This window comes from Xanthomonas sp. DAR 34887 (genome assembly GCF_041245805.1).
GTDB classification, from domain to species: domain Bacteria; phylum Pseudomonadota; class Gammaproteobacteria; order Xanthomonadales; family Xanthomonadaceae; genus Xanthomonas_A; species Xanthomonas_A tesorieronis.
Genome location: NZ_CP162490.1, coordinates 3,804,720 through 3,862,390 on the forward strand (window position 1 = coordinate 3,804,720; position 57,671 = coordinate 3,862,390).

At 69.3% G+C, this 57,671-nt stretch carries 46 protein-coding genes (2 of these 46 cut by a window edge); 9 read left to right on the forward strand and 37 right to left on the reverse strand.

What is annotated here, in order from left to right; genetic code table 11:
* From AB3X08_RS15955 to hflK, 8 genes are all read right to left on the reverse strand, one after another.
* A protein-coding gene (locus tag AB3X08_RS15955; protein ID WP_369938553.1) for a hypothetical protein crosses the window boundary here: on the reverse strand, nt 1-569 show its start. Its footprint begins 661 nt before the window's first position; 569 of the gene's 1,230 nt are visible here — the first part of the coding sequence; the start codon lies at nt 567-569; the stop codon falls past the left edge of the window.
* A gap of 174 nt (nt 570-743) precedes the next feature.
* Nucleotides 744-893 carry a hypothetical protein gene (locus AB3X08_RS15960; RefSeq protein ID WP_369933805.1) on the reverse strand — a complete coding sequence of 50 codons (150 nt, stop codon included), beginning with the start codon at nt 891-893 and terminating at the stop codon, nt 744-746.
* 10 nt (nt 894-903) lie between these two features.
* Nucleotides 904-1,599 carry a hypothetical protein gene (locus AB3X08_RS15965; protein WP_369933806.1) on the reverse strand — a complete coding sequence of 232 codons (696 nt, stop codon included), beginning with the start codon at nt 1,597-1,599 and terminating at the stop codon, nt 904-906.
* The gene (locus AB3X08_RS15970; protein ID WP_369933807.1) at nt 1,589-2,119 is read right to left on the reverse strand and encodes a MarR family transcriptional regulator; all 531 of its coding nucleotides are present in this window, start codon (nt 2,117-2,119) and stop codon (nt 1,589-1,591) included. Before AB3X08_RS15970 ends, AB3X08_RS15965 begins: the two co-directional genes overlap by 11 nt.
* A gap of 137 nt (nt 2,120-2,256) precedes the next feature.
* Nucleotides 2,257-3,549 (reverse strand): adenylosuccinate synthase, encoded by a 1,293-nt coding sequence (locus AB3X08_RS15975; RefSeq protein WP_369933808.1) that lies wholly within the window; start codon nt 3,547-3,549, stop codon nt 2,257-2,259.
* Between the two features lie 272 nt (nt 3,550-3,821).
* A complete protein-coding gene (locus AB3X08_RS15980; protein WP_369933809.1) occupies nt 3,822-4,007 on the reverse strand; it encodes a DUF2065 domain-containing protein in 186 nt (61 codons plus the stop codon).
* Nucleotides 4,008-4,235: 228 nt separating this feature from the next.
* Entirely contained in the window at nt 4,236-5,099 is an 864-nt protein-coding gene (gene hflC / locus AB3X08_RS15985; RefSeq protein WP_369933810.1) for a protease modulator HflC, read from the reverse strand.
* Nucleotides 5,096-6,253, reverse strand: a complete 1,158-nt coding sequence (gene hflK, locus AB3X08_RS15990; RefSeq protein ID WP_369933811.1) for an FtsH protease activity modulator HflK — start codon at nt 6,251-6,253, stop codon at nt 5,096-5,098. Before hflK ends, hflC begins: the two co-directional genes overlap by 4 nt.
* A gap of 143 nt (nt 6,254-6,396) precedes the next feature.
* On the opposite strand from hflK, the gene AB3X08_RS15995 reads away from it, so the two are divergent.
* Nucleotides 6,397-7,401: an acryloyl-CoA reductase gene (locus AB3X08_RS15995; RefSeq protein WP_369933813.1), complete on the forward strand. Its 1,005-nt coding sequence runs from the start codon at nt 6,397-6,399 to the stop codon at nt 7,399-7,401.
* Between the two features lie 82 nt (nt 7,402-7,483).
* A complete protein-coding gene (gene pilH, locus AB3X08_RS16000; RefSeq protein ID WP_184411562.1) occupies nt 7,484-7,867 on the forward strand; it encodes a twitching motility response regulator PilH in 384 nt (127 codons plus the stop codon).
* 351 nt (nt 7,868-8,218) lie between these two features.
* Here the strand turns inward: pilH and AB3X08_RS16005 are convergent, their stop codons facing one another.
* Together AB3X08_RS16005 and AB3X08_RS16010 are read right to left on the reverse strand one after the other, a co-directional pair.
* Nucleotides 8,219-9,103, reverse strand: coding sequence for a DnaJ C-terminal domain-containing protein (locus AB3X08_RS16005; RefSeq protein WP_369933814.1), 885 nt, complete (start codon nt 9,101-9,103; stop codon nt 8,219-8,221).
* Nucleotides 9,104-9,245: 142 nt separating this feature from the next.
* Nucleotides 9,246-9,713 carry an Hsp20/alpha crystallin family protein gene (locus AB3X08_RS16010; protein ID WP_369933815.1) on the reverse strand — a complete coding sequence of 156 codons (468 nt, stop codon included), beginning with the start codon at nt 9,711-9,713 and terminating at the stop codon, nt 9,246-9,248.
* Between the two features lie 169 nt (nt 9,714-9,882).
* On the opposite strand from AB3X08_RS16010, the gene AB3X08_RS16015 reads away from it, so the two are divergent.
* Entirely contained in the window at nt 9,883-10,365 is a 483-nt protein-coding gene (locus AB3X08_RS16015) for a peroxiredoxin (protein ID WP_184411565.1), read from the forward strand.
* A gap of 34 nt (nt 10,366-10,399) precedes the next feature.
* Nucleotides 10,400-10,975, forward strand: a complete 576-nt coding sequence (locus AB3X08_RS16020; protein ID WP_369933816.1) for a ferritin-like domain-containing protein — start codon at nt 10,400-10,402, stop codon at nt 10,973-10,975.
* A 783-nt stretch (nt 10,976-11,758) separates the two neighbouring features.
* Here AB3X08_RS16020 and pbpC read toward each other — a convergent pair.
* The 23 genes from pbpC to prpB form a co-directional block, all read right to left on the reverse strand.
* Nucleotides 11,759-14,182 carry a penicillin-binding protein 1C gene (gene pbpC / locus AB3X08_RS16025; protein ID WP_369933817.1) on the reverse strand — a complete coding sequence of 808 codons (2,424 nt, stop codon included), beginning with the start codon at nt 14,180-14,182 and terminating at the stop codon, nt 11,759-11,761.
* Between the two features lie 21 nt (nt 14,183-14,203).
* Nucleotides 14,204-15,007, reverse strand: a complete 804-nt coding sequence (locus AB3X08_RS16030) for a DeoR/GlpR family DNA-binding transcription regulator (RefSeq protein WP_369933818.1) — start codon at nt 15,005-15,007, stop codon at nt 14,204-14,206.
* Nucleotides 15,004-15,651: an HAD family hydrolase gene (locus AB3X08_RS16035; RefSeq protein WP_369933819.1), complete on the reverse strand. Its 648-nt coding sequence runs from the start codon at nt 15,649-15,651 to the stop codon at nt 15,004-15,006. Before AB3X08_RS16035 ends, AB3X08_RS16030 begins: the two co-directional genes overlap by 4 nt.
* A gap of 18 nt (nt 15,652-15,669) precedes the next feature.
* Nucleotides 15,670-16,854, reverse strand: a complete 1,185-nt coding sequence (locus tag AB3X08_RS16040) for an MFS transporter (protein ID WP_369933820.1) — start codon at nt 16,852-16,854, stop codon at nt 15,670-15,672.
* Nucleotides 16,855-17,257: 403 nt separating this feature from the next.
* Complete coding sequence (locus tag AB3X08_RS16045; protein WP_369938554.1) at nt 17,258-17,764, reverse strand: sensor histidine kinase; 507 nt, start codon at nt 17,762-17,764, stop codon at nt 17,258-17,260.
* Between the two features lie 805 nt (nt 17,765-18,569).
* A complete protein-coding gene (locus AB3X08_RS16050; protein WP_369933821.1) occupies nt 18,570-19,961 on the reverse strand; it encodes a sigma-54-dependent transcriptional regulator in 1,392 nt (463 codons plus the stop codon).
* A gap of 10 nt (nt 19,962-19,971) precedes the next feature.
* Nucleotides 19,972-20,385 carry a type II toxin-antitoxin system tRNA(fMet)-specific endonuclease VapC gene (vapC, locus tag AB3X08_RS16055; protein ID WP_369933822.1) on the reverse strand — a complete coding sequence of 138 codons (414 nt, stop codon included), beginning with the start codon at nt 20,383-20,385 and terminating at the stop codon, nt 19,972-19,974.
* Entirely contained in the window at nt 20,382-20,618 is a 237-nt protein-coding gene (locus AB3X08_RS16060) for an antitoxin (protein WP_369933823.1), read from the reverse strand. The genes vapC and AB3X08_RS16060 overlap by 4 nt, the downstream gene beginning before the upstream one ends.
* A 95-nt stretch (nt 20,619-20,713) precedes the next feature.
* On the reverse strand, nt 20,714-23,155 hold the full coding sequence (locus AB3X08_RS16065; protein WP_369933824.1) for an ADOP family duplicated permease: 2,442 nt from the start codon (nt 23,153-23,155) through the stop codon (nt 20,714-20,716).
* On the reverse strand, nt 23,152-23,922 hold the full coding sequence (locus AB3X08_RS16070; protein ID WP_369933825.1) for an ABC transporter ATP-binding protein: 771 nt from the start codon (nt 23,920-23,922) through the stop codon (nt 23,152-23,154). Before AB3X08_RS16070 ends, AB3X08_RS16065 begins: the two co-directional genes overlap by 4 nt.
* Nucleotides 23,923-23,940: 18 nt before the next feature.
* Nucleotides 23,941-25,191, reverse strand: coding sequence for an efflux RND transporter periplasmic adaptor subunit (locus tag AB3X08_RS16075; protein ID WP_369933826.1), 1,251 nt, complete (start codon nt 25,189-25,191; stop codon nt 23,941-23,943).
* Between the two features lie 150 nt (nt 25,192-25,341).
* The gene (locus AB3X08_RS16080) at nt 25,342-26,289 is read right to left on the reverse strand and encodes a glycerophosphodiester phosphodiesterase family protein (RefSeq protein ID WP_369933827.1); all 948 of its coding nucleotides are present in this window, start codon (nt 26,287-26,289) and stop codon (nt 25,342-25,344) included.
* 30 nt (nt 26,290-26,319) lie between these two features.
* Complete coding sequence (locus tag AB3X08_RS16085; RefSeq protein WP_369933828.1) at nt 26,320-29,187, reverse strand: TonB-dependent receptor; 2,868 nt, start codon at nt 29,185-29,187, stop codon at nt 26,320-26,322.
* Nucleotides 29,188-29,718: 531 nt separating this feature from the next.
* Entirely contained in the window at nt 29,719-34,656 is a 4,938-nt protein-coding gene (locus AB3X08_RS16090; RefSeq protein WP_369933829.1) for an alpha-2-macroglobulin family protein, read from the reverse strand.
* A 506-nt stretch (nt 34,657-35,162) separates the two neighbouring features.
* On the reverse strand, nt 35,163-36,197 hold the full coding sequence (locus tag AB3X08_RS16095) for a nucleoside hydrolase (RefSeq protein WP_369933830.1): 1,035 nt from the start codon (nt 36,195-36,197) through the stop codon (nt 35,163-35,165).
* A gap of 75 nt (nt 36,198-36,272) precedes the next feature.
* Nucleotides 36,273-38,492 carry a TonB-dependent receptor gene (locus tag AB3X08_RS16100; protein WP_369933831.1) on the reverse strand — a complete coding sequence of 740 codons (2,220 nt, stop codon included), beginning with the start codon at nt 38,490-38,492 and terminating at the stop codon, nt 36,273-36,275.
* Between the two features lie 350 nt (nt 38,493-38,842).
* Nucleotides 38,843-40,036, reverse strand: coding sequence for a 2-methylaconitate cis-trans isomerase PrpF (gene prpF, locus AB3X08_RS16105; RefSeq protein WP_369933832.1), 1,194 nt, complete (start codon nt 40,034-40,036; stop codon nt 38,843-38,845).
* Nucleotides 40,037-40,075: 39 nt separating this feature from the next.
* Nucleotides 40,076-40,633 (reverse strand): hypothetical protein, encoded by a 558-nt coding sequence (locus tag AB3X08_RS16110; RefSeq protein WP_369933833.1) that lies wholly within the window; start codon nt 40,631-40,633, stop codon nt 40,076-40,078.
* A 3-nt stretch (nt 40,634-40,636) separates the two neighbouring features.
* Complete coding sequence (locus AB3X08_RS16115; protein WP_369933834.1) at nt 40,637-41,098, reverse strand: SRPBCC family protein; 462 nt, start codon at nt 41,096-41,098, stop codon at nt 40,637-40,639.
* Nucleotides 41,099-41,198: 100 nt separating this feature from the next.
* On the reverse strand, nt 41,199-43,811 hold the full coding sequence (gene acnD, locus AB3X08_RS16120; protein ID WP_369933835.1) for a Fe/S-dependent 2-methylisocitrate dehydratase AcnD: 2,613 nt from the start codon (nt 43,809-43,811) through the stop codon (nt 41,199-41,201).
* A 441-nt stretch (nt 43,812-44,252) separates the two neighbouring features.
* Nucleotides 44,253-45,419 (reverse strand): bifunctional 2-methylcitrate synthase/citrate synthase, encoded by a 1,167-nt coding sequence (gene prpC, locus AB3X08_RS16125; protein ID WP_369933836.1) that lies wholly within the window; start codon nt 45,417-45,419, stop codon nt 44,253-44,255.
* A 41-nt stretch (nt 45,420-45,460) separates the two neighbouring features.
* Complete coding sequence (locus AB3X08_RS16130; RefSeq protein ID WP_369933837.1) at nt 45,461-46,063, reverse strand: DUF1003 domain-containing protein; 603 nt, start codon at nt 46,061-46,063, stop codon at nt 45,461-45,463.
* Between the two features lie 31 nt (nt 46,064-46,094).
* Nucleotides 46,095-46,982 (reverse strand): methylisocitrate lyase, encoded by an 888-nt coding sequence (prpB, locus tag AB3X08_RS16135; RefSeq protein WP_369933838.1) that lies wholly within the window; start codon nt 46,980-46,982, stop codon nt 46,095-46,097.
* A gap of 119 nt (nt 46,983-47,101) precedes the next feature.
* On the opposite strand from prpB, the gene AB3X08_RS16140 reads away from it, so the two are divergent.
* Nucleotides 47,102-48,337: a citrate/2-methylcitrate synthase gene (locus tag AB3X08_RS16140; protein WP_369933839.1), complete on the forward strand. Its 1,236-nt coding sequence runs from the start codon at nt 47,102-47,104 to the stop codon at nt 48,335-48,337.
* Nucleotides 48,338-48,468: 131 nt separating this feature from the next.
* Here the strand turns inward: AB3X08_RS16140 and AB3X08_RS16145 are convergent, their stop codons facing one another.
* The 4 genes from AB3X08_RS16145 to AB3X08_RS16160 form a co-directional block, all read right to left on the reverse strand.
* Nucleotides 48,469-49,926, reverse strand: coding sequence for a serine hydrolase domain-containing protein (locus tag AB3X08_RS16145; RefSeq protein ID WP_369933840.1), 1,458 nt, complete (start codon nt 49,924-49,926; stop codon nt 48,469-48,471).
* Nucleotides 49,927-50,145: 219 nt separating this feature from the next.
* On the reverse strand, nt 50,146-50,613 hold the full coding sequence (locus AB3X08_RS16150; protein WP_369933842.1) for an ankyrin repeat domain-containing protein: 468 nt from the start codon (nt 50,611-50,613) through the stop codon (nt 50,146-50,148).
* A 76-nt stretch (nt 50,614-50,689) separates the two neighbouring features.
* Nucleotides 50,690-51,697, reverse strand: coding sequence for a M56 family metallopeptidase (locus AB3X08_RS16155; protein WP_369933843.1), 1,008 nt, complete (start codon nt 51,695-51,697; stop codon nt 50,690-50,692).
* Nucleotides 51,694-52,089 (reverse strand): BlaI/MecI/CopY family transcriptional regulator, encoded by a 396-nt coding sequence (locus tag AB3X08_RS16160; RefSeq protein ID WP_369933844.1) that lies wholly within the window; start codon nt 52,087-52,089, stop codon nt 51,694-51,696. Before AB3X08_RS16160 ends, AB3X08_RS16155 begins: the two co-directional genes overlap by 4 nt.
* Before the next feature lie 185 nt (nt 52,090-52,274).
* On the opposite strand from AB3X08_RS16160, the gene lexA reads away from it, so the two are divergent.
* The 4 genes in view from lexA to AB3X08_RS16180 are tightly spaced (at most 50 nt apart) and all read left to right on the forward strand, a layout consistent with a single transcriptional unit that may run on beyond the window.
* Complete coding sequence (gene lexA, locus AB3X08_RS16165; protein WP_369933846.1) at nt 52,275-52,883, forward strand: transcriptional repressor LexA; 609 nt, start codon at nt 52,275-52,277, stop codon at nt 52,881-52,883.
* Nucleotides 52,883-53,512 (forward strand): translesion DNA synthesis-associated protein ImuA, encoded by a 630-nt coding sequence (gene imuA, locus AB3X08_RS16170; protein WP_369933847.1) that lies wholly within the window; start codon nt 52,883-52,885, stop codon nt 53,510-53,512. Before lexA ends, imuA begins: the two co-directional genes overlap by 1 nt.
* Nucleotides 53,513-53,522: 10 nt before the next feature.
* Nucleotides 53,523-54,962, forward strand: a complete 1,440-nt coding sequence (locus AB3X08_RS16175; protein WP_369933848.1) for a Y-family DNA polymerase — start codon at nt 53,523-53,525, stop codon at nt 54,960-54,962.
* Between the two features lie 50 nt (nt 54,963-55,012).
* A protein-coding gene (locus tag AB3X08_RS16180; RefSeq protein ID WP_369938555.1) for an error-prone DNA polymerase crosses the window boundary here: on the forward strand, nt 55,013-57,671 show its 5' portion. The gene runs 476 nt beyond the window's last position; only the first 2,659 of its 3,135 coding nucleotides appear in the window; its start codon is at nt 55,013-55,015; its stop codon lies off the right edge, out of view.

Below are 57,671 nucleotides of genomic sequence, written 5' to 3' on the forward strand. Positions count from 1 at the left end.
GCGACCTCGACGAAGCGGTCCGGCGTGGCGTCGCGCAGGTTGTCGTGGGCGATGGCCAGGGCCTCCTCGAAGGTGATGCCCCAGGTATCTTTCGGCCCGCCGAGCATGCTGGAGGTCGAATCGGGGCGGTCGATCGCCAGCAACTCCACGCAGTCCTCGCTCAGTTCGCGCACGACGGCCGTGAAAGGCGTCTCCCAGCCATGCTTGCGGACATGTTCCAGGCGCATTTCCTCGAACATGCTGCGATGGCGCACGACGGGCATCAGCATCGGCCGCACCTGCTCCAACGTCTCGATCTGGTTTTCTTCGCCGCCCTCCTCCACGAACGCGGCGGCATAGCTGCGCAGCACCTCGGCGCGGCGCTGGCGATCGGCCGCGGTGGTGTAATCGTGGTAGGCGTTGTGCAGATTGATGATGCGCCCGCGTGGCGCGACAAGGCGGAATTCGTCCGGCCGGTACGTCAGCTCCTCCCGATACCCCTGCGCGCGCAACGCCTCCTCGAACAGCTTGGCGAATGTATCCGGGCTGGGTTTGCGCGTGAGCAGTTTGTCGAGCAGTGCTGCGAACATCAGCGGCCTTCCTTGGTGGAGTGTCGTCGTGCTTGTTGCGCACAGAACGCTAGCACAACTGTAGTCGCGACCAAATGCCTGCTCTCGGCTCGCGATTCTCACTCAGCTCAGGCGCCAGCTCGATGCGCGCCAGGCTATCTGGCCAGCTTGCGCGCCACGGGACGTTTGGCTAGCTCACCTGACATGCGCTTTTCCGGATAGACGGATATCGCTCCACGCAATGGCCTTCTCGAAGGCGACCATGCTGGCATAGTGCTGCTCGGCCACGGCATCGAAGTCGGCGCAAGGCTTGTAGTGCGATTTTGCACGCGCCACCCTCGTCATGCCGCAATTCTTACTGTGGCCGCAAAAGAAGCATGGATTGAAGCCGCTCTCGCACAATCCCTGCTCTTCCAGGTTCGGCCACCAGGCCCGGCAGCGCATTCGCGAACGCAGGATTGTCCAGCAACGCTGCAAACGCGTTGGCGACCGCATGCCTCAAAGCTTCCGGCGCCACGGCAAGTTCTTCCGCCAGTTCGGCCCGCCCGTCGACGACATTGAGCACGTCCTCCAGATCGTGGCTGGAAAGAAAGTCGCCCTGACCCCGCGTAGCGAAGGCTTCGAGCTTCGTCGCGACGAACGCAACCGCTGTCACCATCCGTATGGACAAACGCTCATCCAATTCAGCTGACTGAGCGGTTTCCACGGCGTAGGCGTACCAACGATTCGAGAAGCCGAGGACCTCGGAATCCACCGGCATCAGATCGAACACCACGCCAGACTCACGATGCACCCAACGACAGACCACGCCACTTTCCATCTCGCGGGCGAAGCCTTGCGTCTGTACGCGGTCTTCGATACGACGGAACCGGGACCAGTCCAGATCCACCACCGCATCGACGTCGTAGGTAGAGCGAACGCTCTCGGCCAATGGATCTGACAGCAGCAGGCCAACGACTGCGCCACCGAGGAAGACGACCTGCTCGCGCAGTTCGCCTAGCGCAGCGGCGATCACGCGTAGATGCGGCAGGTTGGGATCGTCAGTTCGCATCGCCGAGGCCCAACCGCTGCTTGAGGTGCTTGGCAGCCAATGCGCGCTCGCGCGCGCGGCCGACGCGCAAGGCGTCCTGAAGCGCCAACAATTCGTACAAACCAGGATCGGCCAGCGCAGCGTGCGGCGCATTGGCGGATAACGGCGGCACGCCCGGCCCCTTTGCCGTGCCTTCTGCACTAGGCCATACCGGCGCCTCGCCCGTGACGCTGGCGATATCGACGGACAGCGGCGGCGCGCCGAATGCCGTGGGGATACCTCGCCGCACAGGACCCAAGGTTGCGGGAAACGCGTAGCGCACGCCGTGTACTGCGAATTCATGCAGCGCCGTGCGCACCGCCTCCCATTCGCCGCGCCCTTTCTCGAGCGCCAGACCGGACGCTATGCATCGCTTCACGCTACGGTGCACTTGCGAGGCACTCATCCGCAGCGCTTCGCCCAAGGATGCATACGTCCAGGATCGCCCTGCTTGGGCGACCTGTTTGTACAGCACCACAAGATCCTGGGGCTTGAGCTCCACACCACACCTTTATTCCATATTCCAGAATATGGAATATCTACCCTAGTGTATTGCTTTGCAAGCTTTTAGCCAAAAAAAGAAGGCCCCTTGCGGGGCCTTCCTGCGAAACTCGCTCCGGTAAGCACCGGAACGCAGGATCACGCAAACGGATCCTGCAACACCATCGTGTGGTCGCGGTCCGGGCCGGTGGAGACGATCGAGATCGGGCAGCCGGCCAGTTCCTCCAGCGCGCGCAGGTAGGCGCGGGCGGCGGGCGGCAGTTCTTCCCACACGGTGATGCCGTGGGTGTTCTCGGTCCAGCCGGGGAACTCCAGGTACACCGGGGTGCACTCTTCCCAGCCCTGCGCGTCCAGCGGCGCGTACTCGGTGCGCTTGCCGCGGTATTCGTAGGCGATGCAGATCTTCAGCTTCTCCATGCCGTCGAGCACGTCGAGCTTGGTGATGCACAGGCCGGAGATGCCATTGATGGCCACGGCGCGCTTGAGCGCGACGATGTCCATCCAGCCGCAGCGGCGCGGGCGGCCGGTGGACGCGCCGTACTCGGCGCCGCGGTCGCGGATGCCCTGGCCCACTTCGTCGTCCAGTTCGGTCGGGAACGGGCCGCCGCCGACGCGGGTGGCGTAGGCCTTGGCGATGCCCAGCACGTAGTCGATCGCATCGGCGCCGACGCCGGTGCCGGCCAGCGCGCCGCCGACGGTGGTGTTGGAGCTGGTCACGTACGGATAGGTGCCGTGGTCGATGTCCAGCAACGCGCCCTGCGCGCCTTCGAACAGCACGCGCTTGCCCTGCTTGCGCAAGTCGTGGAGGATGCCGGCCACGTCGGACTTCATCGGCTGCACGTATTCGCCGAAGGCCAGGGCCTCGTCGAAGGTCTTCTGGAAATCGACCGCGTCCACGCCCAGGTACTTGGTCAGCACGAAGTTGTGGTAGTCCAGCGCGGTGCGCAGCAGTTCTTCCAGCTGCGGCGGGTAATGCAGGTCGGCGACGCGGATGCCGCGGCGCGCCACCTTGTCTTCGTAGGCCGGGCCGATGCCGCGGCCGGTGGTGCCGATGGCCTTGCCGCCGGCGGCCTTCTCGCGGGCCTGATCCAGGGCGATGTGGTACGGCATGATCAGCGGCGCGGCCGGGGAGATCTTCAGGCGCGAACGCACTTCCACGCCCGCTTCCTCCAGCTCGCTGATTTCCTTGATCAGCGCGGCCGGCGAGATGACCACGCCATTGCCGATCAGGCACAGCGCGTCTTCGCGCAGGATGCCGGACGGGATCAGGTGCAGGACGGTCTTCTTGCCATTGATGACGAGGGTGTGGCCGGCGTTGTGGCCGCCCTGGAAGCGCACGACGGCGCCGATTTCCTCGGTGAGCAGATCGACGATCTTGCCTTTGCCTTCATCGCCCCACTGGGCGCCGAGCACGACAACTGACTGACCCATGGCTGGGTAACTCCTGGTTTGCTGCGCGACCATCGGGGCCGCACGGGTGTGGTGGCCATGCACGGGTCTTGCCGGCGCCGGCACGGCCGCTCCATCGGGGAGCGTCCAGGCGGCGGCAGACCCTTACACGGAAAAAGCCGGTCGAGGCGCTCGTGTGGAGCGGGCCCGGCCGGCTTTTGTGCATTATCCGGGTTTTGGGTGACGGTCACCACCCCTTGCGTGGCCGCGTTCAGCGATCTGCCCGATCCGCGCGATCGGATGTGGGATGCGGGTCAGGCGCGGACCCACAGCAGCGCCAGCAACCCTATCGCCAGGGCCACGCCGCCGGCGATGCGCAGCTGCGCGGCCGGCATGGCCAGCAGTTGCTGCACCATCCGCTTCCAGGCCTCCGGCGCCACCAGCAGCACCAGACCTTCGAAGACGACGACCAAGCACACCGCTGCGATCAGATCGTGCATGGGGGTGCCTTGAGCGGGGGATGGGTTGAGCGCGTCAGCGCTGGCGCGCTCCGAAATCTGTAGGAGCGGCTTCAGCCGCGACAGGTTCTACGGATACAGGCTCTACGGATACAACCTGTCGCGGCTGAAGCCGCTCCTACAGGGGATGTGGCTGCGGCTAGCCTCCCCGCGTGGAACCGGGATCCGCTTTTACGAATCCTAAATCCCGAATCCCCAATCCCCGCTCGATCAGCGCTCGCTCTTGAGGTACTGCAGGAACGGATCGTTCTTGTCCAGCACGATCACCGCGTTGCCGTCGGCCATGGCGCCGCGATACGCCTCCAGGCTGCGGTAGAACGCGTAGAACGACGGGTCGGCGGAGCCGGCCTTGCCGTAGATGCTGGCGGCCTGCGCGTCGCCTTCGCCGCGCAGCTTCTGCGCGTCGCGCTCGGCCTCGGCGACCAGCACGGTGCTCTCGCGGTCGGCCTGGGCACGGATGGTCAGCGCCTGCTCCTCGCCTTCGGCGCGCAGCTTGCTGGCTTCCTGCTTGCGCTGCGCGCGCATGCGCTCGTACACGTCGGTGATCACCTGGCTGTCGGTCGGCAGGTCGATCTGCTTGATGCGCAGGTCGGTGATCTGCATGCCCAGGGTCTTGCCGGCGGCGTTGATCGTGTTCAACTGCTGCGCGATCAGCTCGCTGCGGTCGCCGGACACCAGCTGCTGCAGGGTGCGCGCGTTGATCTGGTTGCGCAGCGAATCGATGATGATCGGCGCCAGGCGCGCGTTGGCCACCTTCTCGTCGCCGCCGGTGGCGCGGTAGAAGGCGCGCACGTCGGAGATGTAGCCGATGGCGAAGAAGTCGACGCTGACGTCCTTCTGCTCGGCGGTGAAGTAGCGTGCCGGCGGCGTGTCCAGCACCTGGAAGCGGCGATCGAACACACGCGCCGATTCCACCAGCGGCAGCTTGAAGTGCAGGCCCGGCTTGAGGTCGGCGCGGGCCACGCGGCCCAGGTTCAGCACCATCGCGGTCTGGTCTTCGCGCACCACGAAGACCGAACTGAACAGCAGGATCAGTGCGGCGATCGCAACGCTCGCCCACAGGGAAATTCTCATCGCTGCACCTCCTCACGGCCATTCGGGCGCGGCGTGCGCTCCGGACTGCGGATACTTTCGGCCGGGCTGCTGGACAGCGACGGCATCAGGACTTCCTGCGGCAGCGTCGGCATGCCGCCGCTGGCGGACGGCGCCGGCATCGGTGCGGCGCTGGCGCCGCTCTTGCCGCCATCGGCCGGCATCGGCACGTAGATCAGCTGGCGGCCGTCGCCACCGATGACCTTGCGGTTCTCCGCCAGCACCTTCTGCACCGTCTCCAGCCACAGCCGCTTGCGGGTGACCTCCGGTGCGCTCTGGTACTGCTGCTGCAGCAGGGTGAAGCGCTCGGCATCGCCCTGCGCGCGGGCGATCGCCGCTTCCTTGTAGCCCTCGGCGACGGTGCGGGTGCGCGCGGCCTGGCCGCGGGCTTCCGGCACCATCTTGGCGGCGTAGGCCTGGGCCTCGTTGATCAGCCGCTCCTTGACCTGCTGCGCGCCGTTGACCTCGTCGAAGGCCGGCTTCACTTCTTCCGGCGGACGCGCGTCGGGCAGGGTCAGGCCGGTCACGATCAGGCCGGTGCGGTAGGCGCTGAGCGCGGCCTGCAGACGGTCGCGCGCGGCGGTGGCCATCGGCCCGCGGTTGTTCAGCACCACGTTGAGGTCGGCGCGACCGACCTGTTCGCGCACCGCGCTCTGCGCGGCCTGCTCCAGCACCTGGTCGGCGTTGCGCGAGCCGAACACGTACATGCGCGGGTCGTCGATGCGGTACTGCACGTTGAGCGAGACGCTGACGATGTTCTCGTCGCGGGTCAGCACCGGCACCTGGTTGCTGAAGGTCTTGATCTCGGTGGCGTTGACCTTGCGCACCGATTCGATCGGCCACGGCAGCTTGAAGTTCGGGCCCGGCTGCAGGATCCGCGAGAACTGGCCGAAGCGCAGCACCACGCCGCGCTGCTGCTCGCCGATCAACTGGAAGCAACTGAACAACAGCAACAGCACCACCGCCGCCAGCACCCAGCGGCCGATGTTGGCGCCGTCGCCGCCGAACAGGTCCTTCACCGGACCGGGCAACCCGCCCCACTTGCCGCCACCATTGCCGCCACGAGGCTTCCAGGGATTGCGCCCGTGATTGTCCGAGCCATCTCCGCCCTTGCCGCCGGGTGTATTCCAGGCCATGCATGCTCCAAGAAGGTAGGTGGCGGCGCGTCGGTCCGCGCCGGTCACCGTAAGTGAGTCGCCGATTCTACAAGATGGGGCAGATCGGACGTTTCGAAAGGGCTATCTTGGTGCATTCCTTCGCGCCGACCAAGGTGTACGCCATGCCGCTCCCCGCCCGCTTTCCCGCTTTCCGCATCCACCAGGACGACGCCGGCTACCGCGCCGCGGTCGAACCGGTGGGGCTGGACCAGCTCAGCCCTGGCGAAGTGGTGATCCGCGGTGCCTGGTCGTCGGTGAATTTCAAGGACGCGCTGGCCGGCACCGGCCAGGGCAAGATCCTGCGCCGGTTCCCGCTGGTGGGCGGCATCGACGTGGCCGGGCACGTGGTCGCCTCCAGCGATCCGGCGTTCAAGGAAGGCGATGCGGTGCTGGTCACCGGCTGCGGCCTGAGCGAGACCCGCGACGGCGGCTACAGCCAGTACGCGCGGCTGGAGGCCAAGTGGGTGGTGCCGCTGCCGGCTGGGCTGAGCCTGCGCGAGAGCATGGTGCTGGGCACCGCCGGCTTCACCGCGGCGCTGGCGCTGCTGCGCCTGCTCGACAACCGCCAGACCCCGGAGCACGGCCCGCTGTGCGTGACCGGCGCCACCGGCGGAGTCGGCTCGCTGGCGATCGACATCTTCAGCCGTGCCGGTTTCGAGGTGCATGCGGTCAGCGGCAAGGCCGACCGCGCCGAGCACCTCAAGGCGCTGGGCGCCAGCCAGGTGCTGGGCCGCGACGCGCTGCAGACCAGGCGCCCGCTGGAGTCGGTGCGCTTCGGCGGCGGCCTGGACAACGTCGGCGGCGCGATGCTGACCAGCCTGCTGGCGCAGACCGCGCCGTACGGCAACGTCGCCAGCGCCGGGCTGGCGGCGACCCCGGACCTGGACATGACGGTGATGCCGTTCATCCTGCGCGGCGTGTCGCTGCTGGGGATCGGCTCGGCCGGCACCGCGCGCGACCTGCGCGACCGGATCTGGCAGCACCTGGGCAGCGACTGGAAACCGCGCCACCTGGACGCGATCTGCACCCGCCAAGTGGACCTGTCCGGCCTGCCCGAGGTGTTCGCGACGATGCTCGCCGGACAGTCGTTCGGACGCACCGTGGTGCGGCTGGATCCGGCCGCGTAGACGCCCCCGGGGGTTTGTGACGCGCACCGCTTTCCGGCTGCGCGCCGCTGCCACTACACTCGTGCTTCCAAGGGGGAAACACATGGCACGCATCCTGATCGTCGACGATTCGCCGTCGCAGCTGCTGGGCATCCAGCGCATCGTCGAGAAGCTGGGCCACGAGACGCTCACCGCCACCGACGGTGCGGCCGGCGTGGAAGCGGCCAAGGCGTCGCTGCCGGACCTGGTGCTGATGGACGTGGTGATGCCCAACCTCAACGGGTTCCAGGCCACCCGCACGCTGCGCCGCGAGCCGAGCACGCAGAACATCCCGGTGATCCTGGTCACCACCAAGGACCAGGACACCGACCGCATGTGGGGCATGCGCCAGGGCGCCCGCGCCTACATCACCAAGCCGTTCTCCGAGGACGAACTGTCCGAGGTGATCGAGCGGGTGTTCAGTGGCGAGGACCCGCCGAAGGGGTGAGGGGCCGGGATTCGGAATTGGGGATTGGGGATTGGTAACGGCGGGCTTCCGGCGGCGTTGGCTGCAACGTGAAGCTGCGGTGCACGCGGCGCTCCTGTAGGAGCGGCTTCAGCCGCGACAGGTTCCATCCGTAGCTTCTGTCGCGGCTGAAGCCGCTCCTACAGGGGTGCGTCGGTTTCTTTGGCACGCCTACGCCGCCGTGACGACGTTCGATGGCCGATGCGCGCGAGCAGTTGGGGACGTTCTACCGCTACCGAGTCGCGGCTGAGCCGCTCCTACAACGATCGGTTCGACGAGGGAGCTATCGCTGTTGCGAATCCCCAATCCCGAATCCCGCCATCCCGGCCTTCTTCAGATCGCCTCGCCGAACGCCTTGGCCAGATTCCGATAGGCCTTGCGCTGCGCCTCGGTCTCCGGCGCCGGCGCCAGCACTTCCAGTTCCACGATCTGGTCGCCGGCCGGGGTGCCCGGCAGGCCGCGACCGCGCAGGCGCAGCTTGCGCCCGGCATCGGACTCCGGCGGGATCTTCAATTCCACCGCACCGCCCAGGGTCGGCACGCTGATGCTGGTGCCCAGCGCCGCCTGCCATGGCGTCACCGGCAGGGTGTAGAGGATGTTGAGCCCGTCCACCTCGAACTGCGGATGCGCGGCGTATTCGATCTCCAGCAGCAGGTTGCTGCCGCCGTTGCCCTGCCCGCTCAGCCGGATCACCTGGCCAGGACGCACCCCCTTGGGCACGCGCACGTCCAGCTGACGGCCGTTGATGGTGATGCGCACGTTGTCGCCGGCATACACCGCCTCCAGCGGCACCGCCAGCTTGGCGCGGGTGTCGCCGCGCGGTGCCGCGCCCGGGCCGGGACCGGCACCGCCCTGGCGCGCGCGCTGCTGGCGCGCGAACAGGCTTTCGAAGAAATCGCTGAAGCCGCCGCCGGCGCCGCCGTTGCCGAACACTTCCTCGAAGTCGTAGCCCTGCGCGCCGCCGTAGTTGGGCGGGGCATGGAACTCTTCGCCGGGGCGGTAGCCCTGCGCGCGCAGTTGGTCGTAGGCGGCGCGCTTGGGCGGGTCGCGCAGCGCCTCGTAGGCCTCGTTGATGGCCTTGAACTTGTCCTCGGCGCCGGCCTCCTTGCTGACGTCGGGATGGTACTTGCGCGCCAGCCGCCGGTACGCGGTCTTGATTTCGGCGTCGCCCGCGCTGGGCTCCACGCCCAGGGTCGCGTAGTAATCCTTGAATTCCATCCATCACCTCAAAAAGAGTCGGCCCGCCGCCTTGCGGCAACGGGCCGGTTGCATGCTGCGCACCATCGCCCGGCCATTCTACTGGCCGGCCGCGAAGGCGCGGCGACGCCGCGGCGTCGCCGGCGCGGGCGCGGGCGGGCGCTTACTGCACGATCGTGGCCCCGGTGTCGACCTGGATCCGGCGCGGCGTGCTCGCCGGGCGCTTGGGGATGCGCACTTCCAGCACGCCATGGTAGCCGGTGGCGGAAATGTTGTCGGGATCGGCGCTGTCGGGCAGCGCGAAGCGGCGGTGGAAGCTGCCGTAGCGGCGCTCGATGCGCGAGAAGCGCTCGCTGTCGGCGGTGGACTCGCTCTTGCGCTCGCCCCGGATCGACAGGATGCCCTTGTCCATCGACACCTCGATCTCGGACGGGTCGATGCCGGGCAGGTCGGCGTACAGCACGAAGCGCTCGGCTTCTTCCTTGATGTCCACGCGCGGCACCCACTGCGCGGTGACGACGGCCGACTCGTCGGTGCCGCCATTGGGGTCGAAGAAGCGGTCGAACACCTGCTTGATCTCGTTCTGGAACGCGGCCTGGGCCGGCAACGGGCGATAACGGACGATGCTCATCTCGTAGTCTCCTGCAACGTGAATGGGATAAACCCTGACGGGTGGTTCGCGGCGCCGGGCCAGGCCCGCCGCCATGCCTGCCAGATAGGAATGGGCCGGCGCTTTTCAAGAGCTTTGACGCAGCCTTCCCATTAAGATTTCTAGACTCGATTCATCCAAGGAGCCCGACATGCCCATCCAGCCCGGCGAACGCATTCCCGAAGTGGTCCTGCAGCGCATCCGCGAGGGCGTGGAGCAGGTGGATACCCGCAGCCTGTTCGACGGCCACCGCGTGTTGCTGTTCGCGGTGCCCGGCGCGTTCACCCCGACCTGTTCGGAGAAGCACCTGCCCGGCTACGTCGAGCATTTCGAGGAATTCCGCAAGCGCGGCATCGAGGTGTACTGCATGGCGGTCAACGACCCGTTCGTGATGCAGGCCTGGGGCAAGAGCCAGCTGGTGCCCGACGGCCTGCAGATGCTGTCGGACGGCAACGGCGCACTGGCCAAGGCGCTGGGCCTGGAAATGGACGCCAGCAGCTACGGCATGGGCGTGCGGGCGCGGCGCTTCGCGCTGTATGCCGAGGACGGCGTGGTGCGCGCGCTGTTCGTCGAGGCGCCGGGCGAATTCAAGGTCTCCGCCGCCGACTACGTGTTGCAGCATCTCCCCGACTGAACCCTTTCACCCACCACACAGGAACCGGCCAGCCATGTCCAACACGCCAGCCAACGACGCCAAGCCGCTGCAGAACACCGCCGGCCTCACCGATACCGCCACCCTGCGCGCCAATGCGCGCCAGAGCATCGAAGACGGCGCGGTCACCAAGAGCTACAGCGCCGACCGCGAGGCGGTGATCAAGCTGCTCAACGATGCGCTCGCCACCGAATACGTGTGCGTGCTGCGCTACTACCGCCACTACTTCATGGCCTCGGGCATGCTGGCCGATTCGGTGAAGGCCGAATTCCTGGAGCACGCGCAGCAGGAGCAGGAACACGCGCACAAGCTGGCCGAGCGCATCGTGCAACTGGGCGGCGAGCCGGACTTCAATCCCGACACGCTGACCGCGCGCTCGCACGCCGAATACAAGGAAGGCGAGGACCTGCGCGACATGGTCAAGGAGAACCTGATCGCCGAGCGCATCGCCATCGACAGCTACCGCGAGATGATCAACTTCATCGGCGACAAGGACACCACGACCAAGCGCATCCTGGAGCACATCCTGGCCCAGGAAGAAGAGCATGCCGACGAGTTCTCCGACATGCTGGAAGGTTGGATCGGGAAGTAATCCGGCCAGTCGTCTGAATGACATCAGCGCCCGGCAACCGCCGGGCGTTTTTTATGGCAACCGCGGTGAGATCTGCCGATGGCGCCCGCCGCGATCGAATCGGATCGTGCGTCTGTGCAATGAACCGGCGCCCCTGTAGGAGCGGCTTCAGCCGCGACAGAATCCATCCGCAGACCTTGTCGCGGCTGAAGCCGCTCCTACAAAGGCATGCCACGCGAAAGCGCACTGGCGCTTACCGATGTAGTCGCACGGGACACACATCTTGTGGGAGCGACTTCAGTCGCGACGGGCCTTACCGGTAACGCCCGTCGCGACTGAAGTCGCTCCCACAACACTCCCTTGACCGCGCGCAACAAGTCGAATGCCCTGCTTCCCGCGTCGCGCGCGCGCCACGCGCAAGCCCACTCAATGCAACACCCGGAACCGCACCTGTGTCCACGCGCCATTGCTGGCCAGCGCCGTCAGCGTGTGGTCGCCGGCCTCGGCGAATCTGTGCAATGAACCGTCCCCCTGTAGGAGCGGCTTCAGCCGCGACAGGATCCATCCGCAGACCTTGTCGCGGCTGAAGCTGCTCCTACAAAAGGCATGCCATGAGAAAGTGCGTTGGGGCTTCCGGATGTAGTCGCAGGGGACGCACATCTTGTGGGAGCGACTTCAGTCGCGACGGGCTTTACCGGTAACGCCCGTCGCGACTGAAGTCGCTCCCACAACACTCCCTCGACCGCGCGCAACAAGTCGAATGCCCTGCTTCCCGCGTCGTGCGCGCGCCACGCGCAAGCCCACTCAATGCAACACCCGGAACCGCACCTGTGTCCACGCGCCATTGCTGGCCAGCGCCGTCAGCGTGTGGTCGCCGGCCTCGGCGAAATCGCGCTGGAAGTTGCGCGCGCCCTCAGTACGCGCGATCCAGCGTCCGTCCAGCAGCCAGTCCACCGGCGCGGCGGTGCCCAGTGCGCGCACCTGCAGGCGCACGCTGGGGCTGCCCGGCGCGCGCGCCAGCGTGGCGCGGTCGTTGAGGCCTTCGATGCGCAGTACGTCGTTGCCGCCGCGGCCGTCGTCGCGGCAGTCCGGCGCCAGCGCGGGCAGTTGGCCGGCCTGGCGTTCGCTGGCGTGCAGCCACGGGGTCAGCAGCGCCGGCCAGCGCGCCAGTTCGCGCTGCACGGCCTGGTGCGGCCGCGCGCAATCGGGCGACAGGCGCAGGCCGCTGCGCGCGTCCACCTGCACCGTGTCGCGGCCGGCACTCCATAGCCGCGCGTCGCGCTCGGCGAAGGTCGGCGGCACCGCGCCGTCCAGCGCGTAGGCGGAGAAGCGCCGCTGGCACAGCGCCGGCGGGGTCTGGTCGGCGGCGATGCCCAGCGGCCAGCACACGTCCAGCTGCTGCACGTTGCCCGGCATCGGCCGCGGCGCGTTGTCGCCGCGCGCGCGCGGCAGGCTGTCGATGGTCTCGAACATCAGCGGCAGCGCGGTCACCGCGCCGTACTGGCCGGGCAGCGGCGTGCCGTCCGGACGCCCGACCCAGACCCCGACCGTGTAGCGGCGCGTGCTGCCGATCGCCCAGGCATCGCGGTAGCCGTAGCTGGTGCCGGTCTTCCATGCGACCCGCGGGCGCGTGCCGACGTCGAAGGTGCCGATGCCGTAGCCGGGCCGCGGATTGGCCTCGAGGATCTCGCGCACGATCCACGCCGCGCCGGGCGACATCAGCCGCCGGTCGATGACCTTGTCGCTGGCGGTGTAGCGCACGTGTCCGGCGATGCCGTCGCGGTTCAGCGCGGCGAAGGCGCCGACCAGTTCTTCCAGCTGCGCGCCGGTGCCGCCGAGGATCAATGCCAGATTCGGGGTGCTGCCGCGCGGAAACTTCAGGCCGATGCCGGCATTGTTCAGGCGCGCGGCGAAGCGTGCCGGGCCGACCCGCTCGAGCAGGTCCACCGCCGGCACGTTCAACGACAGGCGCAAGGCACTGGCGGCGCCGACCGGACCGTTGAAGGCCTCGTCGAAATTGCCCGGGCGGTAATCGCCGAAACTCTGCGGCGCGTCCACCAGCAGGCTTTCGGAATGGATCAGGCCGTCGTCCAGGGCCATGCCGTACAGGAACGGCTTGAGCGTGGAACCGGGCGAGCGCCAGGCCTGCACCATGTCCACGTCGCCGAGCCGCTTGCGGTCGCCGAACATCACCGAACCGATGTAGGCACGCGCCTGCAGGTCGCGGTTGTCCACCACCAGCAACGCCGCGGAGGTGCGCTCGGGCAGTTGCGAGAAATACGCGCTGACCCGGTCCTCCAGGGTGCGCTGCAGGTCGGCATCGATCGTGGAGACGATGTGCGCGGCGCGCGGCGCTTGCCGGCGCAGGCGCTCGGCCAGCAGCGCGGCATGCATCGGCGATTGCAGCGAGCGCGCCACCACCGGCTCGATGCGCGCGTCGTCGACCTGCTCGCGCGACCATACGTGCAGTTCCACCATGCGCTCGAGCACCTTGTCGCGCGCGGCGCGCGCGGCCTCCGGATGCCGGTCCGGGCGTAGCCGGCTCGGCGCCTGCGGCAGCACCGCCAGCAGCGCCGCCTCGGCCTGCGACAGACGCGCCGCCGGCTTGCCCAGGTAGGCCCAGCTGGCCGCGTCCACACCCTCGATGGTGCCGCCGTAGGGTGCGCGCTCCAGGTACAGCTGCAGGATCTGGCGCTTGCTCAGATGCACCTCCAGCTGCAGCGCGCGCAGCACCTGCTGCGCCTTGCCCCATGGCGTGCGCGTGCTGACGTCGTCCGGCATCAGGATCCGCGCCACCTGCATGGTCAGGGTGGAGCCGCCGGAGACGATGTGGCGCGAGAACACCCATTGCTTGGCCGCGCGCAGCAGCGCCCACGGATTGACGCCGGGATGGCGCCAGAACCAGCGGTCCTCGTAATTCAGCAGCGCCTGCAGGTACAGCGGCGACACGCTCTGCGGCGTGGCCGGGTAGCGCCACACGCCGTTGCTGTCGGCGAAGGCGCGCAACGGCGTGCCATCGGCGGCCACCACCAGGGTGGAGGTGTCGCGCGATTTCGGCAGCGGCAGCGGGAACGCCAGGTCCAGCAGCAACAGCGTGGCCAGCAGCGCCGCCGTGCCCCAGCGCAGCACGCGCCAATGCCTGCGATCCACGTGCGGCCGCGGCAACAGGCGCGTCCAGCGCCGGGTGCGCCGCGCGCGGGGCGTGGCGGCGGAGACGTCCTGTGGCATGCGGGCTCCCGGTGGAAGCGGCTATTTTGCCCGTTGCGGCGCCGCCGGCGCATCCGCGCGGTGCAATTGCACCGCCTGCGCCAGGAACGGCGCGCACAGCGCCTGGGCCGCAGCGTGCTCCACCACCAGATGGTCGATCGCCGCCACCGCGGCCACCAGATGCGGCGCGTGCGCGCCGAGCTTGTCCACGGTGACCACCACCGCGGTCTCGCCGCTGGCCTCGATCATCGCGCGCTTGAACAGCGCCTCCTCGCCGTCCACGCCCCACAGCCCGCGCTCGGCATCGACCGCGCAAGCGCCGGGAAAGCACAGGTCGGCGCGGACCTGGCGCAGTTGCTGCAACGCCTGCGCGCCGACCGCCGCGCCGATCCGCGGATCGATCCGGCCGCCGATCAACAGGATCTCGATGCCCTCGCGCGGCATCAGCAGTTGCGCGATATCCGGCGCATTGGTGATCACGGTCAGCCCCTGCCGCTGCGGCAGCGCGGCGGCGATGGCGCTGTTGGTGGAACCGGCGTCGATCAGCAACACCTGCCCCGGACGCACCAGCGCGACGGCCGCCTGCGCCAGCGCGCGCTTGCGCTCGGCATGCTCCTCGTGCCGCTGCGGCAGCGGCGCGAAGCCCGGCGTGGGCGGCAGCGCGCCGCCGTAGACGCGGCGGCACAGGCCCTGCGCGGCCAGATCGCGCAGGTCGCGGCGGATCGAATCCTCCGACACCGCGAACGCCGCAGCCAGCTCGGTGGCCACGACCCGGCCCTGCTCGCGCAGGCGTTGCAGGATCGCCTGCTGGCGTTCCTGCGGCAGCGCGTCGGCGGCGGCCGTCATGCGCCCGCTCCGGCGCTGCGCAGCGGCAGGCCCAGCGCGCGCAGCTCGGCGCGCAGCGTGGCCGCATCACGAAACTGCAATGCGTGCAACCCCTGCGCGGTGGCGGCGTGCACGTTGCGCGGCGCGTCGTCGACGAACACCGCGCGCGCCGGATCGATGCCGTAGCGCGACAGCAGCAGCGCGAAGATCGCCGGATCCGGCTTCACCAGGCGTTCCTGCCCGGACACCAGGATCCCGGCGAAACGCTGCAGGAACGCATAGCGCCGCAGCGCGACCGGGAACGTCTCCTGCGACCAGTTGGTCAGCGCGTACAGGCGCACGCCCTGCGCGTGCAGCTCTTCCAGGATCTGCACGCTGGCGTCGAGCGGGCCGCCGAGCGTCTCTTCCCAGCGCAGGTGATAGGCGGCGATGCGTTCGGCCTGCGCCGGATGCAGCGCGCTCAATTCGGCGACCGCGTTGCGCCATGGCCGGCCGGCGTCCTGGCGCTCGTTCCACTGCGGCGAGCACACCTCGGCGAGGAAGCGCTCCATCTCGGTTTCGTCGTCGAACAGTTGCCGATACAGATAGCGCGGGTTCCAGTCGATCAGCACGCCGCCGAGGTCGAAGATCACGGTGTCCGGTACGTGCGCGGGAGTGGATGGCATGGTGTGGGTTCCTTCGGATCAGTGCCGCAGCAGCCGCGACCCCATCGCCACCAGCAGCAACAGCCCGGCCACCGCCAGCAACGCGGTGGGCAGGCTGCTGGCGTGGGCGAGGAAGCCGATCAGCGCCGGGCCGGCGAGCAGGCCGGTATAGCCGAGCGTGGTCAACGCGGCGATCGCCACCGCCGGCGAGGTGCCGGGCAGGCGCCCGGCCGCACCGAACAGGATCGGCACCAGGTTCGACACGCCCAGGCCGACCAAGGCGTATCCCAACAGGCCGCTGGCGACACCCGGCAGTTGCGTGGCCAGCAGCAGGCCGCCGGCAGCCAGCGAGGCGCCGGCCGCCAGCATTGCCGGCTGGCCGATGCGCGCGACCACCCGGTCGCCGCCGAAACGGCCGGCCGCCATCGCCACCGAGAACAGCGCATAGCCGACGCCCGCGTAACGCGTCTCCACGCCATGGAACTCGCGCAGCAGCACCGCGCTCCAGTCGAGCATCGCGCCTTCGGCGAGCAGGCAGATGAAACACAGCGCCGCCAGCACCAGTACCACGCCGCGCGGCAGGCGCAGCGGGGTGCGCTGTGCCGGATCGCCGGCGACGACGCGCAGCAGGCCGGAACGCTGCCATAGCAGCAACGCCAGCAACAGCGCCGATACCGCGAGCGCGGCGGCCAACAGCGGGACGCCGACCGCGAGCAGCGCGCTCATCGCTGCCGCGCCGCTCAGCCCGCCGACGCTGAACACGCCGTGGAAACTGGACATCACCGGACGCCCGGCACGTTTTTCGGTTTCCACGCCGTGCGCGTTCATCGCCACATCCAGCGCGCCGAGCGCGGCGCCGAAGTACAGCAGCGCGGCGACCACGCTCGGCAGGGTCGGCGCCAGCGCGACCAGCGGCAGGCCCAGGCACAGCGCCAGCCCGGACCCGACCATGACCGCGCGGCTGCCGACCCGGTGGCTGAGCACGCCGGCCAGCGGCATCGCCAGGATCGAGCCGCCGCCGAAGGCGAGCAGCACCAGGCCCAGGGCGGCATCGTCCAGCGCGAAGCGCGCTTTCACGTACGGCACCATCGGCGCCCACGCCGCCATCGCGATCCCGGACAGCAGGAACACCCAGCGGGTGGCGTGGATTGCAGGCCTGGCGGCGGCATCGGGGAAGACGGGGGTAACGCCAGCCGCTGTGGCGAAGGGTGGATCGGTAGGCATGCGGAAACTGTATCGAAACACGCATAAACGTGCAACAAGGCGCAATATGACGCATGAAAAGACGATCCCGGCCGCCCGTGGCGAACTAGGGCACCTCCAATAACTTCAGGTCGGAGGCTGCACGCTGGGCGTGTCGATGGCGTGGCGTTGTCCTGTCGCCGCTGAAGCCGCTCCTACAGGGGCACGGCGCGCACGCTGTAGGAGCGGCTTCAGCCGCGACAGGAGAACGGAGTGGCCTTCAACGGCAAGGCGTCGAGCCGAAACAAGAAAACCGGCGACGCACGCGCGCTCAAAGAATCAGGAGGCTGGCGCACGGCGCCTGCATGGCGCCGCCCTGCCCCACCCTGCAGGTGCGGCGACATCGCCGCTTGCGCGACTGGATGACAGTGCCGCGCAGCCGGCGTCACTCCCCACGGCCGTCCGCCGCCAGCGGCAGGCGCAGCGTGGCCACGCTGCCGGGCGCATCCGCGCGCGCCTCCAGGCTCAGGCTGCCGCCTTGCGCCTCCAGGATCTGCCGCGACAGCACCAGGCCGATGCCCGAGCCGCCGGGTTTGGTGGTGAAGAACGGCACGAACAGGTTGTCGCTGGGCGGCAGCCCGGCGCCGCCGTCCACCACTTCGATCGACGCAGTGCCGCCGTAGCCGCGCGCGCGCAGCGTCACCGGCGCGCTGCCGCCGGACTCCAGGCCGTTGCGCAGCAGGTTGATCAGGACCTGCTCGAGTTGGTCGGCATCGGCGCGCAAGCGCAGCTGCGGCGCGATCTCGACCCGCACCCGCGCATCGCCGAGCAGCCGCTGCACCCGCGCGCACAGCGGTGCCAGTTCCACGGTGGCCGGCACCGGCGCCGGCAACCTGGCCAGACGCGCGTAGCCGCCGAGGAAGCGCTGCAACGCGGCGCTGCGCTGTTCGATCACGCCCAGGCCATTGCGCAGGTCGGCGTGCAGTTCGGCGTCGAGCGCGTGCGGCGCGGCCGCCAGCAAGCGCCCGAGCGTATCGGCGATCGAACCGATCGGCGCCAGCGAGTTGTTGATCTCGTGGCCAAGCACGCGCAACAGGCGACGGAACGCCTGCGCTTCCTCTTCGCGCAACGCGCGCTCCATCGGCTGCACCAGCAGCAGCCGCCCGGCCTGGCTGCGGCTGCGCAAGGCGGCGTGGCCGATCTGCCAGCGCCCGTGCTGGCCGGCGAAGGCATGCGCGTGGATGCTGCCGGAGGGCAACGCGAACAGGCCGGCCAGGCCCAGCGCCTGCGCCGACTGCCCGACCAGGTGCTCAGCGGCGGCGCCGAGCAGGCGCTCGCCGGCCGGGTTGACCAGGCGCAGGCGCTGGTCCTGTTCGAACGCGAACACCGCCCCGTCCAGCGCCGCCAGGGTCTTGCTCAGCAACTGCAGGCTCTCGTGCGAATCGCGCTGCTCATCCTGCAGCCGCTGCGCCAGGGCGTTGAAGCGCTGCAGCAGGCCCTCGCTGTCGCGATCGCGTGCGTCCTGCGCCACGCGCACGCTGTAGTCGCCCTCGCGCAGCGCCTCGAGCAGGCCGCCGAGGGTGCGCAGGCGCTGGCCGGCATCGCGCTGCTGCCAGCGCCACACCGCGGCCGTCAGCGCCAGCACGCACAGCATCAGTACGGCGGCTTCGGGTGGCCGCGGCGTGCCGACCACGAGGACCAGCGCCAACGCCAGCAGGGCCGGCGCCGCCAGCCACAGCGGGCGCCGCCGTTGCCGCTCAGCCGCCGTCATCGCTGCGCAGGCCGTGCTTGCCCAGTCGCCGGTACAGGCTCTGCCGGGTGATGCCGAGCTGATCGGCGGCGCGCTGCAGATTGCCCTGCTGCTGCGCCAGCGCCTGGCGCAGCAGCAGCGCCTCGGCTTCTTCGAGGGTCAGTTGGGTGGACAAGGCCGGCGCGGCGCCTGCCGCCGGCTGCAGGCGCAGGTCGTCGCTGCCCAGCGTCGCGCCGTCGGCGAGCAAGGCGGCGCGTTCCATCGCGTGCGCCAGTTCGCGCACGTTGCCGGGCCAGGCGTAGCCGAGCAAGGCACGCTCGGCGTCGCGCGCCAGCGCCGGCAGCGGCCGCCGGTAGCGCGTGCAGGCGGCGGCCAGATAGTGCCGCGCCAACGGCAGGATGTCGGCGGCGCGCTCGCGCAACGGCGGCACGCGCAACTGGAAGGTGTTGAGCCGGTACAGCAGGTCCTGGCGAAAATTTCCCGCGGCCACTTCCGCATCCAGATCGGCATTGGTCGCCGCGACGATGCGCACGTCCACGCGCTGCGTGCGCGAGGAACCGAGCCGTTCGAATTCGCCATCCTCGATCGCGCGCAGCAGCTTGGGCTGCTGCTGCAGCTGCAGGTTGCCGATCTCGTCCAGGAACAGGGTGCCGCCGTCGGCCAGTTCGAAGCGGCCGGCGCGGTCCTGCCGCGCGTCGGTGTAGGCGCCGCGCACATGGCCGAACAGTTCGGCCTCGAACAGGGTCGGCGCCAGTCCGCCGATGTTGACCTTGACGAAGGCCTGCGCGCGGCGCGGCGACCACTGGTGCAGCAGTTGCGCGAGCAGGCTCTTGCCGGTGCCGTTCTCGCCCAGCAGCAACACATTGGCGCCGCTGCCGGCGATGCGCAGCAGATCCTCGACCAGGCGCTGCATCGGCGCCGATTCGGCGACGAAACCGGCGGCGCCGTCCTGCAGCAGCAGAGCCTGCGCCTCGCCGAGCCGCTGCGCGTTGCGACGGCTGCGATCCAGCGCGATGCGGCTCTCCAGCACCGCGAGCACGCGCGCGTTCTGCCACGGCTTCTCGATGAAATCCACCGCGCCGTCGCGCATCGCCGCCACCGCCAGCTCGATGCTGGCCCAGGCGGTCATCGCGATCACCGGCAAGCCCGGCCACTGCGCGGCGATCTGCGCGATCAGCGCCAAGCCTTCCGCGCCCGATGTGGTGTCGCGAGCGTAGTTCATGTCCACCAGCACCGCGGCAAACTCGTCGCCGCGCAGGCACGCCAGCGCCAACTCCGGCGACTCGGCGCCGACCATGCCGTAGCCGGCGCTCTTGAGCAGCATGCGCAAGGCCTCGCGCACGTCGGCCTGGTCGTCGACGACCAGGATGCGCGGCGGCGACACAGCCGGCGACTTCATTGCCGAGATCTCATTCCGTTGCCACCCAGTTTTCCAGGCGCAGGCCGCCAACGCGCTCGAATTCGCGCACGTTGTTGGTGACCAGCACCGCATCCACAGCCAGGGCATGCGCCGCGATCAATTGTTCCAGCGCACCGATCGGGGTGCCCTTGCGCTCCAATGCGCTGCGTAACGCGCCGTAGTGGCGCATGGCGGCTTCGTCGAACGGCAGGATGTCCAGTGGCGCCAGGAACTTGTCCAGCGCCTGCCGATTGCGTGGCGATCCGCTCTTGTCCACGCCATAGGCCAATTCGGCGCCGGTGATGCTGGAAATGGCGACCTGCCCGATGCGCAACGCGGCAAAACGGTCGAGCACGCCTGGCGGACGACGATTGATGATGTAGATGCAGATGTTGGTATCGAGCAGATAGAGCGGCTGGCTCATACGGGCCATTCCTCGCGCTTCTGCTGCTGGGGTTGCTCACGCTGCAACTGGAAGCCGGGCTCGAACTCGTCCAGCGCCTCGCGCAGCAATTGCCAGGGCGCTTCCAGGGGCAACAGCAGCACGCCGTTGCCGAAACGCCTGGCGATCACCGCCTCTCCTTCGAAACGCAAGGCCTTGGGCAGGCGGACGGCCTGACTGCGCCCGGACTGGAACAGCTTGGCGGTCGTGGTCATGGCGATCCTCCAACGGAACGGATTGATATATACCGATGATATATACCACCTCGGCAGTGTCAATGCCGTCACTCGCCGTCCTGCCTGCCGAAGCCTCATTCGGCGCGCAACGCCTGCATCGGCGGCACCCGCGCGGCACGCTGCGCGGGCGCCAATGCCGCGAGCAGGCCGGCCGCGGCGAGCACCAGCAGCACCGCGCCGATCGCCAGCGGATCGGCCACCCGCACTTCGAACAGGAAGCGCTGCAGCAGCCGCGACAGCGCCATCGCCACGCCCAGGCCCAGCAGCAGCCCGACCCCGATCTGCAGGCCAGCCTCGCGCAGCACCTGCCGCCGCAGCCGCGCCGGCGGCGCGCCGAGCGCGGCGCGCACGCCGAACTCGTGCTGGCGCGCGGCCACCGCCACCGCCATCACCGCATACAGGCCGACCGCGGCCAGCAGCAGCGCCAGCGCCGCGAACAGGCCCACCAGCAACAGGTTGAGCTTCTGTTCGCCGGTGGTGCTGGCGACCAGCGCCTGCATCGGCTGCAGCTCGGCGATCGGCTGCTGCGGCGCCACTTCGCCGATCGCCGCGCGCAGCGCGCGCTCGTCGGCGCCCAGCGCGCCGGCATGCAGGCGCACCGCGTAGGTCAAGGCGCCGAAGCTGCGCATGATCTGCCACATCGGCTCGCTGATCTGCGCCAGCGGCTGATACACCGTCGGCTCCGGCGGCTCGGCCGGGCTGGTGTGGCGCACGTCGCCGACCACGCCGACCACGCGCATCGGCAACCGGTGGTTGTCGCCGTCGTCCGGGACGGTCACGATCTTGCCCAGCGCCTGGCCGTGCAGGTAACGCTCGGCGAACGATGCACTGACCAGGCAGACCTTCTCGGCGCCGGCCACGTCGCCGTCGGCGATGCCGCGGCCGGCCAGCAACGGGATGCGGAACACCTCCAGGAACTGCGGCGTGGCCACGCGGTACTGGCTGTCGATGGAGGGCGCCCCGTCCACCTCCACGCTCCAGCTCAGCCGCGTGGCCGTCGGCGGATTGCTGGACACGCCGACGCGTTCGATGCCCGGCACCTGCTGCAGCCGCGCGACGATGCGCCGGGTCTGCTCCACCGCATCGCGCGCCGTGACATAGCGCTCCTTCACCGGGGCCAGGGTGAACACCAGCGCAGCGTGGCTCTCGAAGCCCATCGGCACCTCCGCCAGCTTCTGCAGCGTCCGCGTGAACAGCGCCGCGCCGATCAGCAGCACCACCGCGATCGCCACCTGCGCGATCACCAGGCTGCGACCGAGGCGGCCGGCCTGCAGGCTCCAGCCGCCGCGCCCGCCGCCGGCCAGTTCCGTCACCAGGTTGCGGCGACGGCCGCGCACGATGCCCAGCGCCGCGGCCAGCACCGCAGTGGCGCTGCCAGCGAGCAGCGCGAACAACGCGCTGACACCGGTCAGGTGCGCGGCCTCGCCGCGCATCCACAGCAGCGGCACCCAACCGCCGAGCAGGCGCAGGCCGAGCCAGGCCAGGGCCAACCCGGCCAGGCTGCCGAGCGCGCCGATCAGCACGCCCTCGGCCAGCGCCGGCAGGCTCAGCCGCAGCCACGGCGCGCCGAGTGCGGCGCGCACCGCGCTGTCGTGGCTGCGGCCGAGCGCGCGCAGCAGCATCAGGCTGGTCAGGTTGATCGCCGCGATCAACAGCACGCAGAGCGCCGCGGCGAAGAACAGCCACAGCGTGTTGCCGCTGTAGGACGCATACAGGCTGTCCTGCAACGGCAACGCGTTGGGCGGTTCGCGCTGCAGGTCGCGCCACCAGTCGTCGGTCATGTACGGGCTGTTGCGCAGCACGCCCTTGATCACCACCGCGGTCTGCGCGGAGGCTGCCGCTACGCTGACGCCGGGCTGCAAGCGCGCCACCACGATCTCGTTGGTGGACAGGTTGGTCGCGGCCAGGTCCGGCTGCATGTTGCGGATCAGGTCGAACGATTCGGCCCAGGGAAAGTCCGCCGGCAACACGCCGACGATCTGCACCGGCTTGCCCTCCACCTGCAGCGTGCGTCCCACCGCAGCCGGGTCGCCGCCGAAATAGCGCTGCCAGAAGGGATACGCGAGGATCACCGCCTGCGGTCCGCCGGGCCGGCTCTCCTCGGCATTGAAGTTGCGGCCCGCCGCCATCGGCAGACCCAGCGTGCGCAGGAAACCTTCGTCGGCGCTGATCGCCGCCACCACTTCGCTGGCATCGCCGCGGGCGATGTTGGCCGGCACCGGAAACCCGCGCAGGATGCCGATCGCCTGCAGCCCGGACATGCGCCGCAGCGCCGGGTAATAGCCTGGCGCTGCAATGTTGTGGCCGCCGTCGGCCTGTTTGCCCAGCGTCACCAGCTGCTGCGGCTGCGGGAACGGCAGCGGCTTCAGCAGCGCCTGGTCGAGCAGCGCGAACACCGCGGTGGTGGTGGCCACGCCCAGCGCCAGGGTCAGCACCGCCAGCAGCAGGTAGCCCGGCTTGCGCGCCAGCGCGCGCCAGGACTGCCGCGCTTCGGCCAGGTACATGGCGGCGCTCATCGCGCCTGCTCCGCGCTGCGCACCGGCAAGGCGACATCCTGTTCGTGGCGCAGGCGCTCGAAGGTGTCCTCGTCGACGATGCGCCCGTCGAGCATGTGCACGATGCGCTGCGCGCGCCGCGCGAACGCCGCATCGTGGGTGACCATGCACAAGGTGGTGCCGTTGTCGTGCAGCTGTTCGAGCAGTTGCATCACCGCCTCGCCGTTGCGCGTATCCAGATTGCCGGTGGGTTCGTCGGCGAGCAGGATCGACGGGTTGCCGGCCAGCGCGCGCGCCACCGCCACGCGCTGCTGCTGGCCGCCGGACAGCTGCCCCGGATAATGCTTGTGGCGATGGTGCATGCCGACCAGCTCCAGCACCTCGCGCACGCGCTGGCGGATCTGGCCGCGCTCGGCGCCGTCGCGGTAGGTCAGTGGCAGCGCCACGTTCTCTTCCACGGTGAGGTCGGCGATCAGGTTGAAGGCCTGGAAGATGAAACCGATCTCGGCGTTGCGGATGCGCGCGCGACCGACTGCGTCCAGGTCGGCGACGCTGCGGCCGTTGAGCCGGTAGCTGCCGCCGCTGGGCGCATCGAGCAGGCCCAGGATCGACAGCAGCGTCGACTTGCCGCAGCCGGACGGGCCGGTGATCGCGACGAAATCGCCGCGCGCCACGTCCAGCGCGATCTCGGCCAGGGCATGGGTCTCCACTTCGTCGGTGTGGAACACCTTGCCCAGCCCGTGCAGGCGGATCAACGGTTCGGCGGAAGGTACGGTTATTGCGGTCATTCGGGTTCTCCTGGGGCGCTAGCGTAAGCGCAGGGTGTCGTAGGCGTTCCACTGGCTGGTGTCCGACAGCACGACCGGCTCGCCGGCGCGCAGCCCGGCACGCACTTCGATGCGGTCGCTGGACGCGGCGCCGAAGCGCACGCCGATGCGTTGCGCGCGGTCGCCGCCGTCGCGCAGCACGAACAGGGTGCCGGCGGTGTTCGGCGCGGCCAGCGCCGGGCGCGGGATGCTGACCACGTCGCGCAAGGTGCCCAGCACGATGCGTCCATCCACCGACAGGTCCGGGCGCGCGCCCGAGGGCAGCGGCGGCGCCAGCCGCACGTCGACCACCACGCTGCCGCTGCGCACCGCCGGGTCGATCCGCGCCACCTGCCCGGCGACCACGCCGTTGTGCGTGTCCACCGCGACCGGCAGGCCGTCGATGACATCCTTGGCCAGCAGCTCGGGCACCTGCAGCCGCGCCAGCAGGTCGTCGGGACGCGCGACCCGCGCCAGCTTGGCGCCAGCCTCCACGCGCTGGCCCGGCTCCACGTCCACCTGCTGCAGGATGCCGGCGCTGCCGGCGCGCACCTGCAGCGACGCGGCCTGCTGCGCGGCGATGGCCAGCGCGCTGGCGGCCTGCGCGCGCCGCGCCTGGGCGGCGCGCAACTGTGCGGCCATGTTCTGCCGGAACGCTGCCACGCGCTGGGTTTCGATGCCGGCGCGGCCGCGCTGCTGCGCTTCGACGATCTGGCTCTGGGTCAGGTCGATCGCCGAGATCGCGCCGCCGTCGTGGCCGCGCCGGTAGGCCTGCGCCTTGATCTGCGCGAGTTGCAGATCGGATTCGGCCTGCGCCTGCAGCGCCTGCTGGTCCAGCAATTGCGAGGCCAGCGCCGCGTGCAGCGCGGCCAGGTCGGCATCGGCGCCGGCCAGTGCGGCGCGGGCGCGGTCCAGGCCGGCATCCAGCTCGGGATTGGCCAGTTGCAGGATCAGGGTGTCGGCATCCACCCGCGCGCCGGCATCGACCAATTGCTGCTGCACGGTCGCGGTGGCGCCGGCGGTGATCCAGCGGATCTGCCGCGGCACCAGCGTGCCGTTGGCGCGGATCTCGCGGCGCATCTCGCCGCGCGTGGCCGCGTCGATCCACAGCTCGCTGCGCGCCACGCGCGGTGCGGCGCGGCCGGCGCCAAGCGCCGCCACGACCAGCACGACAGCGATGCCGGCGGCCAGCGCCAGCCAGCGGCGCTTGCGGTGCCAGAACGAACGGTTGGGAGACTTCGCGATATCCATGGCCCTTACGGAGCAGGCCGCATGCCAATCGGCGAAGCGCTCTAACTCATTGAAAGGCCTGCATGTCTCCTACGCCGGGCATGGCCGCCGCGTCCGCAAGCGGACGATCGGCGACCGATTCCGTACAGTTGCGCGGCGAACCGCGCACGCTCAGCGCTGTTTTTCGAGCGAAGCGCGGTAGCGCAGCAGGGCTTCCGGTTCGTCGGTCTGGAACGCGCCGATTCCGGCGCGATACAGCCGCCCCCACACCGCATCCGGATCGCGCAGCGCGTCGGCGTCGCCGCCGTAGCCGGCGACGAAGCCTTCCCACAGCGTGTTGACCAGCAACCGCACGTGCTGCTGCCTGGACAGTGCGGCGATCGGCGGCAACTGCTCGGCGCGCATCCGCGGCAGTTCGATCGCCACCGGGCGGACCTTGCCGCCGATCTGAGTACGCACGGTCTGCAACAGATCGTCGGTGCCCGGCGGATTGAGCAGCACCGGGGTGAAGTTGACCCGGTCGAACGGCGGCAGCGACGCCAGCGGCTGGCTGTACACGCCGACCTCGGTCTTGAGCACCACCTGGCGTTCCATGCCGGCGCGCCGCACCGCGTCCGCCACTTCCGAATAGATCGGCGCCTTGACGTCGAGATTGAGCAGGATCCGGCCCTTGGCCGCGGCCAGCATCTGCTCCAGGGTCACCGGATGCTGGTCGGTGAGCGGCGCATCGGCGCCGCCCTCGTCGTCGCGCAGGCGCAGCCGCGACAGCTGCGCCCAGGTCAGCTCGGCGACCTTGCCGCTGCCGTCGGTGGTGCGCTCGACGGTGGCATCGTGAAACATCACCAGGGTGCCGTCGGCGGCGCGGCGGATGTCGGTCTCCAGCATGTCCACGCCCATCGCCACGCAACGCTCCAGGCCGGACAAGGAGTTCTCCGGCGCATGGCCGGGGAAGCCGTGCGCGGGCGCCGGATTGTGGCAACCGCGATGGGCGACGACGAAGATGCCGCCGGCGGGATCGGCCAGGCGCGCCTGGCTGGCGGCGCTGCCGGCAGGCGCGGCAGCGACGGGACCGGTCAGTGCGCTGCCCAGCAGCAGCAGCGGCAACAGAGGGGATTTCATGGCGATGGGCATCCGAAGAAGAGAAGGTGTTTAAAGCGAGGGCGTGAAGCGGATGCCGAACCAGTAGGTGGTCGGCACCGAGTAGGTGTCCTTCAACAGGTTCTCGCCCGGCCCGGTCACGCTGGTGATGCGGCTGTGGGTGACGTTGCTGACCTGGCCGACCACACTGACCTGCTTGTTGACCGCATAGGTCGCCGACAGATCCAGCTGCGAGCGCGGCGCCCAGTACAGATCCTGCCAGCCGATGTTGCTGACGATGGCGCGCAGCGCCTTGCCCTGGCGGTTGTAGGCCGCGCGCAGTTCCAACCCGCCGATGCTGTAGAACAGCGAGGCATTGGCGGTGTAGCCGGGCTGGCCGACCAGGCGATCGACGCTGCGCTGGCGCTGGCTCACGTTCGGTGCGGTGCCGACGCTGTACGGCACGTCCATGTCGCCGTCGAGCAAGGCCAGGTTGGCGCTGGCGCCGAGCCCGGACAGCGCCGGCACGCCGGGCAGCAAGGTGTTGAGCACCGCGCTCAGTTCCAGGCCGCGGATATGCGCCTTGGACGCATTGGCCGGTGTGCTGATCAGCACGTTCGAATAGGTGGTGCCGTTGTAGCTGAACTGGTCGGTGCGCGACAGGGTGAAGATCTCGTCCTGGATACGCTTGTTGAACACCGCCGCCGCGAGCATGCCATCGACCGCGTCGGGCAGGCGCCATTCCAGCGACAGGTCCAGGTTGGTCGACACGCGCGGCTTGATGTCCGGATTGCCCACGGTCACGGTCACGCCCTGCGCGTTGGGGTTGCCGGCATCGGTGCTGTTGACGAAGCCGATCGAGGTGCGCGCGGCATAGGCGTCGTACGGCGGGCGGCCGAGCGTGCGGCTGGCGCCGGCGCGCAGGTCGAGGCTATCGCTGAGGTGGTAGGTCATGATCGCCGACGGCAGCAGGTTGGCGTAGTGCGAATCGGTCGGCGCATCGACGTAGACGTACTTGCCGCTGGCCGTATCCAGCTGGCGCTGGCGGCCGACGGTGGACTGGTCGGTGTCGTCGTAATGCAGGCCGGCCTGGACGTTGAACGCCTCGGCGCGATAGCTGACCAGGCCGTAGGCGCCGAAGATCTTTTCGCTGTGGCTGAAGTTGTCCTGGTTGCTGAAGGCCGATTGGTCGGTGCTGTTGAACGCGCTCAGCGGCGTGGACTGCAGCACGCGCCGTGCCTTGTTCGGATCGATGGTGATCAGGTTCAGGCCCAGATAGCGCAGCGGCGCGTTGGAGGGCGCCAGCACGTCGGCGATGTTCAGTGCCGGCGCGCTGCGGTTCGGCTCGTAGTCGTCGCGGTAGATGTCGAACGACGGCTTGTCGGTGGTGTACGACAGGCCGGCGCCGAAGCCCAGGCCACGGTCCTGTTCGCCCTGGTTGAAGCCGTAGTCCAGGCGCCCGGTGAGGATGCGGTCGCGCGCGCTGCGTTTGTAGTCCGGGCGCCAGTACAACAGGCTGTAGTTGTCGTAGTTGTAATAGGCCTGCGATGCCACCGGGAAGCGCTGGTTCAACGCCGAGGTGTCGTAAGTAAAGGCGTAGTTGGCGCTGGGAACGACGGTGACCCCGGGGCCGGTCTGGCCGACCGCGACCGCCGCCGGGCGCGAGGCGCCAGTGACGTACTTGAACATCTGGATCGGCTCGTCGTAGGTCGCATCCGACCACGAGCCGCGCGCGGAGAACACCTGCCGGTCGTCCGGCCGCCATTCCATGCCGGCCTGGCCGAGCTTGGTGCGGGTGGTGGTGACCTGGCTGGAATAGCCCACCTCGATGTCGCCGGCCGGATAACTGCCGGAGGTCGCGGTCTGGTTGGCGACGCGGTTGCGGTTGCGCGGATCGATGATCAGTTCGTTGCGCTGCATGTCGTCCTTGAAATAGTAGTAACCCGCGGTGACGTAGGCTTGCAGGTCGGCGCTGGGACGCGCTTCGAACTTGCCGGTCAGCCCGTAGCGGTCGCGCTTGTCCATCACGTACCAGTACTTGTCCTGCTGCGGCACCGCCCAGCCGTTGCCGAGGTTGCTGCCGCTTTGCAGCACGCCGTTGTCGTCGTAGAGCCCGTAGTGCACCGTGTCGGTGGTCATGTGGGTTTCGGTGTAGCTGCTCAGCGTCTGGTAGTTGCCCGACAGGGTCAGCCCGTATTGCCGCTCGCTGCCGAAGGTGGTGCTGCCGGTGGCGCCGAGGCGGTAGCCGGGATCGTCCTGGTCGCGCGGCTTGCCGACGTCGTTGGCATGGCCCAGCGACGCTTCGCTGGTGAAGAACGGCTTGCCGCCGTTCTCGAACGCGCTGCGCGTGCGCAGGTTGATCGCGCCGCCGGTGGCGTTGGGATCCAGGTCGGGGGTGAAGGTCTTGATCACCTGCAGTTCACTGACCATCGAGGCCGGCAGGATGTCCAGGCGCACGCCGCGGGTGATCGAGCCGAGCGTGCCGTTCGGCGTGCCCGGCGAGGCCACGGTCAGGCCGTCGATGGTGACGTTGTTGTAGGACGGGCCGAGGCCGCGCAGCACCGGCGTGGCGGCCTCGTCGCGCGGATGCTCGTTGTCGGTCGCCGGCAGCACCGATAGGCCGGGGATGCGCCGCAGCGCCTCGACGATGGTGGTGTCGGGCAGCGCGCGCACATCGGTGGAACTGACCACGTCGGTGATGTTGGTCGCCGCGCGCTTGCTCTCCATCGCCGCGGCATTGGCCTTGCGCACGCCGGTGACGACGACGCTATCCAGGGTCTTGGCGGTGTCGGCAGCCGGCGGCGCTGAAGACGCGGTATCGGTGCCGTCGGCGACCGGCGGCAACGGCGTCGCCGCCTGTTGCGCGAGGGCGGCCTGGCAACTGGCGGCAAGCAGGCACACCAGCAACGTGCGCTGGTGGCGATGGTGCAATCGCGTCATCTCGTATCCCCTGGAAAATGTCGAAATAATTACTAACTTCAAGATAGTTAATTTTATCCAGGGGGCGATGACAGGCCCATGTCATGCGGCGGACAATTGCGAGTGCCCGGGGAGTGACTGTCGATCCGTTGCTGCGGCATCGGCCGCGCGGTGAACCGAGTGGTCCAGAGCGTTGCACGGTGCACGGTGAGCGGTGAGCGTGAGCGGAAGTCTGATGGCTGATATCCGAGGCTGCGCCCGTACCCTCATCCGCCCCTGCGGGGCACCTTCCCCCAAAAAGGGGGCCATGGTCCCGGTGGGAGAAGGAACAGCCCAGCCCCTCTCCCATCGGGAGAGGGGTTGGGGTGAGGGTACGGCGCGAAAGCGACGCGCGACGTTTGGATGCACGAGGCTGCGCCACCGCCATGGCCCAGCTCGGCGCGTAGCGCATCGGCGGCGGTTGCGCGCCAGCACGACCGTCCAAAACGACGATAGGGCCGCAGGGGCCCTATCGTCGTTTTCGTTGCACGCGCCTGGTTGGCGCGTCGTCGGCTAAGGCTGTACGACGCTGATCGTGCCCGGGTTGCTGCGCCCCACCCCGCGCAGGTCGGGACGGTACATGTCCTCGACCAGCGGCGGCGGCACCGTGTAGGTGCCCGGGGTCACCGCGCGCACCAGGTAGAACACCTGCGCCTTGCTGCCCGCCGACAGGCCCAGCGCGGCCACGTAGCGGTCGTCGCGGAACTCCTCGTGCTTGACGTCGGCGGCGTTGGAACGGTCGCTGATCTCGATGCCGTCCACCACCACGTCGGACCACTGCTTGGCGTCGCCCAGGTTGAAGTTCTCGATCTCCAGACCGGCCGGCAGCAGGTCGGTCAGCAGCGCGTCGGGCATGCTCTCGTTGGAGGTCATGGTGACGCGCACGATCAGCGCCTCGCCTTCCTTCAGCGGCCGCGGCGTCCACGGCTTGCCGTCGGTGCCGTACCACTCGCGTTCCACCTTCAGCGTGCTCTCGTCCACGCCAGGCGCGGTGCGCGGAATGCCGGCGATTTCCAGGCTGGCATACATCGGCGCCTCGCCCTGCGGCACGAAGCTGACCCCGCGCGCCAGTTCGGCCTCGCCGAACTGTCGGCCGAAGGCCTTGGCCGCGCCGATCGCCTCGCTGCTGTCGCCGATCGCCAACTGGCCGGACACCAGCTTGCTCTGGTTGGCCAGCAGCGCCTTGCCCATCCGCGCCAGCGCCACCTGCTCCTGGGTGCTCAGCCACAGCCAGCCGCCGCGGCGGCGCGCATCGATCTCGCGGCCCAACGACACCGCCCGCGCGTCGTACTCGGGCTTGGCCAGGCCGCGCTCGTGCAGCAGCGCGATCATCAGCGCGTCGTCGCGGATCACGCTGCCGTAGTCGCCGAAGTAGCGCGGACGGTCGGCGTTGTCCTTGGCGAACCCGGCCGCGATCGCCGCGTCGCCACGCTTCTTGTCGCCCTGCAGCGACAGCGCCACGCCCAGGTGCACCAGCGGCAGGCCGGTCAGCGCCTTGCCGCGGTCGTTGTCGTACAGCGCGCGCAGCGTGCCCAGCGGCGCGCGGTTGACTCGCGCCAGCACATAGCCGGACCAGGCCTGGTTGGCGAACTTCAGGTTCTCGCGGCGGTCCTGGCCGTAGAAGTTGTTGCCGCCGGACAGCAGGTCCTCGCTGAGCCGGTTGAGCGCCTTCTGCAGCACGTTGTCGGGCACCGCGAAGCCGGCGTCCTTGGCGTCGAGCAGGAACTCGGCGATATACGGGGTCAGGCCCGGGTTGACGTAGCCGTCGTCGCCCCACATCGAGAAGTGGCCGCTGGAGATCTGCATCGAAGCCAGCCGGCCGAACGCGCCTTCCATGCGCTCGCGGCGGGTCGCCGCGTCCAGGCCCTTGGCGCCGAGCGTCCTGGCGGTGGCGTCGTCGAGCAGCAGCGCGGCGTAACCCTTGCTGGTGGTCTGCTCGGCGCACCCGTACGGGTAGTTCAGCGCGCCCTGCAGCGCGCTGGCGAACGGGATCGGCGGCAACGCGCTGACCAGCATGCGCGCGTTGACCGAACCGGCCATCAGCCCTTCGGCATCGCCCATGCCCAGCGTCACCGGCGCCAGCGGATCCAGCACGCGGGTCTGCGCACGCAGCACCGCCGGCCACGCCGCGCGCACCGGCAGGTCGTAGCGGCGGTCGACGTTGAAGCCGTTGCCGTTCACCCGCACCCGCACCTTGGCCACGGTGTAGCCCTCCTGCGCCACCAGCGGGAAGCTGAGCGTGGCCTTGGCGTCCTTGCCGAGCTTGGCGCTGCGCGCGTTCTCGGCGATCGCCAGCGGACCTTCGCCGTCCACCTGCACCTTGAACTCGCCCGCTTGCCCGGTGAAGTTCTGCACGTCCAGGGTGACCATACTGCGGTCGCCCGGCGCCATCACCCGCGGCATGCTGGCCTCGGCCACGATCGGCGCGCGCACCAGGGTCTCCACGTCGCGGTTGCCGTAGCGGTCGTCCGAATACACCAGCGCCGACACCCGCAACGTGCCGTTGAAGTCCGGCACCGGCAGTTGCACCCGCGCATTGCCCTTGGCATCGAGCTTCACCGAACCGGAGAACAGGTCCACGGTCTGCACCCGCGCGGTCGGCCGCTTGGCCTGCGGCAATGCCGCCAAGGCCATGTCGCCGCCGAAGCGCAGCTTGCCGGTGCCGCCTTCGAAGCTCTCGATCACGCGGCCATAGATGTCGTAGGCGTCCACGCCCAGGCGCCGCTGCGCGAAGAACTGCGCGTTGGCGTCGGGCACCGGGAAGCGGGTGATGTTGAGGATGCCCACGTCCACCGCGGAGATGGTCACGTGCGCCTGCTTGCCGGCCAGTTCCGGCACGCTGACCGTCACCGGCAGCGGCTGCTCCGGACGCATCTGCTTGGGCGCGACCAAGCCCACCGCCACGCGCCGGCTCTTGCGCTCCATCGGCACGAAGGCCACGCCGACCGCACGCGCCGGGGTGATCTTGCTCGGCGCCGAGCCGCCACGGAACACCAGCGCGGTGACGTAGACGTCGTGGCGCTCCCATTCTTTGGTCACCGGGATTTCGAAGGTGCTGCCCGGCTTCACGTCGATGTCCTGCACGTACAGCATCTTGTCGCTCTCGACCATCAGCACGCCGGGACCGGCATGCGGCGGGGTCAGAGTGACCTTGAGCGTGTCGCCGGCCTTGTAGCCGGTCTTGTCCAGCGCCAGCTTGACCTTGTCCGGGCGCGCATCCAGGCCGCGGTTCTCGTCGCCCCAGCTCCAGCCGGCGTGGAACGGATAGCGCGTGGTCAGGCCGGTGGCCGGGTCGAACACGTCCACCCGGTACTCGCCCCACTCCACCGGGAAGTCGAACTTGGCGGCGACGCTGCCGGCGTCGACGGTGAGGGTCTGCTTGTTCTCGAAGCGGCGGGTGAAGTCGTAGTCCCAGCGGTTGTCGGTGAATGCCCAGTGGTAGTCGCGCAGCTCACGCACCAGGGTCACCTTCAGGCCCTTGGCCGGCTGCGGCTTGCCCTGCGCATCGACGCGCATCACTTCGAAGCGCGCATTGGCGTTGGCGTCGGCGCCGTCCTTGTCGTCGAACAGCGGGCGCACGCCGACCAGCGCCGGCGCCGGCCACAGCACGCGCTTGAGCGTGCGGGTGACGGTGCGGCCGCCGGTCTCGTACACGCTGGCCGAGACCAGCGCGGCGATGGTGCTGGTCGGCTTGGCCTCGTCCGGCAGCGCGATATCCTCGGCGATCTTGCCGTCGGCGCCGAACTCGGTATCGATCACGTCCTTGGCTTCGCGCGGCAGCTGCAGCGTCGGGTCGCCGAAGAAGTAGCCCGGCAGCGCTTCCACCGGATGCTGCTCGACCGCCACCGCCAGCTTGGCGGTGAAGCGGTTGCCGTCGGCCGGTGCGCCGTACAGATAGGCGGCGGTGGCCTGCAGCTTGAACGGCTCGCCCGGCTTGAGCGTCTTCTGCGCGCTGTCCAGGTCCAGCTTCATGCGCTCGGGCAGGAACTCCTCGATGCGCAGGGTCATGCCCTGCACCGCTTCCTTGCTGGACGGATCGGTGCGGAACTCCACCTGCCAGCGCCCGGTCGGCGCATCGGCGGGGATCAGCTGCTCGAAACTGAAATAGCCCTGCTCGCCCGGCTGCAGGCGGGTCTCGCGGAAGATCTTGCCGTCGGGCTGCTTCAGCCGCAGGAACACCGGTTGCGCGCCCTTGCCGCTGGTCGCCACCGGCTTGCCGTCGTTGTCGCGCAGCAGCGCCGACACGCGCACCGTCTCGCCAGGGCGGTACAGGTCGCGGCCGGACCAGGCGAACACGTCGAACCAGGCGTTCTCGCGTCCGGCCACGGCGAACTCGCTCAGGTCCAGCGCCGGCTGGTTGAACGGCAGCATCGACAGGTCGGTGCCGCTGCGCGCCACCAGCACCTGGCCGGCATCGAGCGTGTAGTTCAGCAGCGCATTGCCGTTGGCGTCGGTCTCGCCCTTCAGGAACAGCTCGCCGTCGGCGTTGAGGACGCGCAGTTCCACCTTCTTCAACGGCTCGCCGCTCTGCAGCGAGGCGGTGTGCACGAACAGCTTGTCCTTGTAGGCGCGCGCGTGCAGGCCGATGTCGCTGACGGTGAAGAACGCGGTGTCGTATTCGTTCTCGAACCGGCCCGGGCGCTTCATCACCGCGAAGTACAGGCCCGGCTCCTGCAGTTCCTTGATGTCCTGGATCGGCAGATAGGTCAGCGCGCGCTCGTTCTTGTCGCCGCCGAGCACGAACCGGTTGACGTACACCGACTCGGCCAGCTGCGAAATCGGCGTGTGGTCACTGTAGTCGCTGTCCATTTCCCAGCTGCCGCGGCGGCCGCCGCGCTGGTACTGGGCGAAGAACGCCGGCAGCGAGCCTTCCTTGACCCGCATGAACTCCACGTCCACTTCCGGCACGTTGAGCGAGACCACCGGCAGGCCGCGGCTTTCGCGCGCCGGCAGCACGCTGCCCTGCGAGGCGAAGCCGACCGCCGGCTCCAGTTCGCCGGTATAGACCTTCTGCTTGAGCGGCTTGCCCAGGCGGCTGCCATCGGCGGCGAGCAGGTCGGCGGAGATCAGCACGGTGTAGTCCTTGGCCGCCTCCACGTACGGATAGCGCAGGGTCTTGCCGTCGTCGGACAGCGACCAGGCGCTCTCGTCGGTGCCGACCTTCTCCTCGAAGCGCACCAGCTTGTCGAAGTCCTGGGTGCCGACCAGCGGCCGCGAGAACTCCAGCGCCAGCGACAGCCCGTCGCCCTTCTGGTCGGGATAGGCGCGGACCAGGCCGAAGCCCTTCATCGCTTCCTTTTGCCCCTTGACCGGCTCGCCGCTGGCGTCGGGCAACTGCCCGGATTCGTTGCGCTTGCAGCCGCCCAGCGCCAGCGCCAGGCCCAGCAGCAGGAAGGTGCTCAACAGCCCGGCGCGCAGGAGGCGCCACTGCCGCTTCGAATCCGTGTGCATACGTTCGCTCCGTGAAAGTGGCGGGAGTATAGAACGCGGACGCGACGGCCGGAGGATCGAAATTGCGATTGCGCGCGCGGCGATCGCCGGCGCGTGGCCAGGCGGTCGCGGATGGCGCTGGGCGAGCGCTGCCGGACCTTGCCGGCGGCGATTTTTGCGCGCCGGTTGGGGGTGCATGGTGGCACGCCCGGCGCTCGTGCTTCCTCCGGCCGACATGCCATCGTCGGCGCAGCGCATCGCCGTGGAAACAGCCAAGGAGGCAACAGATTCGCCGAGCCCCGGATGCAGTCGGGACTGAAGTCCCTCCCACAGTGCACCCGGCCGGATGGCCGCGAGTTTCCCTGTAGGAGCGGCTTCAGCCGCGACGCGCGAAGTCTGGAGTCGCGCAGGTTCGGCAATCGGTCCGGGCTGAAGCCCCTCCTTACAGTGCACCCGGCCGGATGGCCGCGAGTTCCTGTAGGAGCGGCTTCAGCCGCGGCGCGCGAAGCGGCGATCGCGCCGTCGCCTCAACGCAACAGGCGCTGCATGTACAGCGCGATCAGCCGTGGCCGGTCCAGCGCCAGGCAGACCTGGGCGTCAGGGGTGCCAGCCGCGGCATGGCCGCGCTCCGCCGCGGTGCCGACGGCGGCAGCGCCGCCGGCTGCGCTCGCGCCGGCCGGCACTTCCCGCGTATACCCCTGATCGTCGACCGCGATGCGCAGCGGCACCGTCGGGCACAGGCTCGGATCGAGCAAGTACGCCACCGGCACCACGTCGAACAGGGTCGGGGTGGCGCTGGCCCAGGGCTGGTCGGTGTCGCGCCACTGGTAGTAGAGCTGGGTCAGCGCGTCGGTCAGCGGATCGCCATGCGCGAACAGCGCGACCCGCTCCGGTTCCTCCAGGGTCACCTGGGTCGCATCCAGCGGCAGCATCACGATCGGCACCCCGGCCGCGAACACGCGCTGCGCGGCGCCGATGTCGGAGACGATGTTGTATTCCGGCGCAGGCGCGCTCGGCGGCCGGTAGCGCGACTTGCCGTAGCCCGCACGCACCGAGCCGCCCATCAGCACCACCTGCCGGAGCTGGGCGAAGCCCTGCGGGTCGCGCTGCAGCGCGCGCGCCGCGTCGGTCAGCGGTCCGAGCACCAGCAAGGTGACCTGCCCGGGATGGCGCCGCGCCTGCGCCAGGATGACGTCCGCCGCATCCGGCGCCTTGCGCGGCAGCGTGCCCTGCGTCGCCCAGCGTGCCTGGCTGAAGGGGATGGTGCTGGTGGTCTTGTGGCCGATCGCCAGCGGGATCTCGCTGCGCCCGGCCTGCTGCAACAAGCGCTGCAGCAACTGCGCGCGCAGTGCGGTGTCGCCCCAGGCCGAGGCGATGCCGAGCACGTCCAGTTCCGGGCTGCGCAGCAGCAGCGCCAGCGCGAACGCATCGTCGATGTCGTCGCCGACGTCGGTGGACACCACCACCTTCTGCGCTGGCGGCGCGGCCGCAGGCGCCGCCGCGGCGGCCGCCGCTGCCAGGGCCAGCAGCGCCAGCGCCCCCCACCGTTTCAGACTGCGCATGCGCGCCTCCCCTAAAAAGAAACCGCCGGCATGATAGCCGGCGGTTCCTGGTACATCGCAACGCCGACCCGCGGATCAGAAATTGGCGCGGAACTGCGCGCCGACGATGCGCGGATCGTTGATGAAGCCGGTGAGGTTGTTGAAGTCGATCGCACCGGTGGCGCGGATCTGGTTGGTGCAGTTGCGGCAGAACACCGACACCTCGTACGCGCCGGCATCCCAGTTGTAGCCGATCTTGGCGCCGCCCTCGAGCAGCGGCTGGCCGACGAACTCGCGCGAGTCGTACAGGAAGAAGTTGATCTCGCTGCGGTAGGACCAGTCGGTGTAGAAAAAGAACTCGGCGTCGTCGCCGACCGGGATGCCGTAGCGCAGGGTCGCGTTGCCCATCCACTTGGCCGCCTGCGGCAGCACGTTGCCGTTGATGATGGCGTTGCCGGCGGCGTTGAGCGGATCGGTCACGGTGCAGGTGCGGCACACGCCGACCGACAGGGTCGGATCCTCGATGCGGGTCCAGTTGTAGGCGCCGCCCAGGGTGAAGCGCAGGTTCTGGGTCAGCAGCGCTTCGAAGTCGAACTCGGCGCCGCGCGCCTTGGAGGTGTCGGCGTTGAGCAGGCGCACGTCGTTGGAGCTGCCGCCGACCGCGGTCAGCTGCTGGTTCTTCACCCGGAAATCGTAGACGTCGAAGCTGAGCCGCGCGCGCTTGTCGAACAGGTCGGACTTGATGCCGATCTCGTACGAATCCACGGTCTCCGGCGCGGCCACGGTCAGCGGCGCGGTCGCCGACGGCACGCCGAAGCTGGCGCCGCGGAAACCGCGCGCGGCGCGGGCGTAGACGTTGACGTTCTCGTTGATGGTGTAGGTGGCGCTGGCGTCGCCGGTGACCTTGGAGTTGTCGGTGCTGCCGGTGGACGGCTCGAGCAGGGTGACGCGGTCCAGCGCCAGCACGTCGAAGGTCTTCTTGTCGTAGGTGTAGCGGATGCCGGCGCGCAGGTCCAGGCGATCGGTGGCCGCGTAGTTCAGCGAGCCGAACGCCGCCCACGAGGTGTTGCGCTGGCGGGTCAGCTGGTAGCTGCTGAGGGTGCCGCCGCCCAAAGTGTTGTAGGTGTAGTTCTCGCCTTCCACCGAATCGTGGAAGTAGTACAGGCCGGCCTGCCAGTTGACCGGGCCGCTGTACTGCGACTCGGCGCGCAGCTCCTGCGAGTACTGGTCCAGGTTCTTGATGCCGCCGGCGGTCTCCACCGGGAACGCGATCACGCCCGGGCCGGACGGCGGCGCGAACACCGCGCCATAGCCGCCGTCGATGTCGCCGCGGCTGTAGTACTTGCCGATGCCCTCGTAGCCGGTGATCGAGTGCAGCACGATGTCGCCCAGGTCCCAGGTCAGGTTGGCGCTGCCGCCGTAGGTCTGCAGTTCCTGGGTGTTCTGTCCGTCGATGGACACCTTGTCCGGGTCGAAGCCGGCGACCAGCTTGTTGCTGCCCGGCCGGAAGATGTTGGCGCGGAACAGCCGCGCGGTGCCGTCCAGATGCCGCGCATGCGCGTTGAACAGCGCGCTGAAATCCTCGCCCGGCTGGAACAGCAGCTGCACCCGCACCGCCGAGTCGGTGTAGCCCTCGAACGAACGGTTGTCCACGGTGTTGTCGACCCAGTCGTCGCGGCGCTGGCCCAGCGCCGACACGCGCGCGGCCCACTTGTCGCCCATGGCGATGCTCAGACCGGTTTCCATGGTCATGGTGCCGTAGGTGCCGTAGGACAGGCTGGCGTAGCCGTCGTTGGCGCCGATGCTGGGCTTGACCGAGTTGAACTTGACCACGCCGGCGGGGGTGTTGCGGCCGAACAGCGTGCCCTGCGGGCCGCGCAGCACTTCCAGGCCTTCCAGGTCGAAGATCGGGAAGCCTTTCAGGAACGCGTTCTCGGCCACCACGTCGTCGTACACCAGCGACACCGGCTGCGAGGCGTAGGTGTTGAAGTCGGTGTTGCCGTAGCCGCGGATGTAGAAGCGCGGGAACACGCGGCCGTTGGAGGATTCGACATTGAGGCTGGGCGCCTTGCCGGCCAGCACGCGCACGTCCGAGCCGCTGGTGGCGATCGCGTCCAGGTATTCCGGGCGCAGTACGCTGGCGGAGATCGGCACGTCCTTGGAGTCTTCCGAACGCCGTTCGGCGGTGACCTTGACCGTATCCAGGCGGGCGACCCCGTCCGTGCTGTCCGCCTGCTGGGCGGCGGCGGAGAACGAGAGAGCGGAAACGACGGCTACGGCAAGTGCGCTGGTGCGCAGCGACCAACTGGCGGACATGGGAACTCCGGAGTGGAATGGGCAGGAGCGAATGCGCGTCGCCGGCAAGCGATGCCGCGCCGCAACATAATTAACACAAAATACACACGCTGTGCATGTCCCGGACACTTGAACGTGTTAAGGGTGAGGGTGCTGACACAGGCCGTGCGCGGTCCCGATGGCCCTGTCACACCATCAATCGCATGCGCGCGCCGCCCGCCCCTGTAGGAGCGGCTTCAGCCGCGACAGGAACTGCGGCAAGACCATGTCTTCGGTGAGATCATGTCGCGGCTGAAGCCGCTCCTACACAAAACGAAACTCCGGGAGTTGCGCCATCACGGCGCCACCGCCCCGCCGCCGGCGCAGCCGGCTCAGCAACTCTCGCCCGGCACCCGCACCCAGCCTTCCATCAGCACCCGCGCGCTGCGGCTCATGATCGCCTTGGTGACGCTCCACTGGCCGTCCGCCTGCTGCTGCGCTTCGGCGCCGACCCGCAAGGTGCCGGAGGGATGGCCGAAGCGCACCGCCTGGCGCGCGCCGCCGCCGGCCGCGCGGTTCACCAGCGTGCCCGGGATCGCCGCGGCGGTGCCGATCGCCACCGCGGCGGTGCCCATCATCGCGTGGTGCAGCTTGCCCATCGACATCGCCCGCACCAGCAGGTCGATGTCGGCGGCGGCGACCGGCTTGCCGCTGGAGGCCACGTAATCGGCCGGCGGCGCGACGAAGGCCACCTTGGGCGTGTGCTGGCGCGTCGCCGCGTCTTCCAGCCTGGCGATCAGGCCCATGCGCAGCGCGCCGTAGGCGCGGATGGTCTCGAATCGGGCCAGCGCCTGCGCGTCGCCGTTGATCGCATCCTGCAGTTCGGTGCCGCGGTAACCCAACGCCTGCGCGTCGAGGAAGATGGTCGGGATGCCGGCATTGATCAGCGTCGCCGCGAAGCTGCCCACGCCCGGCACGTCCAGCGTATCGACCAGGTTGCCGGTCGGAAACATCGCCCCGTCCGCCCCCTCTTCGTCGGCAGCCGGGTCCAGGAAGTCGAGCTGGATCTCGGCCGCCGGGAAGGTCACTCCGTCAAGTTCGAAATCGCCGCCCTCCTGCACCCTGCCGTCCACGATCGGCACCTGCGCGAGGATGGTCTTGCCGATGTTGGCCTGCCAGATCCGCACCGTGACCGTGCCGTCGTGCGGAATGCGCGCCGCATCGACCAGGCCGGCGGCGATCGCGAACGGTCCCACCGCCGCCGACAGGTTGCCGCAGTTGCCGCTCCAGTCGACGAACGGACGGTCGATCGCCACTTGGCCGAACAGATAATCCACGTCGTGGTCGGCGCGCGCGCTCGGCGCCACGATCACCGTCTTGCTGGTGCTGGATGTGGCCCCGCCCATGCCGTCGATCTGCTTGGCGTAAGGATCCGGGCTGCCGATCACCCGCAGCAGCAACGCATCGCGCGCCGCGCCAGGCACCTGCGCGGCGGCGGGCAGATCCTGCAGGCGGAAGAACACGCCTTTCGACGTGCCGCCGCGCATGTAGGTGGCGGGAATGCGGAGCTGGGGAAGGTAGGGCATCAGGGCACCGATTGGGGGCAAGCGGAAACGAACAAGGCGCTAGAACAGCGCGGCCTGGCGCGGCGGCAACAGCGGCCAATGCATCAGGGTCTGGTAACCATAGGGATCGCCGCCGGCCGCGACCAGTTCGATCCGGTCGATGGTCCAGGCGATCGGCGCGATCGGGACCGTCCTGCATTCTTGATCGAGCTGGCGCTTGGCGAAGTAACTCAATGTGACATGCGCGTTGTGGCCCAGGCGATCCGCGATGCCTTCGGCATTCAACCGGCGCTGCACTGCGTCGAGCAGCTCGGCAAATGCGGGCGGCTTTTCGGCCCGGCCCTTCAATGTCCAGTGGATCGAGTTCGCCGGTTCGCCATCGCTGGCGATCCGGTCGAACGTCAGGCTGGCGCTGGAGGCGACCAGCCCGTCGCAGGCGCGCAGCAACTTCTCGCGGCACGCCATCGGGTACTTGTCGGACAACGACTGATGCCAGTTCGCAGGCGCCACCATGGCGCGCGCATCTTCTGCTGTCAGCGCAAACGCATCCAGCCGTGCCGCTATGGCATGGCGAACCTGCGCCGGCGGGCGCGCCATGACGATCAAGCCCGCGCGCATCGGTCAGGCCCCATCGGGAATCTCGGCCTCGACCAGCTGCGCCAGCAGGCTCAGCGACTCCTGCCAGCCGAGGTGGCAGAACTCGACCGGGATCTGCGCGGGAATGCCTTCCTGGACGATGTCCAGCTCGGTGCCGCAGGCCACCGCGCGCAGCTTCACCGTCACCCTCATCTCGCCCGGCAAGTCCGGGTTGTCGAAGATATCGGTATGGCGGATCAGCTCGCCCGGCACCAGCTCCAGGTAGGTGCCGCCGAAGGACTGGCTGGAGCCGGTGCTCAGGTTGGTGAAGGACATCCGGTAGCTGCCACCCACGCGCGCATCCAGCGCGTGCACGGTGGCGACGAAGCCGTGCGGCGGCAGCCATTTGGCCAGCGCCGCCGGCTCCAGGAACGCGCGGTAGATGCGCTCGGCCGGCGCGCGCAGGACGCGGTGCAGGCGGACGGTACCGGGATTGCCGTTGCTCATGGTGGTTTCCTCATCGGTGATGGCGCACGCAGGATGGCACGCGCTCATGACACCGACGAATGGGGTGGACCGGTTTCGACACTGCACCCTCGTGCCCGGATCAGGCGGCAGACGCCTCCAGGAAATCCTGCGCGAAGCGCTGCAGCACGCCGCCGGCCTCGTAGATCGCCAGTTCCTCGGCGGTGTCCAGGCGGCAGGTCACCGGCACGTCCACGCGGGTGCCGTCGGCGCGGGCCATGGAGAGCGTCAGCGTCGCGCCGGGGGTGCGCGCGCCGAGCACGTCGAACACTTCGCTGCCGTCGATGCCCAGGGTCTTGCGCGTGGTGCCGGCGCGGAATTCCAGCGGCAGCACGCCCATGCCGACCAGGTTGGTGCGGTGGATGCGCTCGAAGCCCTCGGCCACGATCGCCTCGACCCCGGCCAGGCGCACGCCCTTGGCCGCCCAGTCGCGCGAGGAACCCTGTCCGTAGTCGGCGCCGGCGACGATCAGCAGCGGCTGCTTGCGCGCCATGTAGGTCTCGATCGCCTCCCACATGCGCACCACCTGCCCTTCCGGTTCCAGCCGGGTCAGCGAACCGCGCTGGACCTGGCCATCGACCACGGCCATTTCGTTGAGCAGTTGCGGATTGGCGAAGGTGGCGCGCTGCGCGGTCAGGTGATCGCCGCGATGGGTGGCATACGAGTTGAAGTCCTCTTCCGGCACGCCCATCCGCGCCAGGTATTCGCCGGCGGCGCTGTCGGCCAGGATCGCGTTGGACGGCGACAGGTGGTCGGTGGTGATGTTGTCGCCGAGCACCGCCAGCGCGCGCATGCCGCGCAACGTGCGTTCGCCGGCCAGCGCGCCTTCCCAGTACGGCGGGCGGCGGATATAGGTGCTCTGCGGACGCCATGCGTACAGCGGCGCCACCTGCGCGGCAGCCAGCCCGCTGCGCGCGAACATCGGCTCGTAGACCTGGCGGAACTGCTCGGGCTTGACGCTGGCGGCGACGATCGCGTCAATCTCCGCGTCGCTGGGCCACAGGTCCTTCAGCGTCACCGGCTGGCCGTTCTTGTTCACGCCCAGCACGTCCTTCTCGATATCGAAACGGATGGTGCCGGCGATCGCGTACGCCACCACCAGCGGCGGCGAGGCCAGGAACGCCTGCTTGGCGTAGGGATGGATGCGCCCGTCGAAATTGCGGTTGCCCGACAGCACTGCGGTGGCGTACAGATCGCGCGCGATCACTTCCTGCTGGATCGCCGGATCCAACGCGCCGCTCATGCCGTTGCAGGTGGTGCAGGCGAAGCCGACGATGCCGAAGCCGAGCTGTTCCAGCTCCGGCAGCAACCCGGAGGCTTCCAGGTACAGCTGCACCGCCTTGGAGCCCGGCGCCAGCGAGGTCTTGACCCAGGGCTTGCGCAGCAGCCCGCGTGCGTTGGCGTTGCGCGCCAGCAACCCGGCCGCGATGACGTTGCGCGGATTGCTGGTGTTGGTGCAGCTGGTGATCGCGGCGATGATCACCGCGCCGTCCGGCATCAGGCCTTGCGCCTGTTCGGCCTTGCCGGACGCCAGCTTGGCCGCATCGGCGATGCCGCGCGCGGCCAGGTCGCTGGTGGCCACGCGCTTGTGCGGATTGGACGGGCCGGCCATGGTGCGGGTCACGCTGGACAGGTCGAACTGCAGCACGCGTTCGTACTGCGCCGCGGCCAGGTCGTCGGCCCACAGTCCCGCGACCTTGGCATAGGTTTCCACCAGCGCGACCTGGGTGTCGTCGCGGCCGGTCAGGCGCAGGTAGTCGATGGTCTGCCGGTCGATCGCGAACATCGCCGCGGTGGCGCCGAACTCCGGGGTCATGTTGGAGATGGTGGCGCGATCGCCCAGGGTCAGCGCGGCGGCGCCTTCGCCGTGGAATTCCAGGTAGGCGCCGACCACTTTTTGCGCGCGCAGGAATTCGGTCAGCGCCAGCACCAGGTCGGTGGCGGTGATGCCCGGCTGCGGCCGCCCGCGCAAGGCCACGCCGACGATGTCCGGCAGGCGCATCCACGACGCGCGCCCCAGCATCACGCTCTCCGCTTCCAGCCCGCCGACGCCGATCGCCAGCACGCCCAGCGCATCCACGTGCGGGGTATGGCTGTCGGTGCCCACGCAGGTGTCCGGGAACGCCACGCCATCGCGCACCTGCACCACCGGCGACATCTTCTCCAGATTGATCTGGTGCATGATCCCGTTGCCCGGCGGAATCACATCGACGTTCTCGAACGCGCGCTTGGTCCAGTCGATGAAGTGGAAGCGGTCGGCGTTGCGGCGGTCTTCCACCGCACGGTTCTTGGCGAACGCGGCCTTGTCGAAGCCGCCGAATTCCACTGCCAGCGAGTGGTCCACGATCAACTGCGTCGGCACCACCGGATTGACCTGCGCCGGGTCCCCGCCGCGCTCGGCGATCGCGTCGCGCAGCCCGGCCAGATCCACCAGCGCGGTCTGGCCGAGGATGTCGTGGCACACCACGCGCGCCGGGAACCACGGGAAATCCAGATCACGGCGGCGTTCGATCAGCTGCAGCAGCGAGGCATCCAGCGTGGCCGGATCGCAGCGCCGCACCAGGTTCTCGGCGAACACGCGCGAGGTGTACGGCAGCGCGGCATAGGCGCCGGGCCGAAGCGCATCGACCGCGGCGCGCGCGTCGAAGTAATCCAGCGGCGTGCCGGGCAGGGATTTGCGGTAGTGGCTGTTCATGGCTGGCTACAGGTTGAGAAAAGCAAAAAAGCAAAACGAAGACGGAATTTCCTTCTCCCACCGGGAGAAGGTGCCCCGAAGGGGCGGATGAGGGTACGGGCGAAGCCTAGTGCAAATGAGTCCCACATGAGGCGGATGAGGGTCCGGGCAAAGCCTCGTGCGCCATACTCCGCGAGACGCTTTCGCGCCTTACCCTCACCCCAACCCCTCTCCCGGTGGGGAGAGGGGCTACGGCTGTTCCCCTTCTCCCTGCGGGACCATGGCCCCCTTTTCGGGGGAAGGTGCCCCGAAGGGCGGATGAGGGTGCGGGCGAAGCGTCGTGCAAATCGAGTTCCCACATGAGACGGATGAGATACGAACGAAGCCCACTGCACTCAAACATCTCGAGGCTGCGCCCGTACCCTCACCCCCGGCCCCTCTCCCGATGGGAGAGGGGGAGTATCACTCCCGCCGGTCGATCGGCACGAACGTCTGATCCTCCGGCCCGGTGTAGTTCGCGCTGGGGCGGATGATCTTGCCGTCGATGCGCTGCTCGATGATGTGCGCGCTCCAGCCGGCGGTGCGCGCGATCACGAACAGCGGCGTGAACATCGCCGTCGGCACGCCCATCATGTGGTAGCTGACCGCGCTGAACCAATCCAGGTTCGGGAACATCTTCTTGATCTCCCACATCACCGATTCCAGGCGTTCGGCGATGTCGTACATCTTGCGGCTGCCCTGTGCGTCGGACAGCTCGCGCGCCACGTCCTTGATCACCTGGTTGCGCGGATCGGACACCGTATACACCGGATGGCCGAAGCCGATGATCACTTCCTTGCGCTCCACCCGCGCGCGGATGTCCGCTTCCGCCTCGTCGGGCGTGTCGTAGCGCTTCTGCACCTCGAACGCGACCTCGTTGGCGCCGCCGTGCTTGGGCCCGCGCAACGCGCCGATGCCGCCGGCGATGGCGCTGTACATGTCGCTGCCGGTGCCGGCGATGACCCGGCAGGCGAAGGTGGACGCATTGAACTCGTGCTCGGCGTACAGGATCAGGCTGGTGTGCATCGCCTGCACCCACTCCTCGTGTGGCTTTAACCCATGCAACAGATGCAGGAAATGGCCGCCGATCGAATCGTCGTCGGTCTCCACCTCGATGCGCCGGCCGTTGTGGCTGTAGTGGTACCAGTACAGCAGCATCGAACCGAGCGACGCCATCAGCTTGTCGGCGATGTCGCGCGCGCCGGGATGGTTGTGGTCGTCCTTCTCCGGCTGCACGCAGCCCAGCACCGACACGCCGGTGCGCATCACGTCCATCGGATGCGCCGACGGCGGCAGCTGCTCCAGTGCCGCTTTCACCGCCGCCGGCACCCCGCGCAGCGAGCGCAGCTTGGCCTTGTAGCCGCGCAGCTCGCTGTTGCTGGGCAGCTTGCCGTGCACCAGCAGGTAGGCGATCTCCTCGAACTGGCTGCTGCGCGCCAGATCCAGGATGTCGTAGCCGCGGTAGTGCAGATCGTTGCCGCTGCGGCCCACCGTGCACAGCGCGGTGTTGCCGGCGGCGGTACCGGACAGGGCCACGGATTTCTTCGGCTTGAAGGCCGGAGCGGCCTGGCTGGCGTTGGTGTCGTTCATGCGTGTTCTCCCGGGTATTGCGGTCGTGTCATCGAGGCGGATCAGCGCGCGGGCGCATCCGGCGGCAGGCCGCCGGCGCGCTCGAGCAATTGCTGCAACATGGCGATCTGGCGGTTCTGCTGCTCGACCAGCGTCGCCCAGTCCTGCTCGCGCAGCTGGTTGAGCTTCTCGTGCACCTGCAGGATCTCCAGCTCGGATTTGATGTTCACTTCGTAATCGTTCTGCGCGCGCAGGCGGTCCACTGCGGCCTGGCGGTTCTGGCTCATCATGATCACCGGCGCCTGGATCGCGGCCAGGCACGACAGGCACAGGTTGAGCAGGATGTACGGATACGGATCGAAGCCGCCGTGCAGCAGCACGCTGTTGAGCACGATCCACGCCAGCAGCACCAGCGCGAAACCGATGATGAAACTCCAGCTGCCGCCGATCTCGGCGACGCGGTCGGCGATGCGCTCGCCGAGCGTGCGGTCGTGATCGGCCTGCTTGACGATGTCGCGCGCCACATGGCGCTTGGCGATGAAACGCTCCACCACCTCGCGCTCGGCGTCGGGCAGCTTTTCCAACTCGGTCTGCAGCAGCTGCCGCGCGGTCTGGCGGCGGTCGATGCGGCCGCGTGGCGGCGTGGTGCCGGCTTGGGTGTTCATGGACGTGCTCGGGCGAGGGAACCGGCGTGGATCATGCGCCCTTGCCGGCGAACAAGGCATCCAGGCGCTGCTCGAAGGCGTGGTAGCCGATGCGTTCGTACAGCTCCTCGCGGGTCTGCATGGTGCCCACCACGTTCTGCTGATGGCCGTCGCGGCGGATCGCCGTGTACACCGCCTCGGCGGCCTTGTTGGCGGCGCGGAACGCCGACAGCGGGAACAGCTGGATCGCCACCCCGGCCTGGGCCAGTTCGTCGCGGGTGAACAGCGGGGTCTTGCCGAATTCGGTGATGTTGGCCAGCACCGGCACCTTCACCGCGTCGACGAAACGGCGGTAGGTGTCCAGGTCGTAGGCGGCCTCGGCGAAGATGCCGTCGGCGCCGGCTTCGACGCAGGCGATGGCGCGCTCGATCGCCGCGTCCACCCCATCCACCTGGATCGCGTCGGTGCGCGCGATCAGGAAGAAATCGGCATCGGTCTTGGCATCGGCCGCGGCCTTGACCCGGTCGGCCATCTCGCCCTGGCTCACGATCTCCTTGCCGGGCCGGTGGCCGCAGCGCTTGGCGCCGACCTGGTCCTCGATATGGCAGGCGGCCGCGCCGGCCTTGATCAGCGCCTTGATGGTGCGCTCGATGTTGAACGCGCTCGGGCCGAAGCCGGTGTCGATGTCCACCAGCAACGGCAGGTCGCAGACATCGGTGATGCGGCGCACGTCGATCAACACGTCGTCGAGGGTGTTGATGCCCAGGTCCGGCAGGCCCAGCGAGCCGGCGGCGACGCCGCCGCCGGACAGGTAGATGGCCTTGTAGCCGGCGCGTTGCGCCAGCAGCGCGTGGTTGGCGTTGATCGCGCCGATCACCTGCAGCGGCGATTCGGCGGCCAGCGCGGCGCGGAAACGGGCACCGGCGGAAACATGCGACATGGCGAACTCCTGAGCGAGGGCGGCGGCCCGCACGGCCGTTCCGCGATGGGCGCCAATCTGGCACCATCGCTGCAGCCGATCAATCTTGATTCAATGAATCAACCTATCAGCGAATGCCGATGCCTCCCGCCGCCGACCGCAACCTGATCTCCGCCGCCGAGGCCTGCGCCCTGCTCGGCATCAGCAGCGCCACGCTCTATGCCTACGTGAGCCGCGGCCTGCTCAGCTCCCGCGCCGGCGCCGACCACCGCAGCCGCGCCTATTTGCGCGCGGAAGTGGAGCGGCTGGCGCAACGCAAGCGCGCCGGCCGCGGTGCCGCGCGTGGCGCCGCGCAGAGCCTGGACCGCGGGCTGCCGGTCCTGGAGACGCACATCTCGCTGATCCGGCCCGACGGCCCCTACTACCGCGGGCGCTCGGCGGTCGCCGCCGTGCGCGAAGGCGCCGGCCTGGAGGACATCGCGCGGCTGCTGTGGGACTGCGCGGACGAGGACCCGTTCGCCAGCCCGCCCCTGCCCCCCTGGCCCCCGCGCGTGGCGCCGCTGGCCGGCGACGCCACGCTGCCGCCGCTGGAGCGCGCCATGGCCTGCATTCCGCTGCTGGCCTTGGAGCTGCGCCAACCGCTCAATGCCGCGCCCACGGTGCGCCGCGAGATCGCCGCCAACTTGCTGCGGCAGAACGCTGCGCTGCTGGTCGGCACCCAGCCGGACACCCGGCCGGTGCACCGCCTGATCGCCGACCGCTGGCGCCCGGGCGATGCCGACTTCGCCGAACTGGTGCGCGCCACCCTGGTGCTGTGCGCCGATCACGAACTCAACGTCTCCGCCTTCGCCGCACGCGTGGTCGCCTCCACCGGCGCGCCGCTGCACGCCACCGTCAGCGCCGGCCTGGCCGCGCTGTCCGGCCCGCGCCACGGCGGCGCCACCGCCCGCGCCCACGCCCTGCTGCGCGACGCCCAGGACGCCGCCGATCCAGCCGCCTTCATCGCCGAACGCTGGCAGCGCGGCGACGACCTGCCCGGCTTCCACCACGCCCTCTATCCGAACGGCGACCCGCGCGCGGCGGAAGTGCTGCGCCTGCTGCGCGAGCGCTGCGGCCAGCATCCGCAGATGCGGCATGTGGAAACGGTGCTGGCCGCCGCGCAGGACTGCAGCGGCCAGGCGCCCAACATCGACGGCATGCTCGCGGCGATCTGCCTCATCCACGACCTGCCCGCCGCCCACGCCCTGGTCCTGTTCGCCGCCGCACGGCTGTCCGGCTGGCTGGCGCATGCGCTGGAGCAGCAGGCGCTGGGCAAGCTGATCCGCCCAAGGGCGCGCTATGCCGGGATGATGCCCGATGGCGCAGCGCCGGGCTGAGCGCGGCGCCGTTCAATGCGCGGCGACCACCACGATCGTTCGCGCGCCTTGCACACCACTTGGCGGCACTGGTTGCACTAGCACGACGGACCAAAGCAACGCCGTGTGCGGCCCCCGTGCACGCCAACGTTCTACTTCTTCGGCGGAGCCGCGCCAGTGTCCGGCGAAGCGGTCACGGTATCGCGCCGAAAGTACAGTCGCGCATCGTCGCGCTCCAGCACCAAGGCATAGACCTCGCCTTGCGCATTGCGCAGAAACTGGCATTCGATCGCATCCGGCGGCGGCGTGGCGATAAAGCGGCTCGGGGTCAGCGCGCGCAACGTCAGCACGGTCTCGTCGCCATCGCTGAGCTGCAGGCGGCCATCGACGACAGCGACGGTCAACGCCGGCGCCTCGAAGGCCGCCAGATTGCCCCGCAGATCATCGGCCAGCGGCTCGCTCCGGTAGCGTCCGGGATAATGCGAGGCCGCGCCCTGGGTCAAATCCATGGCGATGCTGGCGACCGGCGGGGCGAAGCGCGGATCCAGCGCGTCCCAGATCGCATTGCGGATCTCCACGTTCAATTCGCTGCCGCGCGCGCCATTGCTCAGGATCACCAGGCCATCGCCGCTGACCAAGTGACCCTCGATCCATGCGCGGTAGCTGTCGTTGGCGCCACCGTGGTGGAAATAGCGCGCGGCGCCGCTGCCACCCAGGCGCGGCCCCAGCCCATGAATGCTCGGTTGCACCTCGCTCATCATGTCCAGCGCCAGCGGTTGCGGCAGCAGACCGCCCGGCTGTTGGTAGCTGGCGATCAGCGCGGCGACGAAGCGCGCCAGATCGTTGGCGCTGGTCCACAGGCCCGATGCCGCCAGCTCCGGAAAACTCTGCCAGCCGCGCGGGCGCGCCACCGGGCGACCGTCAGCATCATGGGCCATTGCCACATTGGCGACGCCGCGTGCCGACGGATCGAGAAAGCCGCTGCGGTCCATGCCCAGCGGCGCGAAGATCTCGGCGCGTGCCACACGCTCCAGCGAACGACCGGTGCGATCTTCGATGGCCTTCTGCTCTACCATCACCCCACCGCCCGAATAGCGCATGCGCGTTCCCGGCGCATCCACACGGCGCAACGCCTCGTTCTGCGCAGGCGCGACACCCTGCAGCGTCTGCAACAGCGTCGGCAACCGCGCGCCGGGCGCATAGTCCGCGAATCCGTGCACATTGAGTCCGGCGGTATGCGACAACAACATGCGCAGCGTGATTGCGCTCGGATGGTCGCCCACCGGGATCTGCCAGCCGCGCAAATAGGCGTCGACATCGCGATCCAGGTCCAGTTGCCTGCGCGCCACCAGGCGCAGCGTGGTCGCCGCGGTCACCACCTTGCTGACCGAACCGACCGAGAACAGCGTGTCCGCGTCCACCGCATCAGGCGCTTCGCTGGCACGCACCCCGTACCCTTCGGCATAGACGACGCGTCCGTCCCTGAAGACCGCGATCGCCACGCCGGGGACGCCGTAATGCTGCATGCGCTCACGTAGCGACCAGTGCGGCAGCGCCTGGCCCGGCTCCAGCACGCTTGGCCGCAGATCCGCGGCGAGCGCTGCCCGCACGCGATGCTCGACCGCCGCATCCGCATCGGCCGGGAGCGCTGCAGCGTTCCCCGCGCACAGCAGTGTCCAGGCCAGCAGCAACGCTGTACCGATTCGCGCAGTAGCGCAAGTAAGACGTCGTTGTGCCTGCGCCACGCTCGCCATGCCCACTCCTTGGTTGTCGGAACAGCCCGCAACCCATCGCCGCAGGCGACGGTGCGATAAAAGATGTTTCGGCGCTCAGCGCCGTACCGCGACCTCTGGTCCAGCCACTGCGCCATGCTGCTGCAGATAGCGCACCACGTCTGCGCCATGCGCCTGGTTGAGCGGCGAACGCCAGCGTTGCTGATCCGCCCACACCCCAAGGTTGATGTCGGCACCGCGCGCCAGCAACGCACGCACCACCGGCAGATGGCCTTCGCGCGCGGCATTGATCAGGGGCGTTTCGTCGTACTGCACGATGCCGTTGACGTCGGCGCCGGCGTCGAGCAGGCGCTCTACCACCGGCAAGTGTCCTTGCATCGCCGCGACGATCAGCGGGTTGCCGTCACGCAACAGCGCCTGGTTGGGGTCGGCGCCGAGTTCCAGCAGGGTGTCCACCATCGCCAGGTCGCCGGCGCGCGCGGCCTGGATCAGCGGGGTCCCGGAGACATCCAGGTCGGCGAGCGCCGCATTGACGCTGGCGCCTGCAGCGATCAGGCGGCGCACTTCGTCCTGTTTTCCGGTCGCTGACGCCTGCAACAGGGCAGCGACGGTCGAATCGGCCCGCCCCGCCGTCGGTGGTCTACCGACGAGCGGCAGCCGCGGCGTGGCCGCCACGACCGCGACGCCGACGCCAAGCGAGATCGCCGCGCAGCCCAGGGGCCAGCAGACGCGGCATCCATCGACCGGTTGCCGCACTGGGCTGCAGCAACTGATCGATGCGCCGTCGCACGCCATGCCGCCCACCCAGCATGGCGGTGCCGAACGCCCTGGCGCTGCCTAGCGCCGCCCGCGTTTCCAGCGCTGCCACCAGTGCATCGGCATAGCGGCGGCCGCTGCCCATCCGCTTTGCCGCGGCGGCGTCGCATGCCAGTTCGCGGGCCAGGTCCAGCTGCGCGCCCAGCATGCGCAGCGCAGGGCTCCACCAGTACAGCGCAAGGCACAGCCGCTGCAGCAACGACGCCCAAAGATCGTGGCGGCGCACATGCGCCAGTTCGTGATGCAGGATGCCCAGCAACAACGGCTCGGGCAGCGACTGCGCCAGGCCGCGCGGCAGCAGCACGCAGGGACGACGCAGACCGACCAGCATCGGGCCGGACACCGCGTCGGATACGCGAACCTCCACTCGCATCCGCGCAGCGGCGATTGCCGTATCGAACGCAGCGCAAGACACGCCATCGGCGCGCAGGCGTCGCGCTTCCCGGTATGCCGAGCCGAGCCCACGCAACGACCACAGCGTACCCAGCAACCAGAACAGCGCGAGCCATCGCAGGGCATCGGCACGGGGCCACGCCGCGACCACCGTCGCGGGCGTGTCGATACTCTGCCGCGCCTGCGGCATCGGCAACGGGGAACGCGATGCCACCTGTGGCGCCGCTGCGGTCGGCCGCAACGGCATGTCGATCGCCGGCGACAACGCCAATAACGGCGCCACCACTGCCGCAAGGAACAGGCATCCCACGAAACGTGCACGCAGCGCCGCGTTCAGCGGCCGCAGGCGCGCGATGCCCCAGGCCAGCCCCAGCAGCAATGCGCTCTGCCACACATGCTGCAGCGCCAGATGCAGCAGCGCGTCGAGCGTCGTGGTCATGGCTGTTCGTCCTTGTCGGCTGTTGCATCCACACGGCGCCGCAACGCCGCGATCTCATCGTCGCCGAGCGGGTGCTCGTCGATCAGGTGTTGCGCCAACACGTCGGGCGAGCCGTTGAAGAATTGCTTCAGCAACTGCTCCAACGCCTGCCGGCGCGCCTTGGCGCGGCTGAGGGTGGCGCGATAAATGAAGGCGCGGCCCTCGGTGCGGTAGCTGACAAACCCCTTCTTCTCCAGCACCTTGAGCAGGGTCAGCACCGTGGTGTAGGCCACTGGCCGCTGCTGCGCCAACCGATCGGCGACTTCGCGCACCGACGCCTCCTTCCGCTCCCACAGCACTTCGAGGATCTGGCGCTCGGCATTGGTCGGAGAGGAAGAGGCGGGGCGAGCCATGTAGACGACTAACGAATTAGTTGAAACAAGCCTAGGACCTGCTGCTGCGCCCTGTCAACTAAAAAATTAGTTTTTCGCAGACCTGGGGCTGCGCACGGAGCACGCAGCGATCAACGCGCAATGCCACCGACCCGAACCCAAACACTCATCGCCAAAACCAAGCCGGCAGTGTACAAATGTACACCATGAATCCCCTCTCCCCACAGCGCGCCGCCATCCTCGCCTACGTCCACGACTGCGCCGAGCAGGCCGGGCGGCCGCCGAGCCTGGCCGAGATCGCCGAACGTTTCGGCTTCGCCTCGCGCAATGCCGCACGCAAGCACGTGCAGGCGCTGGTCGAGGCCGGGCTGCTGGAGCATGTGCCGCAGCAGGCGCGCAGCCTGCGACCGGCGCAGGCGCAGGCGCGCAGCGGGCTGATGCGGCTGCCGGTGCTGGGCCGGGTCGCCGCCGGCGCGCCGATCGGCGCCGATGTCGGCCTGGACCAGCAATTGCGGCTGGACCGCGCCTTGTTCGCGCTGCGTCCGGACTACCTGCTGCGCGTGCAGGGCGATTCGATGATCGACGACGGCATCCTCGACGGCGATCTGGTCGGGGTGCGCCGTGCCGCCGATGCGCGCAACGGGCAGATCGTGGTGGCGCGGCTGGATGGCGAACTCACCATCAAGCGCTACCGGCACGACGGCGAACGCATCCAGCTGCTGCCGCGCAATCCGGCCTATGCGCCGATCGTGGTGCAGCCGGGCCAGGACTTCGCCATCGAAGGCCATTACTGCGGGCTGATCCGGCAAGGCTGATGGCGGCCGTCGTCGCCCTCGACCGCCTGCTGGCCGAACGCCGGGTCTGGCGCGGCCAGCCGACCGCGCTGCCGCCCAGCGCGCAGCCCACCGGCCATGCCGCGCTCGACGCCGTGCTGCCGGCGCGCGGCTGGCCGGAAATGGCGCTGACCGAACTGCTGCACGCCGCCGACGGCATCGGCGAACTGCAGTTGCTGTGGCCGACGCTGGCGCGGCTGTCGCAGGGCGGCGGCCGCATCGTCCTGGTCGATCCGCCCTATCTGCCCTACCCCGGCGCCTGGGAACAGGCCGGGGTGGCGCTGCCGCAGCTGCAGATCGTGCGCGCCGGCGCGGACGCGGCCTGGGCCGCCGAGCAATGCCTGCGTTCGGGCAGCTGCGCGGCGGTGCTGTGCTGGCCGGCGCAGGCCAACGACAAGACCCTGCGCCGGCTGCAGGTGGCGGCCGAGACCGGGCGCGCGCTGGGCTTCGCCTACCGACCACTGAAAGCCTCGGCCAATCCGTCGCCGGCCGCGCTGCGCCTGGCCATCGATGCCGCACCGGCGCAGCTGCGCGTGCTCAAGTGCCGCGGCGGCATGCCGCCGGCGCGCGCCATCGCGTTGTCCGCGCTGGCCGCGCCGGCGTCGGCTTGAGGGCGCGCGCATGCGCTGGGCCTGCATCCTGCTGCCGCAGCTGGCACTCGACACGGTGCTGCGGCGCTGGCCGACGCCGGACGAACCGCTGGCCCTGCTCGCCGGCCCGCCGCAGCGGCGCACGCTGAAGGCGGTCAACGCCGCCGCGCGCGCGCGCGGGCTGCAGCCCGGGCAATCGCTGGCCACCGCGCAGGCGCTGTGCGACCGCTTCGCCACCGCGCTGCACGATCCCGAGGAAAGCCGCCGCAGCCAGCAGTTCCTGGCGGCGTGGGCGTACCGCTTCAGCTCGCTGGTCAGCACCGACTATCCCGGTGCGCTGCTGCTGGAGATCGAGGCCAGCCTCGGCCTGTTCGGACCCTGGCCGCGCTTCGAGGCCCGCCTGCGCGAGGAGCTGACCGCCCTGGGCTTCCGCCACCGCATCGTGGTCGCGCCGCATCCGCTGGCCGCGCGCGTGCTGGCCAATGCGCACGACGGCATCGCCCTGCTCGACAATGCCGCGCTGCACGGCGCGTTGGGCCAATTGCCGATCGCCCGCGCCGGACTGCAACCGGGCCTGGCCGACGCCTTCGCGCGGATGGGCCTGCGCAAGCTGCAGCACCTGTTCGCCTTGCCCCGCAGCGGCCTGGCGCGGCGCTATCCGCCGGCGCTGCTGCAGCACCTGGACGCCTTGCGCGGACAGGCGCCGCTGCCGCTGCAGTACTACCTGCCGCCGGACCGCTTCGATGCGCGGCTGGAACTGGGCTACGCGGTGGAATCCAGCCAGGCGCTGCTGTTTCCGCTGCGCCGGCTGACCGCCGACCTGGCGGCGTTCCTGGCCGGGCGCGACGGTGGCGTGCAGCGCTTCCAGCTGCATCTGGAACACGAAGGCCTGGACGACAGCGTGGTGCCGGTCGGGCTGCTCGCCGCCGAACGCGATGCGGCGATGCTGTTCGAACTGGCGCGCGGCCGCCTGCAACACGCCAGCGTGCCGGCACCGGTGCAGGCCATGCGCCTGCGCGCCGACGAACTGCCGCCGTTCGTGCCCGCCGCGCGCGAACTGTTCGACGACCGCGCGCAGCAGGCGCTGCCCTGGGAACAGCTGCGCGAACGCCTGCGCGCACGTCTCGGCGACGATGCCGTACACGGCCTGCGCGCGCACGCCGACCATCGCCCCGAGCAAGCCTGGCGCGCCGAATCGGCCAAGCCGGCAGCGTCGATCAAGCAAGGCAAAGCGCCAGCGAGCGCCGCCGCGCTGCCGCGCCCCGGCTGGCTGCTGACCCGGCCGATCCCGCTGCGCGAGCGCGCCCCCGAACGCCTGGCCGGCCCGGAACGTATCGAAAGCGGCTGGTGGGACGACGGCGACGTGCGCCGCGACTACTACATCGTGCGCACTCGCCAGGGCCAGCGCGCCTGGGTGTTCGCGCCGGCCGATGCGCAGGACGCGCTGATGCTGCACGGCTGGTTCGCATGAGCCATACCCCGCCGCACCCGCGCATGCCGCCACGCCTGCGGCTGCTGCCGATGCCGGCGCCGGCCAGCGCGTCGCGCGACCTCGCGGACCCCGCTCTACCCGACTACGCCGAACTGCATTGCCTGTCCAACTTCAGCTTCCAGCGCGGCGCCTCGCACGCCTGGGAACTGTGCGAACGCGCAGTGCGCCACGGCTATCGCGCGCTGGCGATCACCGACGAATGCAGCCTGGCCGGCATCGTGCGCGCCTGGCAGGCGGCCAGGGAGTACGGCCTGCACCTCATCGTCGGCAGCGAATTCCAGCTAGAACACAGCCCCAAACTGGTGCTGCTGGCGGAAACCCTGCACGGCTATCAGCAGCTGTGCCGGCTGATCACCATGGCCCGGCGTCGCGCCGACAAGGGCAGCTACCGCGCGCTGCGCGAAGACTTCGACGGCGACCTGCAAGGCCTGCTGTGCCTGTGGCTGCCACGCGGCGACAACGACGACAGTGCGGACGGTGCATGGCTGCAAACGCGTTTCCCGCAATGTCTGTGGCTGGCGGTGGAACTGCTGCGCGGCCCCGACGACGCCGCGCTGTTGCAGGCGCGCCTGCACCTGGCCCAAACCCTGCAGCTGCCCGCCGTGGCCAGCGGCGACGTGCACATGCACGCGCGCGGCCGCCGCGCCCTGCAGGACACCCTGACCGCGATTCGCCAACGCCTGCCGCTGCACGAAGCCGGCGCCCATCTGTATCCCAACGGCGAGCGCCACCTGCGCCCGCGCGCCACGTTGGCGGCGCTGTATCCGCCCGCGCTGCTGGCCGAAACGGTGCGCATCGCGCAACGCTGCACGTTCGAACTCGGGCAACTGCAGTACGAATACCCGCACGAACTGGTGCCGCCTGGGCACACGCCGACGCAATGGCTGCGCATCCTCACCGAACAAGGCATCATCGAGCGCTGGGGCGAAGCTGGCGCGCCCGAGAAAGCGCGGCGCCTGATCGAGCACGAACTCGGCGTGATCGAACGCCTGCAGTACGAATCCTATTTCCTCACCGTCTACGACCTGGTGCGCTTCGCGCGCTCGAAGAAAATCCTGTGCCAGGGCCGCGGCTCGGCGGCGAACTCGGCGGTGTGTTACGCGCTGGGCATCACCGCGATCGATCCGGACCGCATCGGCATGCTGTTCGAACGTTTCATTTCCGAGGAGCGCAAGGAGCGGCCGGACATCGACATCGATTTCGAGCACGACCGCCGCGAGGAAGTGATCCAGTACATCTTCAACCACTATGGCCGCGAGCGCGCTGCGCTGGCGGCGGTGGCGATCAGCTATCACACGCGCAGCGCGGTACGCGACGTGGCACGTGCGCTGGGCCTGCCCAGCGACACCGTCGATGCACTGTCCTCGGCGCTGGGCCAGCGCGATCCAGTGGAATCGGCTCAGGATCTGCTGCGCGAACGCGGTTTCGACCCGGACACGCCGCTGATGCGCCGGCTGCTGGTGCTCACCGGCCAACTGATCGGCTTCCCGCGGCACCTGTCGCAGCATCCCGGCGGCTTCGTGATCTCCGAGCATGCGCTGCATACCCTGGTACCGGTGGAGAACGCGACCATGGCCGAGCGCACCGTGATCCAGTGGGACAAGGACGACCTGGAGTTGGTCAAGCTGATGAAGGTCGACGTGCTCGCGCTGGGCATGCTCAGCGCGCTGCGGCGCACGCTGGATCTGCTGCGCGCGCATCGGGGCAAGAACTACAACCTGGCGACTATTCCCGCCGAAGACCCAGAGACCTACGCGATGATCCAGCGCGCCGACACCATCGGCGTGTTCCAAATCGAATCGCGCGCGCAGATGGCGATGCTGCCGCGGCTGCAGCCGGAGCGGTTCTACGACCTGGTCATCCAGGTGGCGATCGTGCGTCCGGGCCCGATCCAGGGCGGCATGGTGCATCCGTACCTGCGCCGGCGCAGCGGCGAAGAGAAGCCCGACGACTTGCCCGAGGAACTTCGCGAAGTGTTCAAACGCACCCTCGGTGTCCCCTTGTTCCAGGAACAGGTCATGCAACTGGCGGTCAATGCCGCTGGCTATACGCCGGGCCAGGCCGACCAGTTGCGCCGTTCCATGGCCGCCTGGAAACGCCACGGCGGACTGGAACCGCATCGCGAAAAGCTGATGGATGGCATGCTGAAGAAGAACTACACGGCCGAATTCGCCGCACGCATCTTCGAACAGATCAAGGGCTTCGGCAGCTACGGCTTCCCCGAGAGCCACGCCGCCAGCTTCGCCCTGCTCACCTACGCCAGTTGCTGGCTCAAATGCCATGAGCCGGCGGCCTTCACCTGCGCGCTGATCAACAGCTGGCCGATGGGCTTCTACAGCCCCGACCAATTGCTGCAGGACGCGCGCCGCCACGGCCTGCAGGTGCGCCCAGTCGACGTGCGCTACAGCGACTGGGACTGCAGTCTGGAAACGTATAACCCCGACCCCAAGGTACAGCCGGCGATCCGCCTGGGCCTGCGCATGGTCCGCGGCCTGGCCGAGGACGCCGCGCTGCGCCTGCAGCAGGCGCGCGCGCAGGCGCCCTTCCGCGACCTCGCCGACCTGTGCCACCGCGCCGCGCTCGACGACAAGGCCCGCGCCAGCCTGGCCGACGCCGGCGCGCTGAAAGCACTGGCCGGGCACCGCCACCGCGCACGCTGGGCGGTGGCGGGCGTCGAGGCGCAGCGCC

What these genes read in the sequence shown, in the direction of transcription:
- AB3X08_RS15960 (WP_369933805.1), bottom strand. Translation starts at nt 893, where the DNA reads ATGACGAGGGTGGCGCGTGCAAAATCGCACTACAAGCCTTGCGCCGAC.
- AB3X08_RS15965 (WP_369933806.1), bottom strand. Translation starts at nt 1,599, where the DNA reads ATGCGAACTGACGATCCCAACCTGCCGCATCTACGCGTGATCGCCGCT.
- AB3X08_RS15975 (WP_369933808.1), bottom strand. Translation starts at nt 3,549, where the DNA reads ATGGGTCAGTCAGTTGTCGTGCTCGGCGCCCAGTGGGGCGATGAAGGC.
- AB3X08_RS15980 (WP_369933809.1), bottom strand. Translation starts at nt 4,007, where the DNA reads ATGCACGATCTGATCGCAGCGGTGTGCTTGGTCGTCGTCTTCGAAGGT.
- hflC (WP_369933810.1), bottom strand. Translation starts at nt 5,099, where the DNA reads ATGAGAATTTCCCTGTGGGCGAGCGTTGCGATCGCCGCACTGATCCTG.
- hflK (WP_369933811.1), bottom strand. Translation starts at nt 6,253, where the DNA reads ATGGCCTGGAATACACCCGGCGGCAAGGGCGGAGATGGCTCGGACAAT.
- AB3X08_RS15995 (WP_369933813.1), top strand. Translation starts at nt 6,397, where the DNA reads ATGCCGCTCCCCGCCCGCTTTCCCGCTTTCCGCATCCACCAGGACGAC.
- pilH (WP_184411562.1), top strand. Translation starts at nt 7,484, where the DNA reads ATGGCACGCATCCTGATCGTCGACGATTCGCCGTCGCAGCTGCTGGGC.
- AB3X08_RS16005 (WP_369933814.1), bottom strand. Translation starts at nt 9,103, where the DNA reads ATGGAATTCAAGGATTACTACGCGACCCTGGGCGTGGAGCCCAGCGCG.
- AB3X08_RS16010 (WP_369933815.1), bottom strand. Translation starts at nt 9,713, where the DNA reads ATGAGCATCGTCCGTTATCGCCCGTTGCCGGCCCAGGCCGCGTTCCAG.
- AB3X08_RS16015 (WP_184411565.1), top strand. Translation starts at nt 9,883, where the DNA reads ATGCCCATCCAGCCCGGCGAACGCATTCCCGAAGTGGTCCTGCAGCGC.
- AB3X08_RS16020 (WP_369933816.1), top strand. Translation starts at nt 10,400, where the DNA reads ATGTCCAACACGCCAGCCAACGACGCCAAGCCGCTGCAGAACACCGCC.
- pbpC (WP_369933817.1), bottom strand. Translation starts at nt 14,182, where the DNA reads ATGCCACAGGACGTCTCCGCCGCCACGCCCCGCGCGCGGCGCACCCGG.
- AB3X08_RS16030 (WP_369933818.1), bottom strand. Translation starts at nt 15,007, where the DNA reads ATGACGGCCGCCGCCGACGCGCTGCCGCAGGAACGCCAGCAGGCGATC.
- AB3X08_RS16035 (WP_369933819.1), bottom strand. Translation starts at nt 15,651, where the DNA reads ATGCCATCCACTCCCGCGCACGTACCGGACACCGTGATCTTCGACCTC.
- AB3X08_RS16040 (WP_369933820.1), bottom strand. Translation starts at nt 16,854, where the DNA reads ATGCCTACCGATCCACCCTTCGCCACAGCGGCTGGCGTTACCCCCGTC.
- AB3X08_RS16050 (WP_369933821.1), bottom strand. Translation starts at nt 19,961, where the DNA reads ATGAAGTCGCCGGCTGTGTCGCCGCCGCGCATCCTGGTCGTCGACGAC.
- vapC (WP_369933822.1), bottom strand. Translation starts at nt 20,385, where the DNA reads ATGAGCCAGCCGCTCTATCTGCTCGATACCAACATCTGCATCTACATC.
- AB3X08_RS16060 (WP_369933823.1), bottom strand. Translation starts at nt 20,618, where the DNA reads ATGACCACGACCGCCAAGCTGTTCCAGTCCGGGCGCAGTCAGGCCGTC.
- AB3X08_RS16065 (WP_369933824.1), bottom strand. Translation starts at nt 23,155, where the DNA reads ATGAGCGCCGCCATGTACCTGGCCGAAGCGCGGCAGTCCTGGCGCGCG.
- AB3X08_RS16070 (WP_369933825.1), bottom strand. Translation starts at nt 23,922, where the DNA reads ATGACCGCAATAACCGTACCTTCCGCCGAACCGTTGATCCGCCTGCAC.
- AB3X08_RS16075 (WP_369933826.1), bottom strand. Translation starts at nt 25,191, where the DNA reads ATGGATATCGCGAAGTCTCCCAACCGTTCGTTCTGGCACCGCAAGCGC.
- AB3X08_RS16080 (WP_369933827.1), bottom strand. Translation starts at nt 26,289, where the DNA reads ATGAAATCCCCTCTGTTGCCGCTGCTGCTGCTGGGCAGCGCACTGACC.
- AB3X08_RS16085 (WP_369933828.1), bottom strand. Translation starts at nt 29,187, where the DNA reads ATGACGCGATTGCACCATCGCCACCAGCGCACGTTGCTGGTGTGCCTG.
- AB3X08_RS16090 (WP_369933829.1), bottom strand. Translation starts at nt 34,656, where the DNA reads ATGCACACGGATTCGAAGCGGCAGTGGCGCCTCCTGCGCGCCGGGCTG.
- AB3X08_RS16095 (WP_369933830.1), bottom strand. Translation starts at nt 36,197, where the DNA reads ATGCGCAGTCTGAAACGGTGGGGGGCGCTGGCGCTGCTGGCCCTGGCA.
- AB3X08_RS16100 (WP_369933831.1), bottom strand. Translation starts at nt 38,492, where the DNA reads ATGTCCGCCAGTTGGTCGCTGCGCACCAGCGCACTTGCCGTAGCCGTC.
- prpF (WP_369933832.1), bottom strand. Translation starts at nt 40,036, where the DNA reads ATGCCCTACCTTCCCCAGCTCCGCATTCCCGCCACCTACATGCGCGGC.
- AB3X08_RS16110 (WP_369933833.1), bottom strand. Translation starts at nt 40,633, where the DNA reads ATGCGCGCGGGCTTGATCGTCATGGCGCGCCCGCCGGCGCAGGTTCGC.
- AB3X08_RS16115 (WP_369933834.1), bottom strand. Translation starts at nt 41,098, where the DNA reads ATGAGCAACGGCAATCCCGGTACCGTCCGCCTGCACCGCGTCCTGCGC.
- acnD (WP_369933835.1), bottom strand. Translation starts at nt 43,811, where the DNA reads ATGAACAGCCACTACCGCAAATCCCTGCCCGGCACGCCGCTGGATTAC.
- prpC (WP_369933836.1), bottom strand. Translation starts at nt 45,419, where the DNA reads ATGAACGACACCAACGCCAGCCAGGCCGCTCCGGCCTTCAAGCCGAAG.
- AB3X08_RS16130 (WP_369933837.1), bottom strand. Translation starts at nt 46,063, where the DNA reads ATGAACACCCAAGCCGGCACCACGCCGCCACGCGGCCGCATCGACCGC.
- prpB (WP_369933838.1), bottom strand. Translation starts at nt 46,982, where the DNA reads ATGTCGCATGTTTCCGCCGGTGCCCGTTTCCGCGCCGCGCTGGCCGCC.
- AB3X08_RS16140 (WP_369933839.1), top strand. Translation starts at nt 47,102, where the DNA reads ATGCCTCCCGCCGCCGACCGCAACCTGATCTCCGCCGCCGAGGCCTGC.
- AB3X08_RS16155 (WP_369933843.1), bottom strand. Translation starts at nt 51,697, where the DNA reads ATGACCACGACGCTCGACGCGCTGCTGCATCTGGCGCTGCAGCATGTG.
- AB3X08_RS16160 (WP_369933844.1), bottom strand. Translation starts at nt 52,089, where the DNA reads ATGGCTCGCCCCGCCTCTTCCTCTCCGACCAATGCCGAGCGCCAGATC.
- lexA (WP_369933846.1), top strand. Translation starts at nt 52,275, where the DNA reads ATGAATCCCCTCTCCCCACAGCGCGCCGCCATCCTCGCCTACGTCCAC.
- imuA (WP_369933847.1), top strand. Translation starts at nt 52,883, where the DNA reads ATGGCGGCCGTCGTCGCCCTCGACCGCCTGCTGGCCGAACGCCGGGTC.
- AB3X08_RS16175 (WP_369933848.1), top strand. Translation starts at nt 53,523, where the DNA reads ATGCGCTGGGCCTGCATCCTGCTGCCGCAGCTGGCACTCGACACGGTG.